At 49.7% G+C, this 57,671-nt stretch carries 48 protein-coding genes and 2 other RNA genes (1 of these 50 only partly in view); 15 read left to right on the plus strand and 35 right to left on the minus strand.

Annotation, left to right across the window (positions count from 1 at the left end; genetic code table 11):
• The first annotated feature begins 85 nt into the window (after positions 1-85).
• Together RB297_RS20990 and RB297_RS20995 are read left to right on the plus strand one after the other, a co-directional pair.
• Positions 86-1,093, plus strand: coding sequence for a hypothetical protein (locus tag RB297_RS20990; RefSeq protein ID WP_192570044.1), 1,008 nt, complete (start codon positions 86-88; stop codon positions 1,091-1,093).
• A gap of 1,015 nt (positions 1,094-2,108) precedes the next feature.
• A complete protein-coding gene (locus RB297_RS20995; RefSeq protein WP_213579953.1) occupies positions 2,109-2,369 on the plus strand; it encodes a hypothetical protein in 261 nt (86 codons plus the stop codon).
• Positions 2,370-2,431: 62 nt separating this feature from the next.
• Here the strand turns inward: RB297_RS20995 and RB297_RS21000 are convergent, their stop codons facing one another.
• The 19 genes from RB297_RS21000 to RB297_RS21085 all read right to left on the minus strand — a co-directional run bounded on the left by RB297_RS21000 (position 2,432) and on the right by RB297_RS21085 (position 28,729).
• A complete protein-coding gene (locus RB297_RS21000) occupies positions 2,432-5,209 on the minus strand; it encodes an AAA domain-containing protein (protein WP_375121344.1) in 2,778 nt (925 codons plus the stop codon).
• A 224-nt stretch (positions 5,210-5,433) separates the two neighbouring features.
• Complete coding sequence (locus tag RB297_RS21005; protein WP_375121345.1) at positions 5,434-5,709, minus strand: DUF6809 family protein; 276 nt, start codon at positions 5,707-5,709, stop codon at positions 5,434-5,436.
• 448 nt (positions 5,710-6,157) lie between these two features.
• On the minus strand, positions 6,158-8,038 hold the full coding sequence (locus tag RB297_RS21010) for a hypothetical protein (RefSeq protein ID WP_375121346.1): 1,881 nt from the start codon (positions 8,036-8,038) through the stop codon (positions 6,158-6,160).
• Positions 8,039-8,694: 656 nt separating this feature from the next.
• Positions 8,695-9,017, minus strand: a transfer-messenger RNA (tmRNA) gene (gene ssrA, locus RB297_RS31060).
• 113 nt (positions 9,018-9,130) lie between these two features.
• Positions 9,131-9,598, minus strand: a complete 468-nt coding sequence (locus RB297_RS21015; protein ID WP_375121347.1) for a hypothetical protein — start codon at positions 9,596-9,598, stop codon at positions 9,131-9,133.
• Positions 9,599-9,620: 22 nt separating this feature from the next.
• The gene (locus RB297_RS21020) at positions 9,621-10,559 is read right to left on the minus strand and encodes a ParA family protein (RefSeq protein ID WP_375121348.1); all 939 of its coding nucleotides are present in this window, start codon (positions 10,557-10,559) and stop codon (positions 9,621-9,623) included.
• 315 nt (positions 10,560-10,874) lie between these two features.
• Positions 10,875-12,059, minus strand: coding sequence for a helix-turn-helix domain-containing protein (locus RB297_RS21025; RefSeq protein ID WP_375121349.1), 1,185 nt, complete (start codon positions 12,057-12,059; stop codon positions 10,875-10,877).
• A gap of 27 nt (positions 12,060-12,086) precedes the next feature.
• Positions 12,087-12,833, minus strand: coding sequence for a DUF5986 family protein (locus tag RB297_RS21030; protein WP_375121350.1), 747 nt, complete (start codon positions 12,831-12,833; stop codon positions 12,087-12,089).
• Between the two features lie 379 nt (positions 12,834-13,212).
• Positions 13,213-13,577, minus strand: a transfer-messenger RNA (tmRNA) gene (ssrA, locus tag RB297_RS21035).
• A 309-nt stretch (positions 13,578-13,886) separates the two neighbouring features.
• Complete coding sequence (smpB, locus tag RB297_RS21040; RefSeq protein WP_036664873.1) at positions 13,887-14,366, minus strand: SsrA-binding protein SmpB; 480 nt, start codon at positions 14,364-14,366, stop codon at positions 13,887-13,889.
• A 152-nt stretch (positions 14,367-14,518) separates the two neighbouring features.
• On the minus strand, positions 14,519-17,137 hold the full coding sequence (gene rnr / locus RB297_RS21045; RefSeq protein WP_375121351.1) for a ribonuclease R: 2,619 nt from the start codon (positions 17,135-17,137) through the stop codon (positions 14,519-14,521).
• A gap of 192 nt (positions 17,138-17,329) precedes the next feature.
• On the minus strand, positions 17,330-17,560 hold the full coding sequence (gene secG / locus RB297_RS21050) for a preprotein translocase subunit SecG (protein WP_009593367.1): 231 nt from the start codon (positions 17,558-17,560) through the stop codon (positions 17,330-17,332).
• Between the two features lie 301 nt (positions 17,561-17,861).
• The gene (locus tag RB297_RS21055; RefSeq protein ID WP_375121352.1) at positions 17,862-18,311 is read right to left on the minus strand and encodes a PaaI family thioesterase; all 450 of its coding nucleotides are present in this window, start codon (positions 18,309-18,311) and stop codon (positions 17,862-17,864) included.
• A gap of 99 nt (positions 18,312-18,410) precedes the next feature.
• Entirely contained in the window at positions 18,411-20,087 is a 1,677-nt protein-coding gene (locus RB297_RS21060; protein ID WP_375121353.1) for a long-chain-fatty-acid--CoA ligase, read from the minus strand.
• Positions 20,088-20,190: 103 nt separating this feature from the next.
• Positions 20,191-21,981 (minus strand): acyl-CoA dehydrogenase family protein, encoded by a 1,791-nt coding sequence (locus RB297_RS21065; RefSeq protein WP_375121354.1) that lies wholly within the window; start codon positions 21,979-21,981, stop codon positions 20,191-20,193.
• Between the two features lie 186 nt (positions 21,982-22,167).
• A complete protein-coding gene (locus RB297_RS21070; RefSeq protein ID WP_375121355.1) occupies positions 22,168-22,446 on the minus strand; it encodes a hypothetical protein in 279 nt (92 codons plus the stop codon).
• Between the two features lie 128 nt (positions 22,447-22,574).
• The gene (locus tag RB297_RS21075; protein WP_375121356.1) at positions 22,575-23,765 is read right to left on the minus strand and encodes an acetyl-CoA C-acyltransferase; all 1,191 of its coding nucleotides are present in this window, start codon (positions 23,763-23,765) and stop codon (positions 22,575-22,577) included.
• Between the two features lie 345 nt (positions 23,766-24,110).
• Positions 24,111-26,552, minus strand: a complete 2,442-nt coding sequence (locus tag RB297_RS21080) for a 3-hydroxyacyl-CoA dehydrogenase/enoyl-CoA hydratase family protein (RefSeq protein ID WP_375121357.1) — start codon at positions 26,550-26,552, stop codon at positions 24,111-24,113.
• Positions 26,549-28,729 carry a (Fe-S)-binding protein gene (locus RB297_RS21085; RefSeq protein WP_375121358.1) on the minus strand — a complete coding sequence of 727 codons (2,181 nt, stop codon included), beginning with the start codon at positions 28,727-28,729 and terminating at the stop codon, positions 26,549-26,551. The genes RB297_RS21080 and RB297_RS21085 overlap by 4 nt, the downstream gene beginning before the upstream one ends.
• A gap of 484 nt (positions 28,730-29,213) precedes the next feature.
• Here RB297_RS21085 and RB297_RS21090 point away from each other — a divergent pair, with 484 nt between their 5' ends.
• The 3 genes from RB297_RS21090 to RB297_RS21100 all read left to right on the plus strand — a co-directional run bounded on the left by RB297_RS21090 (position 29,214) and on the right by RB297_RS21100 (position 31,860).
• Positions 29,214-29,804 carry a fatty acid metabolism transcriptional regulator FadR gene (locus RB297_RS21090; RefSeq protein ID WP_009590197.1) on the plus strand — a complete coding sequence of 197 codons (591 nt, stop codon included), beginning with the start codon at positions 29,214-29,216 and terminating at the stop codon, positions 29,802-29,804.
• A 38-nt stretch (positions 29,805-29,842) separates the two neighbouring features.
• Positions 29,843-30,610 (plus strand): electron transfer flavoprotein subunit beta/FixA family protein, encoded by a 768-nt coding sequence (locus tag RB297_RS21095; RefSeq protein ID WP_009590186.1) that lies wholly within the window; start codon positions 29,843-29,845, stop codon positions 30,608-30,610.
• A 272-nt stretch (positions 30,611-30,882) separates the two neighbouring features.
• Positions 30,883-31,860: an electron transfer flavoprotein subunit alpha/FixB family protein gene (locus tag RB297_RS21100; RefSeq protein ID WP_096774907.1), complete on the plus strand. Its 978-nt coding sequence runs from the start codon at positions 30,883-30,885 to the stop codon at positions 31,858-31,860.
• Between the two features lie 165 nt (positions 31,861-32,025).
• Here RB297_RS21100 and RB297_RS21105 read toward each other — a convergent pair whose 3' ends face one another.
• Positions 32,026-32,343, minus strand: a complete 318-nt coding sequence (locus RB297_RS21105; protein WP_096774908.1) for a MazG nucleotide pyrophosphohydrolase domain-containing protein — start codon at positions 32,341-32,343, stop codon at positions 32,026-32,028.
• 215 nt (positions 32,344-32,558) lie between these two features.
• On the opposite strand from RB297_RS21105, the gene RB297_RS21110 reads away from it, so the two are divergent.
• Positions 32,559-33,137: an LOG family protein gene (locus RB297_RS21110; protein ID WP_304149299.1), complete on the plus strand. Its 579-nt coding sequence runs from the start codon at positions 32,559-32,561 to the stop codon at positions 33,135-33,137.
• Positions 33,138-33,354: 217 nt separating this feature from the next.
• On the opposite strand, the gene RB297_RS21115 is transcribed toward RB297_RS21110, so the two are convergent.
• The 4 genes from RB297_RS21115 to RB297_RS21130 form a co-directional block, all read right to left on the minus strand.
• Positions 33,355-34,098 carry an SDR family oxidoreductase gene (locus RB297_RS21115; RefSeq protein WP_375121359.1) on the minus strand — a complete coding sequence of 248 codons (744 nt, stop codon included), beginning with the start codon at positions 34,096-34,098 and terminating at the stop codon, positions 33,355-33,357.
• A 292-nt stretch (positions 34,099-34,390) separates the two neighbouring features.
• Positions 34,391-34,984: a TetR/AcrR family transcriptional regulator gene (locus RB297_RS21120; protein WP_375121360.1), complete on the minus strand. Its 594-nt coding sequence runs from the start codon at positions 34,982-34,984 to the stop codon at positions 34,391-34,393.
• 279 nt (positions 34,985-35,263) lie between these two features.
• Positions 35,264-35,977, minus strand: a complete 714-nt coding sequence (locus RB297_RS21125) for an SAM-dependent methyltransferase (protein ID WP_375121361.1) — start codon at positions 35,975-35,977, stop codon at positions 35,264-35,266.
• Between the two features lie 98 nt (positions 35,978-36,075).
• On the minus strand, positions 36,076-36,474 hold the full coding sequence (locus RB297_RS21130) for a hypothetical protein (RefSeq protein ID WP_375121362.1): 399 nt from the start codon (positions 36,472-36,474) through the stop codon (positions 36,076-36,078).
• A gap of 79 nt (positions 36,475-36,553) precedes the next feature.
• Between RB297_RS21130 and RB297_RS21135 the strand changes: the two genes are divergently transcribed.
• Positions 36,554-37,315, plus strand: coding sequence for a kanamycin nucleotidyltransferase C-terminal domain-containing protein (locus tag RB297_RS21135; RefSeq protein WP_036664886.1), 762 nt, complete (start codon positions 36,554-36,556; stop codon positions 37,313-37,315).
• A 160-nt stretch (positions 37,316-37,475) separates the two neighbouring features.
• On the plus strand, positions 37,476-39,224 hold the full coding sequence (locus RB297_RS21140; protein ID WP_375121363.1) for a M28 family peptidase: 1,749 nt from the start codon (positions 37,476-37,478) through the stop codon (positions 39,222-39,224).
• 121 nt (positions 39,225-39,345) lie between these two features.
• Here RB297_RS21140 and RB297_RS21145 read toward each other — a convergent pair whose 3' ends face one another.
• Positions 39,346-39,792, minus strand: a complete 447-nt coding sequence (locus tag RB297_RS21145; protein WP_213579938.1) for a DUF3888 domain-containing protein — start codon at positions 39,790-39,792, stop codon at positions 39,346-39,348.
• A 236-nt stretch (positions 39,793-40,028) separates the two neighbouring features.
• On the opposite strand from RB297_RS21145, the gene RB297_RS21150 reads away from it, so the two are divergent.
• On the plus strand, positions 40,029-40,961 hold the full coding sequence (locus RB297_RS21150; protein ID WP_375121364.1) for an alpha/beta hydrolase: 933 nt from the start codon (positions 40,029-40,031) through the stop codon (positions 40,959-40,961).
• A gap of 311 nt (positions 40,962-41,272) precedes the next feature.
• Positions 41,273-41,464, plus strand: a complete 192-nt coding sequence (locus tag RB297_RS21155; RefSeq protein ID WP_375121365.1) for a hypothetical protein — start codon at positions 41,273-41,275, stop codon at positions 41,462-41,464.
• A 223-nt stretch (positions 41,465-41,687) separates the two neighbouring features.
• Here the strand turns inward: RB297_RS21155 and phnX are convergent, their stop codons facing one another.
• The 5 genes from phnX to RB297_RS21180 all read right to left on the minus strand — a co-directional run bounded on the left by phnX (position 41,688) and on the right by RB297_RS21180 (position 47,195).
• A complete protein-coding gene (gene phnX / locus RB297_RS21160) occupies positions 41,688-42,506 on the minus strand; it encodes a phosphonoacetaldehyde hydrolase (protein WP_375121366.1) in 819 nt (272 codons plus the stop codon).
• Positions 42,503-43,597 carry a 2-aminoethylphosphonate--pyruvate transaminase gene (gene phnW, locus RB297_RS21165; protein WP_375121367.1) on the minus strand — a complete coding sequence of 365 codons (1,095 nt, stop codon included), beginning with the start codon at positions 43,595-43,597 and terminating at the stop codon, positions 42,503-42,505. Before phnW ends, phnX begins: the two co-directional genes overlap by 4 nt.
• A 22-nt stretch (positions 43,598-43,619) precedes the next feature.
• The gene (locus RB297_RS21170) at positions 43,620-44,615 is read right to left on the minus strand and encodes an extracellular solute-binding protein (RefSeq protein ID WP_096774919.1); all 996 of its coding nucleotides are present in this window, start codon (positions 44,613-44,615) and stop codon (positions 43,620-43,622) included.
• 218 nt (positions 44,616-44,833) lie between these two features.
• A complete protein-coding gene (locus tag RB297_RS21175) occupies positions 44,834-46,450 on the minus strand; it encodes an ABC transporter permease subunit (protein WP_096774920.1) in 1,617 nt (538 codons plus the stop codon).
• Complete coding sequence (locus RB297_RS21180) at positions 46,443-47,195, minus strand: ABC transporter ATP-binding protein (protein WP_012818473.1); 753 nt, start codon at positions 47,193-47,195, stop codon at positions 46,443-46,445. Before RB297_RS21180 ends, RB297_RS21175 begins: the two co-directional genes overlap by 8 nt.
• Before the next feature lie 251 nt (positions 47,196-47,446).
• Between RB297_RS21180 and RB297_RS21185 the strand changes: the two genes are divergently transcribed.
• Together RB297_RS21185 and RB297_RS21190 are read left to right on the plus strand one after the other, a co-directional pair.
• Positions 47,447-48,211 (plus strand): DeoR/GlpR family DNA-binding transcription regulator, encoded by a 765-nt coding sequence (locus RB297_RS21185; protein WP_145040375.1) that lies wholly within the window; start codon positions 47,447-47,449, stop codon positions 48,209-48,211.
• A gap of 318 nt (positions 48,212-48,529) precedes the next feature.
• The gene (locus RB297_RS21190) at positions 48,530-49,588 is read left to right on the plus strand and encodes a hypothetical protein (RefSeq protein ID WP_096774921.1); all 1,059 of its coding nucleotides are present in this window, start codon (positions 48,530-48,532) and stop codon (positions 49,586-49,588) included.
• Positions 49,589-49,646: 58 nt separating this feature from the next.
• Here RB297_RS21190 and RB297_RS21195 read toward each other — a convergent pair whose 3' ends face one another.
• Positions 49,647-50,531, minus strand: coding sequence for a GNAT family N-acetyltransferase (locus tag RB297_RS21195; RefSeq protein WP_096774941.1), 885 nt, complete (start codon positions 50,529-50,531; stop codon positions 49,647-49,649).
• Between the two features lie 229 nt (positions 50,532-50,760).
• Between RB297_RS21195 and RB297_RS21200 the strand changes: the two genes are divergently transcribed.
• On the plus strand, positions 50,761-51,879 hold the full coding sequence (locus tag RB297_RS21200; RefSeq protein WP_096774922.1) for an ATP-binding protein: 1,119 nt from the start codon (positions 50,761-50,763) through the stop codon (positions 51,877-51,879).
• 305 nt (positions 51,880-52,184) lie between these two features.
• Positions 52,185-53,039: an alpha/beta fold hydrolase gene (locus tag RB297_RS21205; protein ID WP_375121369.1), complete on the plus strand. Its 855-nt coding sequence runs from the start codon at positions 52,185-52,187 to the stop codon at positions 53,037-53,039.
• Between the two features lie 1,510 nt (positions 53,040-54,549).
• On the opposite strand, the gene metG is transcribed toward RB297_RS21205, so the two are convergent.
• From metG to RB297_RS21225, 4 genes are all read right to left on the minus strand, one after another.
• On the minus strand, positions 54,550-56,190 hold the full coding sequence (gene metG / locus RB297_RS21210) for a methionine--tRNA ligase (RefSeq protein WP_375121370.1): 1,641 nt from the start codon (positions 56,188-56,190) through the stop codon (positions 54,550-54,552).
• Between the two features lie 88 nt (positions 56,191-56,278).
• Complete coding sequence (locus RB297_RS21215; RefSeq protein WP_192570074.1) at positions 56,279-56,416, minus strand: hypothetical protein; 138 nt, start codon at positions 56,414-56,416, stop codon at positions 56,279-56,281.
• A 142-nt stretch (positions 56,417-56,558) separates the two neighbouring features.
• Positions 56,559-56,879 (minus strand): sigma-70 family RNA polymerase sigma factor, encoded by a 321-nt coding sequence (locus RB297_RS21220; RefSeq protein WP_096774927.1) that lies wholly within the window; start codon positions 56,877-56,879, stop codon positions 56,559-56,561.
• Between the two features lie 56 nt (positions 56,880-56,935).
• Positions 56,936-57,112, minus strand: coding sequence for a hypothetical protein (locus tag RB297_RS21225; protein WP_176502469.1), 177 nt, complete (start codon positions 57,110-57,112; stop codon positions 56,936-56,938).
• Between the two features lie 159 nt (positions 57,113-57,271).
• Between RB297_RS21225 and RB297_RS21230 the strand changes: the two genes are divergently transcribed.
• On the plus strand, positions 57,272-57,671 hold the 5' end (the start) of the coding sequence (locus RB297_RS21230; protein ID WP_096774928.1) for an ArsR/SmtB family transcription factor. Its footprint extends 518 nt past the window's final position; the window shows 400 of its 918 coding nt (coding positions 1-400); the start codon lies at positions 57,272-57,274; the stop codon falls past the right edge of the window.

Raw genomic sequence — 57,671 nt, forward strand, 5'->3', positions numbered from 1 at the left:
CCTTATTTTATCAATAAATATAAATTATCCTTGTATTTCCATTATTAACCTGTTATATTCAAATCAAAAATAGTGGAGGTGCCGCATGAATAAAAAGAAACTTTTAACCATGATGCTTGCTGTAACAACCGCCATGTCTTGTTTTTCTGGCATGGCATCAGCTTCTAGCCAAGATCTAAAAGCCCCAGCATTTGATAAGGATCATCAACTTAAGATTGAATCATTAATTGATGATCTTATCTCTGTTAGGTTAGAAAAATCAACAATTAATCCTGCAAATTTAATAACTGATACTGCTTCTACACCTATACAAGCTTTAGACGACAAGGAAGAAGAGTTAATTAATTTACTTGAGGCTGAAGGAGTTCGACCTATAACAGAAGAGGAACGCACTATTCTAAATAAATCTACATATTTAAGTGCGGAAAATGGAAACCATGTTACAGCTGGCCCACCCACATGGGGACCATACCCATATGTTGACATGCTTACTTACGGTGAAAAAACTATTACTGTAAATGGTAGAAGCCATACAATTTGGGTGAATTATGCTGTTCCGAAAAATGGAGGTGGCGCTCCGTTAGTTAAACATTACGATTCAATAAAATTAATGAAACAACCTTTCGAGTTCGCCAAAGCAAGAGAAAAAGTTATTGACGTATTGATTCAAAGAGCGGCTGGAAAGTCCAAACTCTTTGAAGCATCATTTCACGAATTTTGGTGGCCTGCAATCCAAGGGTATACTAGTTTTGATACTCACGACGCTTTAATATCCTATGCTGTAAAAATGAAGTATGTTTGGGTTAAAAATGGATCAACATGGCAATTAAAGGCTTCTTCTAATAATGTACAAACGAATGAAAGACACTCCGAGAGAGGCTACCTTAATGGCAGACTTACTGAAAGCTCTAAACTTGAAACAAAAAATGTTTGGGGAGAATTGTACGATCAAATTGAAACTTTAGCAGTTTCAGAAGGTAACACTTACTTAAAGGATCCAGTTAGAGCTATTATTTACCGAGATTATGATAAAAAAGAAGTATTAAGTGTTTTTCCACACTACGCGGGTGGTCCGCTTGATCTTGCTCCATAATTTTTTGATAAAAAATAAAAAATAAGAGAAGACTTGAAGGCTGTCGAGACTTACTCGACAGCTATTCTTATGCAGATTGCCGGCTTTTTATATAGAGAATATAGAAGTTGGAAGCTAAATTTATTGATTATTTTTATCGTAATATCGCCATAATTCGCGCCGTAACTGAATTTTTTCGAGAATTTACTCTTTTAAAATTTACTAGAAAGTGCTATCACAAAAGAAATGGCTAAAAAATAAGCCATTGTTTCAAGCGGCTCAGGATTGGCAATCCTTCAGTTGCTCCATCCGTACCACAATACGTTGAACAAGCGCTAAACAATGACTTTGCATGTTTATTCCCATCTTGATCCGGAACGGGCAATGCTAAACGAATAAACACCAAAATAATGTTAAACCTCTGATTACTCGTGATGGTACGGAAGATCAGGGCTTTTCTAGTTATGAATATTTTCAATTTTAATAACTAGGAGATTCTTGTGTTCTTCTTTATTTACAACGCATTTATCCAGCTTTAAAATAAAATCACTAAGATTTCTCTTTGTATTTTCTTTGCCATCATTAATCCGGTAAAGATGGTGAATAGCTGGCTACAGCTAATAAAAAATCGGATTGAAACAGGAGGGCTATAAAGCATACGCGCTACACGTATGCTTTATAGCCTTCTTTTTTATGTCCAAATTTTAGGAGGAAATAGAGATGAGCAGCTTGGAGACAGTATTTGAAAAAAGACGTATTGAGGATGCTACAAGTTTATAGTGATGACCGGTTGATCTTATGCCTTCCCAATGTAAACCGAATTACTGCATTGGAGAGCCGTATCGATTCAGAACAACTCGACACGATTGAGGAGAAGTATATTTCATCAGGGGAAAGGAGCTGTATTGCCGAAACTCTTAACTCTTACTCGTTACATCTGATAGTCAGGGCATATGACATCGTTGACGAGCACTACATCCAGATTTATTTCAACATTCATGCTTCTGGATGCTAGAGAGGGAGGGATATAGAAACAATGGAGACATATGAACGAGTCGAAAACACTACTAAGGTTGGTATCCAGAACCGCCTAAAAGACTATAATACGGTCATCTTGGACATGTGGGATTACTTCGAGTCTGCGGGATTCACATTTCATGGAGTCATTCGGGACTGGACCGGCGTTTTTCATAACGGAGCCTACTACGCAGTCCACCATTTCGTAAAGGATCGTCCGGATCAGGATTGCATTGCTCCCGACAGTGGTTACTCATGGATGAGGGGAGTCGAACATTAAAAGGTAAACCTGCAACTAATAAGTTGAATCGGTGATGTTTAGCTCTATTTAAGTCATTCCACCTAATACAACATAGAGTTTAACAGCTCCCTAATCCTCTGTTCTTCCCCGCTCTCGTTTGTACGGAACCTTGTTAATTCCATTCCAAATTTCTTGAAAATCTCTTCTTTTTTCTCATCTCGCTTTAGTTGTTCAGGATTGTTCTCATGAAAGGCAAATCCATCGACTTCGATCGCCATCGCTAGCGATCTGTCCAGTTTATGATAAATCACAAAATCAACAGAAGAACGATTTCTGACGAATCTGCGCTCTTCCTCATTTAACCGTTCCAGGTCGGTAAACAAATTCATTAGTAAAACCTGATTCCCTAGTTCAAAATCCTTGAACATAGGCTCCTGTAGTATCTGGTCGAGCAAGGCGTGCATAATATTCTCGCTCCGATGCCTTGATTTATTAAAGAAACGTACGCGTTCTCGAAATTCCTGCAGATGATCAGAGTATTCCTTGTATAACAAGTCAAATATAGAATGAATCTGGCTCTCCACGACGTTGTTGTCCAGCGTACTATATTCCATATATCGCATGAGATCTCCCACTTCATTCCCATACTTGCGAAACGCAGACTGATCGGTCACCAGAATAAACCTCTCCTGCGCACGGGACACAGCCACATTAATCATGCAAGGATCATTAACAAATTTCATCCCCATGCCTCCTGCTCTCGTTCGGTCGAGCACGGTAGACATGATCATAACTGACTTCTCACGTCCCTGATATTTATGGATCGTGTCGCTCTCAATATCAGTAGTGAATTGCTGGGTCGCTTTCTCCACCTGCTTACGGTAAGGCGTCACAAAGCCGATATCCGCATGACCTGCTGCCGCTTCGAGGTACCCCAACAGAATCTCCTGTTCAATGACATCAAGTTCCCTGACATTGAACTTTCCTTTTTTGCCATGGGTCACTTCCCTCATGTGATTGCCCGGTGACGTCTTGTAGACGAATAAAGGAGACTCGGAAATCCCCGGATCGGTAAAAGCAATCAATTCGCCGTCGTAATATTTTCTATTGCAGAATTCAATAATTTGGGGATGACAGCGGTAATGCTCTCTTAACATCACTTTCGGAACGGAGTTTCCGTATAAAGCCAACATAGACGACAACAAATTATGCTCGATATAACTGTAAGCTTCATCCATGTCAGGAGCCGCCTGGCTCTGGATCTTCTGTACAATCTCCTTCCCCACGATATGCGGCAGTTGCTTGGTATCGCCCACAATAATAGCCTGTTTGCAGCAGGACAAAGCCAGCACCCCTGTCAGCAGATCAACCTGTGAGGATTCGTCAATGATGCAATAATCAAACAAGTAATTTGCAGGGACACAATTCCGCAAAGAATGCGTTGTACTAAGCACAATCGGATAATGCTCGATAAACGTTTTAAACTTGTTGCTGTGAGTATATGTCTTCTCATTGCAGTCCACAGCCGGACGGTTATGGTATTTCTCATGTAATCGGTGCCGGAATAGCGTTTCGGAGAACTGCTGGTGCTGATCCATTAAGGCTCGATAGTCCTGGGACTCTAATTCTTTCTCAAGCTCCTGTATACGATCTGATAGCTCCTCAACTTTTAACGTGTAAAATTCACGCTGAACATTCAGGATGACATCCAGCCCCTGCTCCTTCAATCGTTTGAAATCCGTAAAACCATGCCTGAAGAACAACTTGAATTGGTATAGGAGCTTATATTTCCTTTTCATCTCTACAGCCAGGAAACTGTCTTTCATAAACTCAAGAATCCGCTTTGGTGTCTGCCGGTAAAATGACAACTTCTCTATAGGCGGAACATCCTGCCTAGCATAATAATGCTCAAAATGCTCCTGTTCAAGCAAATAGGCCGACAGCTTCTGCATAAGCTGTGCCTTCTCCCGATCCAGTTCCATCAAGCGGTGAATACGTTGATCCAAATCTTGTAGTTTGGCGTTTAATTCGTCCTCTGGCACGTCACTTGACCATTTCGACACATCCCAATTTGGTAAATTGGCAAAAAACTTTTTCTTGTTCTCTTGGTTACCCAAACTAGCTACAAAAAAGTGGTACCCTTGGCGTTCCATCTTTTCTTGCACATTCAGGACTGCTGCGTTGTTACCGGAAACAACGGCTACCTTTTTCCCCTGCATAATCGCCAGATTCGCAAGGATGTTTAAGATCGTCTGGGTTTTACCGGTGCCCGGAGGACCTTCGATAATACTGATGGTGCTTTTTAAAGCCTGTTCAAGCGCGGTCCTTTGACTCAAATTGTACCTGAACGGGAAAATCGGTTTGCTTGTAACCGGGATATCACTTTTTATAGGTTTTTTCAGAAGATAATGACTCAAAACACTATCCGGATCTACATAATGTAGTTTTGCAAATTGCTTGGCCAAAAAAGCTTCCTTGTTCTCCTGTTCATCCTCACTCTTCGCATATTTTGAAATCGTGCGCCAATAGTCCAGAATTTGACGCCCTTCAGCGTTTTGGGTACTACTACTTCTAACTTGAATACGCCCACTATCGTATGTACGAATACTCCCATTTTTGAAACACACCCGAATCTTTGGACCGAAATCTAGCACCCGCACTACATTATAAAAGGGATACCCATCATGAAAAACAGCCATATCCTCCGCTATATCCTGAACGGTCGGCGTTAGTAACTGTATATCACTCGACTTATATGTATATGCCTCCGGATAACCTTTATATACAACCCTTACTATTGGAGGATCTTTTTCGTATGATGATACATCCTGTGTTTTGTCATCACCTTTAACAATCATCATAAATTTCTCTTGGTCCATAGCAGCCTCTCTGTATCTGTAATCGATGTTATATACAGAGTCTTCTATGAATTAGGGATATATTCCTGCCGTGTGAAGGATTATTAGAGCGAAGATACCTTATCTAAGGCGATTAGTGTGAAATTCCTTTGTAAGGGCATGGGAGGTAAGGGCTGATAGTCAATGTTTTATGGTATAAAAAAGACACGATTCGTGTCTTTACGGCTGTTCTATGATTGTTCTAACTAAATATGCTCTTCAGAGTACACCTCGATGATCATCATCGCTCCCAGCCTGAATCCATCAGTAAAAGAAGCCGCCATTTCCAGCCCTTGAACTTGCCGACATAAATCTAATAGGTCCTCGAGCTCTCGAAACTCATCTTCTGAAAGCCTCTTCTTCCAGGCATCCATGGACTCGGATATTTGCCGGCTCAATTGGCGATACTGAGGGTCGTTAGAAACAGTCTTCTCTACAGGATTCAACTGTCCGTAATATAGGGATTCCAGTAAGCTTGGCATGGGATTCTCCTTCCTTTGTGCTTAAAACTTTTGAATGTTACGGTTAGCGTAACATAGGTTTATATACTATGTGGTACGCTTATGCGTATATTTAGAATGTCTAATAGAGAACATATTACGTGAACATAAACCCGCTAGGACAGTTGATTGACAACGTCTTATATTATTTGATATATGGCAGATCGGAGTTGTTAAGGATAAGAAAAAAGACACCTAATATGATGTCTTTAAACTGATATATATTTATATGGAAGCAGTGAAATAGAACTCTGTCCGAAGAGTTTTTTAAGGGTCTAGTCACAGTTTTGATGCTACTTAGGAATACCACATTAAACTAATTGTTTTTAATAGTCTGATTACTAGACTTGCGAGGAAAAATACCAGTATACGGAATATCAGTTAGGTCAAAACACTCTGTATTAGATCAGAAAGTACCATAACTGGAATTTTATACACTATTAACTTGAGAATCAAATAACTTGTGTAAGCATTTTATAAGTGAATCTTGTCTTGTCACAGATATAGCTGAAATATTAGCACCAATGCTTCTCGCCCGAGCAACCAGGTTCCTAACATAATCCTCAATTGATTTGTTCTCTTGATCTATAATCTCTTCTACTCTTGCCAAGAAATGATTAGCTCGATTCCCCTTATGTAAATAATAATATTCTGACTTGTTTAATTTCAAGACCAAAAACTCAATAATACCTTTTCTTGCTCCATTATTTATTAGATCATCGAACTGACCTTCTGACAATTTAAAAGTAGGGTGTATAAGAAATACTCTAAAATCATTCTCTGTTATAAAATGATCTAGTGAATAAGAAACTTGCTTACAAAAAGCAAACACATGTTGAGAAAAAAAACTTTCTTCTAGAAGTTGAGGTGTTTGAAGCAGTTCGTGTATAACATCAATCTTCCAATCCCAACCGTGTCGATATTCCACATGATTAAGATCAGAACGATAAAAGTCAAACAGGTAATAATTCCCTTCCGAAAAAATAAACATAATTTTGAGAAACTTTGCATATGGAATATAATTGTCGGTTAAGCACCTATTTAAGATTTGCTCAGTCAGCTTGTCTATTCTGACATTTTGAGCAATCCAGTTAATCAGTTCAGGTTCAATTCTATAACCAATATCGCTATCTTTAATCTTATTACACACAAATTCTACGACATGGTAATCCGTAATACGATCATCGTCCCAACTGCGTTCAATAATCTGACGGAAATAGAGAACTTCATTCTTCCACTTCCAAAAAGGTCCCGGGTATAACATATGATGAAAAATAAATGCCACCCTATATTTATAGCTTAATTTCCTTAGTAAAACGAGAATGAATTTTTTGTTATTTTCATCACATTCAAGCCTAAGTATATAGTTATAAATAGTACTACTTATATATTCAATATAATCTTCTTCCTGATCCGTGATCTCTCTTCTCGTATGCGAATCGAATACTCTCCAAAACTCAGAATAGTTATCTTTGTGTAGCTCATCCAGGTAATCTTTATAGTACTCTAATAGTGTGTATATGTAATTCGTATAGCTCTCAACAAAGCTTTTTTCTTTATCTGCAAGCTTCGACAAACTGTACTTATTTATTTCCAAAATGTAATTATAACCTTTTGTGTTTTTTATATTTTTATGGATATTCTCAATATCTTCATAAGAAGATATTCGATTCTTTATGGCTAAGGGTAATTGAAAATACGTACATTCCTTATTATTAGGAGTATAAAGCCAATTGTTGTGAGTCGAATACAGATTGATTATTTCAGTCAATATTAATCTATTCTTCTTATCATTGGAGTCTATGAGTATTATATAAATAATATTGTGGGTCTGAGTATAAATTTTCAGCAAATCATCCAAGCTTAATTCAATATTATCCTCCTCTATTTTTTGAAATAACTCTGTAAACGTTCTGTACAAATAGACTGGCATACGGTTATATTTATTTGAATGTTGATCAAGTACTTTTAATAGTGGTCTCCATTTAAGTTTTGTTCCTACAATATTTGCAACTGAATCTAATACATGCATTATCATCTCTCTGTTTTCATCTCTACCTAGATGGTGTAACTCTTTTAAAAGTTTTTTTAAAAAGTAATTGTTATGCTTTTTATATGAGTAAGCAAAGGCTTTTTGATATTCCTCAGCAACAACTTTTTCAATGTCCAAATGCAGTCCTGATCTACGATTTTCTTGAATATTTTGCAATATTGTTATACCATATAAGCTCTTTATGAACAAATAGACGTATAAAATTAAGATCATAACTACACATACATTCCATAATGCTAAATAAAAATCACTGAACATTCCTGCATATTCCCATTTAATTATTATCGTTTCATTTAGAACTGGATAAACAATTGAATAGATCAATACAATTCTAAAGTAAAATGAATTAAAAATGCTAAACTTAAGACGTCTAATTAAGGGTCCCTGAATTATACTCCTCCCCCAATACCTATCATTAGCACTATGTTGAGCATGGCTAATAGTAAATTGTATAAATGCGAATAATATTCCGTATAACGTCAATATTGCAATTACAAGAGTTAAATAATTTTCAGGGTTCCCTAATTTGATTATCAACAACTTTTGTTGAAATGCTGTAATCGAAGCTAAAAAAATAATCGGACATATTATTTTTATAATAGCTTTCGGAATGTGCGCACCTATGAAAACCTTTGAAAAATTAGTATATGTTGATTTGGATACAATATTAAGCATAAAGCAGGCTATAGTAATTAGAGTAATTATTTTAACGTTCTCCAAAAATATAATTAGCACTATTCATTCAACCTCTCTTATGACAACTTACTAGATATCGCAAGCCAAGGCTATAATTCTTTGTGTTTACTCAGTAAATCCCAAAAATCCATGCGTAAAAATACCAAACATAAACATTCGAAAAAGAAAGACACCATCAAAGTGTCTTTCTTTTTCTGATGCTACATATGGCAATGAGGGGAGTCGAACTGTTGTCCGAAGATACCCAAGCTTCTACGGGTGTAGTGACAGATTTGATGTCACCCTAGAGATTCCCCGCTACCGGGATTCCCGTCAGGTCAGCCTGATTGTCTTCTTCAGCCAGCCCTAGGCGGAGACTAGACAGCGTATTCACTAAAGTTGAGCCTTCATCCCGGTAAATGGGCGATACAGAGCGAGAGCACTCTCACAGGTTATTAAGCTGCAAAAGTGTAGATAGATTGTTGTTTGCCGTTTAAGTAGCCTTCAACGTTAATGAAAGTGGACGACTCTCTGCTACCTGGTCGCTACTTTCTTTCTCCCCCTTCAAGGGGTAGTGGTGCTACAGTCTGATTAGCACTATGAAGACACAGTGTCGGCATAAAGGTAACCGTCAATTTATTATGAGTAATGACAATTTTTTTCGACTTATCATCCTCATCCCTTGTTATAGTTCTTCAGATCACCCTTAGCATCTGTAGAGTCGGGTACTTCTATTACATGTTTCAGTCTGGTCTCTCTTATTGCCTTAGATCGAACCTTCAGTCCAATAGTTGACTCAACAATCTTCTCCGTAATTTTTTCTTTACTATCACTTTTATTAATATAAATATCCAAAGCTACTGCCAATCGAATTAAGTCATTTTTCAATATGTTAGTCTGTGAGAGGTACTTCATAGCTTCATCTCTAGAATTCATTTGATTCAGCGCTACAACCAACTCATCTGTGGCCGAATGTTTAGTATTAATATCTTGGCTGTTTTTTTGTTGCTTTGCATGATCATTTCCTATGTAGATTAATTTGCCTCTACCATGCAATAATTCTTCATATTCAACTTCACTCATTTCAGAAAGAACGTTAGTAATTGCCTTTAAAAACCCAACTAACTCCTTTTTACTGCTCATTGGGAAAATCACCCTTTTCCATTTAAATACCGACCCTACCTTTTACTTCTGCTGCTAATTGTTCTAGTTCATTACGGACATTTTGATAGGTTTCGGCGTTTACATCTTCAAGAACTACTGGCACTCCCGATTGTGGTGCATCAGCATAAATAGTTTTATTCTCCCTAATAATTGTTTCCAATAAAGGTATATTTAGACGCTCTACCTGTGAAATAAATTGTTGTTGTGCACGATATGGAACACCATAACGGATTCCCACCATGGTAAATATTACACCTTCAAACTTAGGGGCAATAGAGGAGAACTCATTCTTAACTTCATCATACTGCCTCTTCGTATTGTACTCATCAACAAGTTCGTTAACATTCTTGCTTAATTGTTCAATACCAATAGTAGATAAATAATCAGGTTTAGCGGGAACCAGCAAGTAATCACTTGTTACAATTGCTGTCTTCGTGACAACATTGAAATTTGGAGGACAATCTATTATTACGCAATCATACTCAAGCGTCTCTAGTTGCTTTAATCCTTCTTTTAACCGAGAATGAACTTTGAGGAAATTCTTTCTATTCGTTCGTTCACTCGCCCCCCATAACTTGGCACTGAGTTCTAAGTCAACATTAATTAACCCTAAATGTGAAGAAATTAAATCTATACTGCCATTAGCCTTCATTTGTCTTAGTCTATTATTAACTCGGGATGGACTAATAATTAAGTCTTGAAGATTTAAGTCTTGATCATTATCAATAAAAGCATCAAACCACTTCTTTATTGTTTTGTCTTGATAGGACTGCTCCCATTCATCTACCTTCAAAAATGAAAATGTCAAGTTTGTTTGTGGGTCTAGATCTATTAACAATACTTTTAACCCTTTAAAAGCAAGTTCTGCAGCTAGGTTAGAAGTAATGGTCGTTTTACCTACCCCACCCTTATAATTGATAACCGATATAACTGTTGTCATCTTAGGAAAACACTCCTCTTAGTAACTTTGATTCATTCCCTAAGAACTATATATTCGACAACCAAGTTCAAACACCTTCATATTTTTGAAACTTTAGCCACCCTGCCTTAAGAACTAAGTATGTCATTACAATGCACTTGAGACTTAAGTGGACATTCTAAAAAACACAAGCCACTACAGTCAAACTTAATAGTAGCCCCTAATTGTTAACCTCTAATCATTAATTCATTAATCGATCTTTATTGCTCGGTCATTGATGAACCTTCAGTATAAAAAAGGTACCATTATTATTAGGGCACCTTTGTGATTCAGTATTTAACTGGTGATGTCTCTAGATCTTGATTCTATCTTGTCCTTAATGCTAACGATGTTACCCGTATAAGCAATTTCTGTCTTCAGATAGCCTTCCTCAAGGCCTAATAATTCTTCAACTTCTTCCCGCAATAAACTTAATCCATAATGATGGGATAATTTTTGCATAATGCCTTCGCCACTGATGTAATCATTTTCTATTAAAAGCTCAACGGCTTGCTTCATTGAAACAGGATCTCTCAGATCTTTCAAATCATCTAATGGCTCTTTTGTTCTCCAGCCTTTGTGACTTATAGAACGCTGCATATACTGATATGTTCCATCATTAATGACTCCTAACTTGTAGGCTCGCATCACCATTGCTCCAATTGATACACCCCACTTCTTCTTAAGCAACTTATAATAGTTCAAGTCATTTGGATGAATGGAGACATCTCTCAAAAAACTTTCTCTGGGTAGTAAAAATGCAGCAGCAAAATCATTCGCCTCTTGTTCGATTTGCTTAAACTCCTCTTTACTTAAGTCTTCTATGTTTAAAAACGGATCGTGCAAAACTTTATGACCTAATTCATGAGCAACGTCAAACTGACGTCTGTAGAAAGAACGCTTGTCATTGCCTAAAACTATGGAGTAATAAGACTTCCCATTTATCTCATGTTGAGAACTAAAAGCATCAATCATCTTATTCTCCAGCTTCAATGAAGAAATCACGAAACCTTTGGTTTCAAGCAAGTAAATGATATCCTTAATGGGTGTATCACCGAGCGACCAAGCTGTTCTGACTTGAAGAGTAATGTCTTCAATACTTTCAATATCCCGATCAGAGAAGTCTGGGACATCAAGTTCAGGAAAATCTACATACTCCTCAAGTAAAGCTCGAATTATGGTTAAGTACTTAACTCGATCATACTGCATCTCTCTTTCCTTCTTTCCTGTAGTCAGCAAAGAACGAAAATATGTGCTTCCCGTTTTAACTTCAACAGGAGTTTCATAAAAGTAATCTCTTGGAAACTTCAATATATTTGTTATCTGTAATAATGAATCTAGATTGGGAACAGCCTTGTTATTTTCGTACTTAGAAATCATCTGTTTACTAACACCAAGTTCGGTTGCTAGATCAGTAATAGTAAGTCCACGGTATATTCTTCCCTCTCTTAATCTTGTCCCATTAAATTGTCGTTGCAACATCACAATTCCTCCCTATATTGAGGGATATTACCTTGTTCCCTCCTCTTTTTCCCTTTCATTATGAAGCTTTTTCTTAGCGATCTCTTCTTTTCGCTTCTTAAGTGCAGGTTTAATTTTAGGTATAATATCCGTACTCTCCACAACTTCCTCATTCAAAACAGTCACATCACTATAATCATCTTTAGAAACATATGTCGTCCAATCTACCTTATCGATTAATTCAAAATATCGATTAAATAGACGAGCCTCCACACTAACCATTTTTTTATCAATTTCTTGGCCAACTACGAAGATAACCTGCTTGACTAGAGGATATTCTTCTCCCAAGATCTTCTGGACTTCTAACAATCTTTTATTCTCATACTCTTCAGTCAGGGAATCGAATAGTACCATTTGTTGGCTGGCAAATTCCAAAGGACCCCGGTTCAGTGATACAAACGCATGAAAATAGTGTATGTTCTTTTTCCCAAAATTTTTAATTACAACATCTAAGTTCTTATCCTTTGAAAACACGTATAAACTTCCAGTGTCTAAATCCAGAATACAGATAAAGTTCCATATTCCTCTGCTCCTTGTAAGTACAACCAATTCATTCTGAAGAGCTATATCTTTAATACGGCCAAACCGTTTGTCCCAAGAACCGCCATGTCTAAAGTTATCAGTGCCCATTCCATGTTCCTTCTTAATATCGTTTAAGACACTCTCCGTTTCTTGAGTAAAAGATTTGACCAAAAGTTCCGCTAGTGTATCACCCAACCCTAATTTACTCAACATTTTTATTACACCCCCAAATCATTATTTCCGTTTTTTTTAATATCATACTACATATATCAATAAAAAGTAAACCTGTAACCTCTTTTTTTAATAACCTAACTTCTCATACCTTCGTGATTAGCTTCATCTATAATCAAATAGAAAAGACGCTCCAAGAACAACAATGCTTGAACCAAAAGATATATTGTAATTGTATTAATTCCTTAAAACAATAAACTATTTTATGCTTCAACATGTGATATGTCTTACCTTATTAATTTTTGAAGACAACTAGTATAAACAATCTGTAGATTTCTTTTTCAAAATGTCTTTTGTCTACAATTAGTCTACAAATCCAGTCTAAGAAATGTGAAAAACCCGCTCAATGAGCGGGTTATATGTATGGAGGCGAGGGGAGTCGAACCCCTGTCCGAAGATAACGACAACACAAGCTTCTACGGGTGTAGTGACAGATTTGATGTCACCCTAGAGACTCCCTGTCACCGGATTCCCTTCAGGTCAGCCTGATTGTCTTCTTCAGCTAGCCCCAGGCGGAGACTAGACAGCGTATCCCACTAAAGTTGAGCCCTCATCCCGGTACATGGGCGATACAGAGCGAGAGCACGCTCACAGGTTATTAAGCTGCGAAAGCGTAGTTGTTTTGTTGTTTGCCGTTTAATTGGCTTTAGCGTTGATGAAGTGGACGCGTCCCCACTACCCGCTACTCATGCCCGAACTATCCCCGTCGAATCCAAAAACGCCCCCTTAAGTTGGAGAAATGCCGGTGCTTCGCACCTTGGCGTTCCTGCCAAAAAGGGCTATCGGATTAAATCAAAGAATGTATTCAGTCATAGCAGTCGATCTATTGCGCATTCTTTCCCTCCAAGAAAGGAATACGCAGGCTGTATGCTGATTGTCAAAGATCTTATTGATCTCTCTTACATCACTTAGTATATCACATTCGACATCAAAATGATATATACAATGCAGGTAACACAGCTAAAAGCTGCCATCCCAAAACGTTCATTACACATGATGCCGATTTCTTAATCGACATGTCACGGATAACCGTAATTACCTTGCAATCTTCTGCTTCTCGCGCAGTGCACGCTGGATATCGCGTTGTGCGTCCTTCTTGGCGGCATCGGCGCGCTTATCGTACTGACGCTTACCTTTACCGAGGCCCAGCAACAACTTCGCATAGCCGTTACGGATGTAGATCTTCAGCGGTACGATCGCGTAGCCTTCCTGCTTGGACAGGCCCAGCAGCTTGCGGATCTGCTCCTTGTGCAGCAGCAGCTTCCGTGTACGCGTAGGGTCCGTCGGATTGTTGCGGTTCCCTTGCTCGAACGGGCTGATATGCATATTATGGATATGAATTTCGCCATTCCTGATGGTTGCGAATGCATCTCCGATGTTGGCACGGCCGTTCCGTATGGATTTGATCTCCGTTCCGGTCAGCACCATCCCGGCTTCATACGTATCCTCGATGAAATAATCATGGGAAGCTTTTTTGTTCTGGGCCAGAACCTTCCCGTCACTTTTCTTACCCATGGTCTCACCCCTTGTCATCAACAATGATAATGGAAAAAGGACTTCCGGCAGACCGCCAACATGCAATCTCACCAGAAGTCCATTGTATCAAACGTCAGCCTCCAAAAGCAAGGCGGGGCAAGCGACTCCCTCGATGGATCAAGAGAGGATTCTTACTTTTTCTTCTTGCGGACAAAAGCGGCCGTGCCGTTTCCGCCCTTGCTCTTCCGTTTGCGGCCACCCCCGCCGGAGTTGCCTCCAGCGTTACCGCCGCCCGGCGTTGGACCTTCGCCGATGAAAATGCCGCTGCCCGACGTCTTCTTCCGTCGGCCCTTCCCGCCAGCGCCGCCGGAGCGCGCGTTGCGGTCAAAGCCAAGAGCGCCGCCGCTGGCGGAGCTGTAGCCGCCTTTGCCGGAGCCAAAGGCGAAGCTCGCCGGCTGCTGCTCGCCAGCCCCGGCTGCGGCCTCGCCGCCGCGCTTGCCGCGGCCGCCCTGGCCGCCGGCGCTGTCATTGCGGCGCCCGCCTGGCGCGCCGCCTTCAGCCGCGCCGCGTTTACCGCCGCGGCCCTTGCCCCCGCGGCCTCCGCCGTCGCGGGCACCGAACCCGCGGCCGCCATTGCCGCCGCGGTCGCCTTCGCCGCGCCCTTGGCGGCGCGGCTTCATGTCCACCATCTCAAAATCGATGGTGTGCTCATCCATGTTCACGTTCGCCACGCGAACCTTCACATCGTCGCCGATGCGGTATACCTTCGACGTACGCTCCCCGATGAGAGCCATATGGCCTTCATCGAAATGGTAATAATCGTCGGTCATCGCGCTGAGACGGATCAAGCCTTCAACGGTGTTCTCCAGCTCGATGAACATGCCGAAGCTGGTGACGCTGCTGATAATGCCTTCGAATTCTTCGCCGACCTTATCCAGCATGAACTCGGCCTTCTTGAGCGCTTCCGTATCGCGTTCCGCATCCACGGCTACGCGCTCGCGTTCCGAGGATTGCTGCGCAATGTCGGCCATCCGGCCGGCCAGCTGCTCATGACGGCTCTCATTCAGCGACCCGCCGTTCTCCAGCACTTCCCGGATGACCCGGTGAATGACCAGATCGGGATACCGCCGAATCGGGGACGTGAAGTGAGAATAGTATTCCGCGGCAAGGCCGAAGTGACCCGTGCTCTCCGCATCGTATTTCGCCTGCTTCATCGAACGGAGCATCATCGTGCTGAGGACGGTCTGCTCCTTCGTGCCCTGAATGTCGTCCAGCAGGCTCTGCAGCGCCCGCGGATGGATCGCGTTGCCACGCCCTTTGACGTGATAGCCGAAATTGGCCGCGAAGGCCATGAAGTTCTGCAGCTTCTCCTGATCCGGATCCTCGTGGATCCGATAAATGAAGGGAACCTTCATCCAGTGGAAATGCTCCGCCACCGTTTCGTTGGCCGCGAGCATGAACTCCTCGATGATCTGCTCCGCGATGGAGCGTTCTCTTTTGACGATATCCACCGGTTTGCCGTTTTCGTCCACGATGACCTTCGACTCCACGAAGTCAAAATCCACCGCGCCCCGGCGCATCCGGCGGTTCCGCAGCTTCAGGGCCAGCTCGCGCATCAAGCGGAAATCCTCCACGAGATCGCCGTAGCGCTCAATCAGCTCCGGATCCTCATCCACCAGAATTTTGCGCACATTGTTGTACGTCATCCGTTCTTTCGTGCGGATTACACTGGTGAAGATGTCGTGCTTCACGACCTTCATCTGCTCATTGAATTCCATCTCGCAGGACATCGTCAGACGATCCACCTGCGGATTCAAGCTGCATATCCCGTTGGACAAGCGATGAGGAAGCATCGGAATGACCCGATCCACCAAATACACGCTGCAGCCGCGATTATACGCTTCCTTATCCAGCTCGGACCGATCGCGCACGTAATAGCTGACGTCGGCAATATGAACGCCCAGACGGTAATTCCCGTTTGGCAGACGCTCCACGTTCACCGCATCATCCAGGTCCTTGGCATCTTCGCCGTCAATCGTCACGATGTTCAGACCGCGCAGATCGCGGCGGCCCTGCTGCACGATCTCTTCTTCCGTAATCGCATCGGGCGCTGCGTCCGCTTCGGCCAGCACTTCCTCCGGAAAGCCTTCCGGCAGCTGATGCTTGCGGATAATGGACAGGATGTCGACGCCCGGATCATCCTTATGCCCCAGAATCTCCACGATTTCGCCTTCTGCCGCAGCTCTTCCTTCCGGATAGCTCACCAGCTTCACAACGACCTTCACGCCGTCAACGGCACCATTGATTGCATGCTTCGGAATAAAAATATCCCGGTTAATCCGTTTGTCGTCCGGCAGCACGAAGCCATAGGCTTCATGGTTCTGGAACACGCCCACCACCTGGGTAACGGCGCGCGTCACGATGCGGACCACTTCACCTTCCATTTTGCCGCCGTCGCTGCTTTTGGAGCTGATCCGAACCAGCACGGTATCTCCATTCATCGCACTCTTCAGGTCATTGGCATGAATGTACACGTCCGGATGCTCGCGGTCATCGGGAATCAGAAAAGCAAAACCCTTCGCGTGGGCCTGCAGCCGTCCGCGCAGCAAAGACATCCGTTCCGGCACGCCATAGCGCTCGGTGCTCGTCAGAATGATTTTTCCGGATTGCTCAAGTTCATTCAGCAGCTTCAGGAACTCCCTGAATTCATGGGCATCCTCAATCGCAAAATGCTGCTCCAGCTCCTGGTACGTCATCGGTTTGTATGCAGTTTCCCGCATAAAGTTCAGTAATGTTTCTTCAGTTATCATGTTATCACCTCGGGAACCTGCAATTTCATCGTTCCTCTATCCATTCTTTACCTTTATATACTCATACCCTAGTATACACGAATTTAATCCCCGGTATCCTTCCGAACACCGCCCTTACCTATGTAATCCGAAATTCAGGCAATAAAAAACCCCCGCTCTTCCAAGACTGAAAAAGCGAGGGTGACGCAATTGTTATTTCAACATGGCAACAACGATGGCCAAAATCATAAATCCTGCTGCAAGACCTACCGTTGTACGCTGCAGTACGAGATCCATACCGCGAGCCTTCGTTTTACCAAAAAGATGTTCCGCACCGCCGGAGATGGCACCGGCAAGACCTGCGCTTTTCCCTTTTTGGAGAAGAACGACAGTAATCAACCCGATGGAGAAAATAACGAGCAATACTTCAAAAAATACAACCATGACTTCCACCTCCTACGTATGTAAACATCTAAATTTATGATCTTAAGAGACATTCTAGATTCTACATGAAAAACAGCATTCTTATTGTACCACAGCTTTAGTGGCCTGACAAGAAGTGCGGAGAACAATCCCGACAGAAAATCTGCTCGGCCAGCCGGTTGAAAGTCGCCTAACATCGTCGATTGGCGGCATGGACTGACGCTTCATATCCGGCCACACTTTGATTCGCTCGCCAAAAAATAAATGGCCTGCCCCCTGCTGAGATGACAGACCATCCGTTTCTTGGCAGCAGAAAGCTGCATTATTTCACTCGGAACGACCCTGTGCTGATCGCGACTAGCTCGCCCTTATCGTTCGTTATCCTGCATTCCGTCGTGACCGAACGGTGCGTCTGATGCACGATGGTAGCCGTAACCGTAAGGACCCCGGCTCTGGCCGGCATGACAAAATGAACGTTCAGATTGCTTGTCACCGTCGATTCGCCGGGACGCTCCAGCATGACGGCAATGCCCATGGCGTTATCCATCAGTGAGGAGAGTACGCCGCCATGCACGATGCCCATCATATTCATATGATGAGGCTGCGCATCCAGCGTGACAACAACCGCCTCCGAGCTGGCTGACGCTAGCTTGCAGCCGAGATATCCCCAGAAGGTGGGCTCTGCCGCTTTGGTCATGGCCTCGATGTACGCTTCCCGGTCGAATTCCGGCTGCTCGGCCTTCGCGTCCGGGTTGACATTGGTATGATTCATCAGGCCGCCTCCTTTTTACTTCTGACATCGTTAGATACTGTATCCATTCCAGCGGGAGAACATGAATCGTTGGCGTACCTGCACGGCTGTTCTTTCGCTTCAGCCCGTTCTGCCTTCCTCTTCCTCCTCCAGCAGCTTGCGGCGCAGCACCTTGCCTACCATCGTCTTCGGCAGCGAATCGCGGAACACGTACTCGCGCGGCACTTTATAGGCTGCCAGCTGGCTGCGGCAAAATTTCTCCAGGCCCGAAGGGTCCGGAGACGCCCCATCCTTCAGCACAATATACGCTCTTACGGTTTCGCCGCGATAATCGTCCTTCGTTCCGACCACGACGGCTTCCTTCACGGACGGATGCTCATACAGCACTTCCTCGATCTCCCGAGGATAAATATTGAAACCGCTTGCAATGATCATGTCTTTCTTGCGGTCGATGATCGTAAAATACCCCTCTTCGTCCATCGTGGCCATGTCGCCCGTGAACAGCCAGCCGTTGCGCAACGTGTCGAACGTGTCCTCCGGCCGGTTCCAGTACCCCATCATCACCTGCGGACCCTTCACGATCAGCTCGCCAGGCTCGCCGACCGGCATTTCTTCACCAGTGTCGGGATCGACCACCTTGGCATCCGTATCCGGAACCGGGACGCCGATGGTGCCAATCTTCCGCCTTCCCCATATCGGATTCACATGGGTAACCGGGGACGCTTCGGTCAGTCCGTAGCCTTCGATCAGCCGCCCTTTGGTCAGCTCCTCGAACTTATCCTGCACCTCGACCGGAAGCCCGGCAGAGCCGCTGACGCAGGCATTGATCGAAGAGAGGTCGTAGTCCCTGATCTTGGGATGATTAATCAATGCGATATACATGGTCGGGGCGCCCGGGAAGAGCGTCGGCTTCATTTTTTTGATCAGGTTCAGGATCATCGTCACTTCGAATTTCGGTACCAATATCAGCATGCCCGCACGATAGATCGCCTGGTTCAGCAGCACGGTCAGACCGAACACGTGAAAGCACGGCAGAACGGCTAAATACCGCTCCTTCCCGTCCTCCACCTGAAAGCACCAGTTCGCGGACTGCACGGTGTTGGCGATCAGATTCATATGCGTCAGCATGACGCCTTTGGGAACGCCGGTCGTGCCGCCTGTATACTGGAGCAGGGCCAAATCCTTCTCCGCTTTCACGGATTCGCAGACGGGATCATTCGGCGCGCCCGCAAGCAGCTTTTTGAAGGCATGGACGCGGCTTCCATAGTCGACGACCGGAAGAGGGCCTTCCTTCTTGGCTTTGATCGGGTAGAGAAGATTCTTGGGGAACGGCAGATAATCCGCCACGGACGTGACGATCATATGCTCCAGTTCCGTCTCCTCGATGACTTTTTCAACGCGGGATACGAACATATCCATCGTAATGATGATCTTGGCACCGGAATCCTTCATCTGATGCGCAATTTCCCGCTCCATATAGAGCGGGTTGGTCATGACGGCCACGGCTCCGGCCAGCAGCACGCCATAATAGGAGATAACGACCTGCGGGCAGTTGGGCAGCATGATCGCTACCCGGTCGCCCTTCTTGATCCCTTTGCTGCGGAGCGCGTTCGCCATCCGGTAGGACGCATCCAGCAGACTTCTGTAATTGATCGTCTTTCCCATGAAATACAGGGCCGGACGATTCGGAAACTTCTGCGCCGACGTTACGAGAAATAATGCCAAATTCTGTTTCGGATAATCAAAAGCGGGGGCTACTTCGGGCGGATAAAACGGCAGCCAAGGCTTTGTATCCATACAAAACCAACCCTTTCCTAAGGAATGCTCCTTCTTTCCTACTCCAAGAAAAATCTCTCTCTTTTTGCGGTTACTTACGCATCGTATTGGCGTTGACGCTTAGTTACACCGTGTACCGCTCGTTCTTGACCACGCGGGCTGCGATGCTGCGCTTAAGGGCCACCGTATCGACCGGCGTGCAGCGCGTCAGCTTCTTAAGCACCGACAGCTGCATCCGCAGCATGTCGCCGGTTTCCACCGAAGCCAGCGTCTCTTTCGCGAGCGCTTCAATGCGCTGGAACGCCTCGTAAGCAAACACCTGCGTCATCTCGATCATGCTCGCTGCTTTCTCCTCCGAGGTGCGTTCGATTTGCTTGCGGGTGCGCAGCAATGCGCTTTCGAGGGCATAAATATCAATCATCATATCCGCCAGGTTGGACAAGGCCTCCTGCTCCTTCTCCAGCTTCGTGCCGAACTTCTGAACGGCCAGACCGCCGGCGAGGAGGAAAATCTTCTTGCTCATGTCCAGGAAATGCGCCTCCTGTTCCAGCGTTCCTTCAAAGGTTTGGCCCGGTACCAGCTGGAGCAGCTCCCCTTGCAGGCCTTGCGCTTTTTGCAGGAGCGCGATTTCGCCTTTCATCGCCTTCTTCACGAGCGTGCCCGGAATGAGGAGCCGGTTGATCTCGTTCGTGCCTTCGAAGATGCGGTTGATGCGGGAGTCCCGATAGATGCGTTCCACTTTATACTCTTGGATGTACCCATAGCCCCCGTGAATCTGCACCGCCTCGTCTGCCACGTTATCCAGTCCTTCGGAACAGAACACCTTGTTGATCGAGCATTCGATGGCATAGTCGGAGATCGCGGCCGCCGAGTGGATGCCTGCATCTTCGCTGTTGTAATCGATGTCCTGCATCGCTTCGTCCAGCAATCCTGCCGTACGGTACACCATGCTCTCCATCACGAAAGCGGTGATGTTCATCTCGGCGAGCTTTTTGCGCATGAGCGGAAACTGCGAGATCGGCGTATCGAACTGTTTGCGGGTGTTAGCATATTTCGCGCTCAGCTCGATCGATTCCTTCGCTGCACCGACGGTGCCCGCTGCCAATTTGTACCTGCCGATGTTCAGGATGTTGAAGGCGATCCGGTGGCCCTTGCCGATCTCGCCAAGCAGGTTCTCCTTCGGTACCTTCACGTCTTCGAAGAAGAGCGGACGCGTCGACGAGCCCTTGATGCCCATTTTCTTCTCCTCCGGTCCGAGCGTGAAGCCCTCCATCTCCTTCTCGACAATGAACGCGGTAAAATGCTCCCCGTCAATCTTGGCGTAGACGATAAAGATATCCGCAAATCCAGCGTTAGTTATATATAGCTTCGATCCGTTCAAAATATAATACTCCCCGTCGTCGGAGAGGCGTGCCGTCGTTTTGGCGCCCAGCGCATCCGAGCCGGAGGTCGGCTCCGTCAAGCAATAAGCCGCGATTTTCGCGCCGGTCGAGAGATCCGGCAGGTACTTCTGCTTCTGCTCGGTCGTGCCGAAGAACACGATCGGCAGCGTACCGATACCCACATGAGCCCCGAAGGAAAGCGCAAAAGACGATCCCTTCGCCAAGTTTTCGTTAATAATCGTGGAGCTGACTTTATCCAATCCGATTCCGCCGAACGGCTCCGGCACATCGGCTCCGAGCAGGCCCAGCTCGCCTGCTTTGCGAAGCAGGTCTACCGTCATCTCGTAATTCAGCTTCTCCAGCTCTTCATCGTGCGGCACCACTTCGCCGTCGATAAAATCGCGCACCGTCTCGCCGATCATGCGATGCTCTTCCGTAAAATCCTCCGGTGTCAGGATCCGCTGCACGTCCGGATTGTCGATGACAAAGCTGCCGCCTTTGATTTTCGGTTCTTTGGTTTGGTTATCGCTCATGATTGGTTTCCCCTTTCGGAATTGGAATAAGGTGGAGTGCAATGAAATGCCTTGGTGTTGCTGTGTGGTATCTTTTTCTGGGTTGAGCATAGATGGTGTATGTGTTACTGCGGCGCAATATTGGCGCTCCGCGTGCGGATTGTACTTCCGATCGCTGTTGAGTTTGGATTTCCAGGAATGGATCTATCAATAGTAGAAATCCAAACTCAAAGGCGACCGCTGCCGCTTCTCCAGTACAATTCCGCCCTCTCCGCTGGGCTGGCGCAGACTAGTTAATCCCCTAAGTTCAAACGCCTGCGACCGGTTATCCATGCACTCCCCTGTGGTTGGAGTGAGTGGTGCCGTGTCCGGTCGTGTACGGAGCGGACACGGGTACATCGTGCGCACTGCTCCCCGTGCGCACGATGCGTGGTCCGGGGCATACTTGGATTGGTCATCGACCCTGGTGATCTTGGCGGGCCACATTTCCCTCCTCGGGACTTGTTCCAGCTCTCCCCCAGTCAAGAAGGAGGCTACTTCCCTGGGCCTGACAACTGACAGGATTGGTTTTTATTTCAATAACGAACGAGTTACGACTCCTTCGGAAGAGGCAATTACGCCCCGGCTGCGTGCACCTCGAACACTCCCGCTGCGCCCATTCCGCCACCGATGCACATGCTCACGACGCCGTAGCCGCCGCCGCGGCGGGCGAGCTCGGAGACGAGGCTGACGGTCAGCTTGGCGCCGGTGCAGCCGAGCGGATGGCCGAGTGCAATGGCGCCGCCGTTGACGTTGACCTTGCTCTCGTCGATCCCCAGCGCGCGGATGATGTGGAGGCATTGCGAAGCGAACGCTTCGTTAATCTCGAACACATCCACTTGATCCAGCTCGATGCCCGCCATGCGCAGCGCCTTCGGGATCGCTTCGACGGGGCCGACGCCCATAATCTCCGGCTCCACGCCGGCCAGAGCAAACGATTTGAAGGTAGCCAGCGGGGTAAGGCCCAGCTCCTCGGCTTTCTCGCGGCTCATGACGGCTACCGCCGCCGCGCCGTCGCTCGTCTGCGACGCGTTGCCCGCGGTAACCGAGCCGCCGAGGGCAAAGGCCGGCTTCAGTCTGGCCAGCACTTCCGGTGTCGTGTCCGGCCGAACTCCTTCATCCGTATCGATGGCTAAGGTTTTGCTGAGCACTTTGCCCTGCTCATCGGCGGCAGCCAGCGTTACGTTCACCGGTACGATCTCGTCCCGGAACTTGCCTTCGGAGATAGCGGCTGCGGCCTTGCGGTGGCTGCTGGCCGCGAAGGCATCCTGCGCCTCGCGGGTGATGCCGAAGCGGCGTGCTACCTCCTCCGCCGTATGGCCCATGCCGATGTAAACCTCCGACATCTCTTCGACGATCGTCGGATGCGGTGCCGGCTTGAAGCCGGTCATCGGCACATGGCTCATGCTCTCGACGCCGCCGGCGACGATGACCTCGGCATGGCCGAGCATAATGCGTTCCGCAGCAAAAGCGATCGCCTGAAGTCCGGACGAACAGAAGCGATTGACGGTCAAGGCCGGCACCGTGACCGGATAACCCGCATACAAGGAAATAATCCGCGCAACGTTAAGGCCCTGCTCGCCTTCCGGCATCGCGCAGCCGAGGATAATGTCCTCGACGTCCTCCTTTTTCAGGCCCGGCGCACGCTCAATGACGGCTTCCAGTACGGCTTTGCCGAGATCCTCTACGCGCGTCTGGGCAAAACTGCCCTTCTTCGCCTTCCCCACCGGGGTGCGAGCAAGGGATACTATGACTGCTTCTCTCATGCCATTCACCTCATCAACTAGAAATGGTTGGATCCAATACCGATATGATTGCTGGCCGTTCATCGGCCTTGAAATGAGTACGTAACGGGTGGAACTGATTAAAGAGGCGCCATCACCCAAACATCCAGCAGTGCGGACAGTTTGCCGCATGTACCGTATGCACGTTTGATTTGGCAAATCGCACGTTGCGGATGATAGCTGATCTGTTAGCTGTGAAGCTTTAAGGACTATACCAACATTATCGTTCGTATGTCCTGATTGCTTTTCAAGATGCCGAAGGCAAGGAGAGACCGGAAGGCAAGACGCTCAAAATTGCCAAGGAAGTACAGTCCAAGCTGAATCGCCTTAATTCCGCAGCGGCTTGCCTTTTGCCAGCATATGCTGCATGCGCTGCTGGGTCTTGGCCTCCCCGAGCAGGCTGAGGAATGCTTCTCGCTCCAGGTCGAGCAGATGCTGCTCGCTCACGACCGTTCCCGCAGGGACGTCGCCGCCCGTCAGGATATGCGCCAGCTTCTTCGCGATCAACAGATCGTGATCGCTGATATAGCCGCTTCGCTTCATGTCGATCGCGCCCATTTGGAGCACGGCCCGGCCATCGCGGCCGACAACGCGGGCTTTGCCCGGCTGCGGCGGGACATAACCCGCCCGGTCCATCGCTAACACGGCCTGCTTCGCTTCATGGATCCGGTAATCCTGATTCATGACCACCGTATCCCCGCTGCGTCCATACCCCATGCGGATGGCTTCATGTCCGCTGGTCGATGCCTTGGCCATCGCCACCATCTCGAAGATTTTGTTGATCTCCGGCTGGAGGTCGCTGTCCTTGTCGGGATGGCGGTTGCTGGTCATCAGCGCCAGCTCCTTGCAGCCGCCGCCTGCCGGTATCAGACCTACCCCCGTCTCCACCAGGCCGAAATAGGTCTCCGCCGAGAAGATGATCCGGTCCGCCGGCAGACACGCCTCCACGCCGCCGCCCAGCGTCATCCGGTGAGGCGCGGCCACAACCGGCTTCTCCAACCCCTTCAGCTTCATCATGCTGCCCTGGAACAGACGGATGATGTCATCCACCTCATCCCAGTCGCCGCTCTGCGCTTCCATCAGCATGAGCATCAGGTTGGCGCCGACGCAGAAGTTCCGGCCTTCGTTCGCCAGCACCAGTCCGCGGTAATTGGCCCTGACCTCTTCCACGCTCTGCTGAATCATGACCAGAATATCGGCGCCGATCGCGTTGTTCGGCGAAGTGAATTCAAGGCACGCAACGCCATCCCCAATATCGATCAGATTCGCCCCCGTATTCGAGCGGATGATCCGGTTTTGCGATTTGAGCGCTTGCAGCGAGATCAGCTCAGGCTGAACCTCAACGCCTTTATACTCGCCTTTGAAATAATGGAACACCTCGCCGTCCTTCTCTTGATAGAAGGACTTGTTGCCTGCGGCAACCCACTCCTTCACCCACGCCGGGACGGTCACGCCCTCTGCTTCCATGCGCTGCACGGATTCCGGCAGTCCGATCAGATCCCAGGTCTCGAAGGGACCGAGCTCCCAGTTGAAGCCCCATTTCATCGCGTTGTCGATGTCCTGGATGGAATCGGCGATCTCTCCCAGCTTGCCGGCCGCATAGACGAGCACTTGCTTCAATACATTCCAGGCCAGCTCCGAGTAACGATCCTGCGTTCCCAGGAAAGCCTTGATCTTCCGCTTGGCTCCCTTTACCGCTTTGGCGGCTTCGATGGAAGCGGAGCTCACTTTGGCGCTCGGATTGTACTCCATCGTGGACAGATTGAGCGATAGGATTTTGCTGCCTTGATCGCCTTTTACTTTTTTATAGAAGCCCTGGCCGCCCTTTTCCCCGGTCCAGCCGCGAGCGACAAGCTCATTCATGACGTCAGGCACCGTGAACACGTCTTTCTCCTCGCCGTCCGGTACGGAGTCGTACACGTTTCTGGCCACATGGACAAACGTATCGATTCCTACCAGATCCAGCGTGCGGAAGGTGGCGCTCTTTGGACGTCCCAGAACGGGACCCGTGGCCGCATCTACTTCCTCCACGGTATAGCTGTTTTTCACCATCTCCTGCAGCGTGACCAGAAGTCCGTAGGTGCCGATCCGGTTCGAGATGAAATTCGGCGTGTCCTTCGCAAGCACAACCCCTTTCCCAAGGCGCTTCGTGCAAAATTCAACCATGAACTTCGTAATGTCCGGATCGGTATCAAAGCCCGGAATAATCTCCAGCAGCTTCATATGACGCGGCGGATTGAAGAAATGCGTCCCCAGGAAGTGGCTGCGGAATTCCTCGCTGCAGTCTTCGACCATCGCATTGACGGAAATGCCCGAGGTGTTCGTGCTGACGATCGATCCTTCCTTACGCACGCCTTCAATCTGCTTGAAAATGCTCTTTTTGATTTCCAGGCGTTCCGTAACCACCTCGATGATCCAGTCCACATCCTTCAGCAGGCTTAGATGGTCCTCGGTGTTTCCCGGCGTGATCCGGCCCGCAAAATCAGCGCTGTAGAGCGGAGCGGTGCTTGATTTAGGCAGAGCCGCAATCGCTTTGGCGGCAAGCCTGTTTCGTACCTTCGGATGATCCAGCGTCAGGCCGGCCTTCTCCTCCTCGGCGGTCAAAGAATTCGGAACGATGTCGAGCAGCAGGCAGGGAATGCCTGCGTTGGCAAGATGGGCGGCGATCCCCGATCCCATGACGCCTGAGCCGATCACGGCGGCTTTAGTGATGTTTCGACTTGCGACCCCGGAACCGCTGACGGCTTCTTTGGTAATGGTATTACTCATTGCACAACGACCTCCTGTTCATGGATTTCGGATAGACCGAATACGGATAACTCCAGAATTTCCGCAATATCTCGCGTTTTCACGCTTTCTTCCACTTCCTTCAGCTTCGTGCCGTCCTCCAGCATCGTCAGGCAGAACGGACAGGCGGAGCTGATCATCGTCGGAGATACGGCCAGCGCCTGCTCGGTACGCGCCAGGTTCACGCGCTTGCCTGCGTCCTCCTCCATCCACATCTGACCGCCGCCGGCGCCGCAGCACATCCCGTTCTCGCGATTCCGCTCCATCTCCAGCAGCTCGACGCCGGGAATGGCGCGAAGCACGCTGCGCGGCTGATCGTATACGTCGTTATACCGTCCCAGGTAGCAGGAGTCATGATAGGTGATTTTCTCCTGAACCTGATACTTGGGCTTAAGACGCCCTTCCTTCACCAGTTGATCCAGCAGCTCCGTATGGTGGACGACCTCAGCCTCCAGTCCAAATTCCGGATATTCGTTCTTGAAAATATTGAAGGTATGCGGGCAAGCCGTGACGATTCGTTTCACATCGTATTTCTGAAACGTCTCGATGTTCTCCATGCACAGCTGCTGGAACAGAAATTCATTGCCCATCCGGCGCGGAGTGTCGCCCGAGTTCTTCTCCTCGTTTCCGAGAATGGCGAAGTTGACGCCCGCTTCATTCATGAGCCGGACGAAGGCCCGGGTGATCTTGCGGCTGCGATTGTCGTAGGAACCCATGGAACCGACGAAGAACAGAATGTCGAAGTCCGGATTTTCCTTCACGGTCGGGATCTTCAGATCCAATGTCCCTTCCGGGTCGACCTCCTTCACCCACTTGCTCCGGTCCGCGCGGCTGATTCCCCAAGGGTTGCCTTGTCGTTCGATGTTTTGCATGGCTCGCTGGCCTTCCTGCGGCACGCTGCCCTCCATCAGAACGAGATGTCGCCGGAGATCCACGATTTTGTCGACATGCTCATTTGCGACCGGACACTGATCCTCGCAGTTGCGGCAGGTCGTGCACGCCCAAATCTCTTCCTCGGTCATGACGCCGCCGATCAATTGAATATCCTTCGGGTCTACGCCCTCGACTTGGTGCCAGGAACGCTTCTGCACATCCATCGTCGGTCCGATGTCGGTGATGCCCTCGCCCTTCCAGCCGACAAGCGCCAAATCCGTTGCGCCCATGGAGTGGACGCCCGGCGACCCAAACACGGAGGCAGGCATCCACGCCGATTTGGAGGTGAGCGCGGCACCTTTTTCCGTGAGATGATCCCTCAGCTTCACGATCATGTGCATCGGCGACAGCAGCTTGCCCGTGTTCGAGGCCGGGCACACGTTGGTGCATCGTCCGCATTCAACGCAGGCATAGAAATCCAGCATCTGCTTTTGCGTGAAGTCCTCGATTTTGCCTACCCCGAACTCCTCGGCTTCTTCATCCTCCAAGTCAAGCTTGCTGAGCTTGCCCGGGGGATCCGTGCGACGAACCAGAATGTTGATCGGCGCCGTAATGAGGTGAAAATGCTTCGATTGCGGCACATAAATAAGGAAAGACAGCAGAATCAACAGGTGAAGCCACCAGAATACGTAATAACACACCGTTACAGCCACCGGCGGCATCCAGGCAAACGCGGCCGCGATACTCGAGGAGATCGGTGCCATGGCCGACCACGCCAGACTTTCCACGAGCCGTTCAAAGGCCATCGTCATCAGCACCGAAGCCATCAGCGTGGTGATGAAAAACACGACAATGCTTGGCTTCCAGCCTCGCTTGAGCCGTTTCAGCTTCTCGCCATAGCGGCGATATGCCGCATAACCGATGGCCAGCAGAATCAGCGCAACCGTAATCTCCTGCATGAGGATGAAGCCCGCATGGCCCGGAATCGGCAAGCTGTGACCCGACAGCCCTTTCCAGATGATATCGAGCGCCCCGAACTGCAAAATGATAAATCCGTAAAACACGATAAAGTGCATGATGCCGCTCTTGCGGTCCTTAAACAGCTTGCTCTGTCCGAACACCTGGATGGCGAACTGGCTCAGGCGCTCCCTCAGATCCTTCTTCAGATTCGCCGGCTTGCCCAAACGGATATACAGGTAACGGCGATACACCACGGTGGCGAACATGTACACTGCCCAGCCCGTGATCAAGACAAAGAGCAGCGCGTTGATTAATGTTGGAATCATCCCTCTCAGCCCCTTGCGTTAAAAGATCCTTCTTCCACACCCTTCATTTCGTCTCTGCAGCGTCCAATTCTACAGCTCCTGTCACTCCTTCCAAAACCGGCTCGTCATTGTGCCAAGATTGGGACAATATATGAAGCGCTTTCATTATAGAGACAAAAATAAGACCTCCACATCGTGCCGTGCCGACCACTCTAAACCGAACATCATGACTGCTAGCTGCATCTCTTCATCTGTACAACGCTACATCCGTATTTGTGTACTTGCCTTTCGGATACCCAGCTATTCGTTTCTTCCGGTTAAACTGCCGTCTATTGCTCTGATATGAACGCCTTATTCTGCTGCTCTTCCAGGTCTGCTTCATCCATTTTACGCGTCATCGATAACCCATCGTTGACAATGACATGAACGTATTTTATGATGGATACAAGAAATGAATGAGTATTCATTCATAATTTTAACTGTATTCTAACACCGGGGTGAGCATATGACAAGTAAAAAAAATGAAAAATACCACCTGATCCTCCAGGGCGCCCTGAAAGTTTTTGCCGAAAACGGCTATCACCGGTCCCAGGTATCCAAGATCGCCAAGGCTGCCGGCGTGGCCGACGGCACCATCTATCTGTACTTTAAGAGGAAGGAGGATATCCTGATCCGCCTGTTCCAAGAAAAGCTTGGGGAGCTGGTCGGCAAATTCCACGAAAGCGTGGAAGGAACCACGGACGCCGTGGAAGCGCTACGGACGGTGTGCAGCATCCATTTCTCGGAGCTGGAGAGCAATCCCGAACTTGCATATGTCACGCAGATTGAGCTGCGGCAGAGCGATTTGGAGCTGCGCAAGGAAATCGGCAGCGCGCTCAAGCCATATATCGTACTGATCGAGAATATCCTGGAACAGGGCATCCAAGAACAGAAATTCCGTTCCGATCTGAACGTCAAGCTGGTCCGCAACCTGATTTTTGGCGCGATGGACGAAGCGGTAACCTCTTGGCTGATCTCCGGCCGTAAATATTCGTTGTCCGATCAAGCGGATGAGACGCTAAGCTTTTTTCTGAGCGGTGTTTCCGGCGGACAATAAGTCCTGCTGATATTCATATTGAAGGGAGAGTTTAACCGATGAAGATTGTGGTATTGCTTAAACAGACCTTTGACACGGAGGAAAAAATCACGATTGAGAACGGATCGATTGCCGAGGATGGGGTGAAATTCGTCATCAATCCGTATGACGAATATGCGGTAGAGGAAGCCGTGAAGCTTCGGGATGACCACGGCGGCAGCGTGACGCTCCTGTCCGTCGGACCCGATCGCACGGCAGAAGCCCTCCGGACCGCCCTTGCGATGGGGGCGGACGATGCGGTGCTGATCTCCGACGAACGGATTCCGGACGATGAATATGCGGTATCAAAGGTGCTGCATGCGTATTTGTCCAAGGAAAGCCCGGATCTGATCCTCGGCGGGAACTTCTCCGTGGACCGCGGTTCGGGCCAAGTGGCCATCCGCCTGGCACAGCTTCTCGGCATTTCGCACACCGGCTCCATTACCAAGCTTACGCTGAACGGGACCACCGCTGAAGTGCACCGGGATGCGGAAGGCGATCTGGAAGTGCTTGAAGTCCAGCTGCCGGCCATCTTCACCGCACAGCAGGGATTGAACGAACCCCGTTATCCGTCGCTGCCGGGCATCATGAAGGCCAAGAAGAAGCCTTTCCAGACGCTGACCCTGGATGATCTCGGGTTATCCGAACCCGACATTCAGCCGGCAACGAAGCAAAGCGAGCTGTCCTTGCCGCCGGAGCGAAGCGCCGGGCGCATTCTGAAGGGGGAGCCTGCCGAAGTGGCGCATGAGCTGGTATCCTTGCTGCGAACGCAGTCGAAAGTGATTTAATAAAAGGACAAATTGAACCTGCGAATTCCTTCGATTCTCATCGTTGAATGCGGTTACATGACAGCGGCAGCGCCCCTGCCATCGTGCCTTATGTATTCTGATTGTATGGTTTACGGGATGTCCGTCATGCACGCTTTTCGCTTAATGCGTCTTGGAAATCGGGGCAGCAGCGATTGTAGGAATGACCCGCATTCGCTTTGGACGCTCAGGCTGGCCGACATCGTATAACTCTCTTTACTTTCAACCCCAAATGGATCTTAGGAGGTTATGATATGAGCAAAACGATATTAGTGTATGCCGAGAACCGGGATGGGAAGCTGCGTCAGGTTGCTCTCGAGACGCTTGGCGCTGCCCGTTTAATTGCGGAAGATGGCGACAGCATCCGTATTCTGGTTGCGGGCTCCAACATTACGGAGGCCGTATCGGCCCTGAACGGCTATGGTGCCGATACCATCTATACCGTCGAGCATGAGGATCTGGAGAGCTATAATCCCGAAGCTTATATGGCCGCCATCGAAGCGGTAATCCGTCAGGCACAGCCCGATGCCGTCCTCTTCGGACATACGGCCATCGGCCGCGACTTGGCACCGCTGGTGGCCGCTTCCTTGAATGCCGGACAGATTTCCGACGTCACCGCCATTGACAACGAAGGCGGAGAAGCGGTATTCACGCGTCCGCTCTATGCGGGTAAAGCCTTTGAGAAACGCGTCTTTCAGAACGGACCGTGGGTGGTCACGGTTCGACCGAACAATATTCCCGCCGCGGAAGCCATCGAAGGCGCCAGCGCCGGCATTGAGGACATCGCTTACCCGGCTCCTTCCCTGCGCTCCGTGATAAAGGACGTTGTCCGCAAAACCACGGGAAAAATCGACCTATCGGAAGCCAAAATCGTCATCTCCGGCGGGCGCGGCGTGAAGAGCGCGGACGGCTTTAAGCCGCTGGAGGAGCTCGCCGACCTGCTCGGCGGGGCGGTCGGCGCATCGCGCGGCGCCTGCGATGCCGGCTACTGCGATTACGCGCTCCAGATCGGGCAGACCGGCAAAGTCGTCACGCCCGAGATCTATATTGCCTGCGGCATCAGCGGCGCGATCCAGCATTTGGCGGGTATGAGCCAATCCCGGGTCATCATTGCCATCAATAAGGACCCGGAGGCGCCCATCTTTAAAGTTGCCGATTACGGCATCGTCGGCGATCTGTTCGATGTCGTCCCGCTGCTGACGCAGGAATTCCGCAAGGTGTTGGTATCCTAGGATTTCATAACGATTTATCATATTCAAAAAAAGGCTGCTCCAAAAGGTCTGGGAACCTGGAGCAGCCTTTTACTTCATAAGTTTTGCGCCTGCAGCATCCTTCGCCTATAAAGCATTCCGAAGGACTACCACAACTGAATGGGAACAGGCACTAGCCTGTCCCCTTTAAGAACCAAACCGTTTCAACAGCTTCTGCCGATGCGCCGTAAACGCTTCTTCCAGCGAAATATCATAGAGATCCGCCAGAAGCGAGATGTTGCCGAGCACGTCGCCGATCTCCTCGACCAGATCCTGCTTGAGCCGTTCCCTCGACTGAACCTCCTCATCGGGGCGGTCCCTGCCGATCTCATAAGCGCGTACGGCGCGCGCCGTTTCCCCTGCTTCCTCCATCAAAAATCCAACCCGGATAAAGGGACCGTACCCGGCCCAGCCTCTTTCACCGTAGAACTGTTTAATCCATTGCTGCGCTTCATTCATATCCATGACGTGTGTTACCTCCGCGATTTCTTGGGATGACTGCATCCTTCTTTTTACACAATCCGAGATTAAATCCATGATAAAACGAACATGCATGCCATAAAATAAAAAGGTGCCATGTCGGCGCCGAAAGGATATGCCGAGCATTCCATGACATAAATCACTATATATAGTATAATTACTCGAACGAAATATCAACATCTGGGTAAGGAGTGTGCAAATTGAAATCCATATGCGTATTTGCAGGATCGAACATGGGCGAGCATCCGGACTATAAAGCAAAAGCGGCCGAACTTGGCAGGCATATTGCCCACAACCAATACAAATTAGTGTACGGCGGCTCCAACATCGGATTGATGGGTGAAGTAGCCAACGCCGTATTGCAAAATGGCGGCGAAGTGATCGGGGTCATGCCGAGAGGGCTGTTCAAGGGGGAAATCGTACATACCGGGCTGACCCAACTCATTGAAGTAGCCGATATGCATGAACGCAAAGCGACGATGGGCAAGCTGGCCGACGGGTTTATCGCCATGCCGGGCGGTTTTGGGACCTATGAGGAATTGTTCGAGGTGCTGTGCTGGTCCCAAATCGGAATTCATCAGAAGCCGATCGGGCTGCTCAGTATCCGCGATTATTTCGAACCGTTCATGAAGCTGATTCAGTACAGCATTACCGAGGGCTTCTCCAACTCCTCTCACTTGAACCTGATCAACATGTCCGATGATCCGCTCAAGCTGTTAGAGCTCATGGATAGCTACACGCCTCCGACGCTGGACCTGAAGTGGAAGGACCTGGATTAAGGGTGACTTGAGGGTCTTGAGGGTCTTGAGGGTCTTGAGGGTCTTGAGGGTCTTGAGGGTCTTGAGGGTCTTGAGGGAAATAGCGCGCTCTAGGGAAAAATCCTTGGGTACAAAAATATGTTGTAGGCTATGACGAATCGGCGTGGCCTGCCGTCATTCAAAAATGCACCGGAATCCCGGTGCATTTTTATTTTTTCCCATAGAAATAGAGGCGATCTTACACGAACCCGCCGTTCACGCGCAGCGTTTGACCCGTGATCCATTTCGACTCCTCGCTGGCCAGAAACAGCACGACACCTGCAATATCAGCCGGTTCCCCCAGACGCCCGAAAGCATTCATATTGACAATCCCCGCAATCTGTTCCTCCGATTTGCCAACGGTAAATAGCTCCGTATTAACCGGCCCGGGCGCCACTGCGTTAATCGTGATCCCTTTAGGCCCGAATTCCTTGGCCAGCTGACGCGTAAACTGCTCCACAGCTCCCTTCGTCCCTGCATACACGCTGTAAGTCGGGAACATCTGCCCAGCGACCGACGTCGAGAAATTGATAATGCGACCGCCCGAATTCATATGGCGAAAAGCCTGCTGGATCGCAAAATAAGTCCCCTTCACGTTAATCGCAAACTGCTGATCGAAATCCTCCTCCGTCATGGCCGCAATCGGCTTGGTGGTCATGATGCCGGCATTGTTCACGAGGATATCGATTCCGCCATAGGCTTCGATCGTTTCACGAAACAGCCGTTCGACCTCCGCTACCTGACTAATATCGGCTTGAATGGCTCGTGCTTCGCCGCCGCCATGCTTAATGAGGCCCACCACTTCCTCGGCTTTAGCCGGACTGCTTGCATAGTTTACGACAACCTTGGCTCCGTTCTCCGCAAGTCTCTCTGCAATTTCTCGCCCGATGCCTCTCGATGCTCCCGTTACGATTGCTACCTTGCCCGATAAGCCCTTTGTCATGATAAAACCTCCCGCATATGAATTGAGATACACGATTATTGCCCCAGATCGATGTTCTGATCTGCAACTTCTTATTATTAGTAATTTGATTATATGTTGCCCAATAACAAATTACAAGTGACAGATTTATAATTTTGTCATTCGTAAACGAACCAAAACAAAAAAGACGCTATCCCATGCGAGTATCGCCAAGAATAGCATCTTTTTTACATAGGGAATGATCACATTCTGCTAGCCCAACAATGCGCAGCGGCATTCATTATGACGGCGGTTGGCCGTATCCCTATTCCCGCTAACCGTTCATCGAAATCCCGGCCAACAATAACGTCCACACCGACTCAAAGGCGGCTTCGATCCCATCCGAAGTCCATTGATAGGCATGGGCCGGATGGTGAAACAAGGAGGTGGCCATGAAAAAAGCCTTCGCCGCCGACTCCGGCTGGCCTGGCTTGAATTCACCGGCTCGCATCCCTTGATCCATGATCTGGGCGATCTGCCCGATTAACAAATTCACATGCGTATCAATGATCTTGACGGCTTCCAGCGTCACGGACGCGTACATGGCAAACATCTCGGGATCCTCGAGAACGTAAGTCCGCTTAGCCCGGATCAGGGTATCCGTCCATAACCGCAAGCGATCGGTGGCGCTGCCGTCCGTCCCGTCTGCAATGATCTGCAGCGGCTCCGCAATCCGCTGAAGCCACCGCTCCGTGACGGCTTCTCTGAGAGCGGCCTTGCTGGGAAAATGCCGATACAGCGAGCCGTGGCTCACCTGCAGCGCTTTGGCCACATCGACAACCGAAGTTTTGTCTGGGCCATAACGCCGAAGCGTCTGCTCAGCCGCATCTAATATAGCTTCTTTCGTTAGTGGTTGGTCATGTGCCATAGGTTCATGAGCATCGGGGTTTACGTTAACACCCGACCGCCCACCATCACGCCCCCTCTCTGTTGAACACATTATAGCAAACAACCTCATCATATCAATATTGAGTTTTTGTCATTTGTCCTTCCCGCCATGAATACCATTCTCCGTGCTCCTGCAGGATTGAAGCATACATGGGATCAATGAATACGACAGATCCTGCTGCTCTGGCCAATCACCATCCCCAGAAAAAAAGGAAGCCGGCACATTGCCGGCTTCCTCGCTTCTTGCCTTCTCAAGCTTCTATATCTTGCGAATGCTTAGCAGCGAATTGCCGTTCTTCATAAATTCATAGGGTACTTTAACTTCCGCTACCCGCAAGCCTTCTGCCTCCAGCTCATGAATCAGACGGTCCAAATGGACGTAGCGGCTCCCCGATAAATCGGTCAACGGGAAGATGCGCACCTCTTCCGAGGCCACTCGCAGCAGCTCCCGAACCGTCTGGACATGAAAGTCATAGTCCAATCGGTCGCTGTACATGAACAGAAAATGGGCGGACAGCACCAAATGAAACTGTTCGTTATCAAAAGGCAGCTCCGGCAGTACCGCAGCGACATAGCGATCCGGAAACTCCCGCATATCCCTAACGCAATCGCGGAGCGCTTGCTCGCGATGCCGGCGGAGCCCCTCCACATCCCCGTAATAATCCCAGACATAATTGCTTTTTGCCTGCTCCATCGTTTCCATGGCATGCCCGATATCCTGCAGTCCCTTGGCCTCCAGATCATCCGGTTTGTGATCATAAGCAATATCGCTTGCCGTTATATCGAGACCCTGCTTCGAACCGTGAGCGGTGAACGAACACGCGCCGGAAGGGCAATCCAGCACCCTTTTACCGGCAAGCTCCGGCATCTTCAAATCAAACATGTGCGCGTACTCTTCAAACGTGCGGCCAATGAATACAACCCGGTCCAATTCCTGCTTGGTCTTACCTCTACTCCGCTCAGCTTTACTCATCTCTTCTCACCTCAGCTATAGATTGGCTGCGGATGCGGCAGCTCCTGCACACTCCGCAAGGATATACTACCATAATATGGGGTAAGGGAATTGGAATATTATGATCCCTGCCTGTTCTTTTTAAGAAAATCTATAACATCATCTAAGTCATCCGTTTTCAAGACGATTTCCTTATCATTCACCAATACAATAATCGGAAATCTGGTTAGTCCTATAGCATCCGCCCTTTGCCTGCCGGTCTCGTCCCTTACATTATGCAACATGGCAGCCTGCAAAACCTCTCGATCGGCATCGGACATACGGACCTCTTCACTCCACCATGCAACATGCGTCTGCCCATTCGGCCCTTTCGCGGCATTTGCATCCTCGTAGGAATAATGAATTCGTAATTCATCTTCTTCCGCCAGCAGATTCTCAGGCACAGCTATCGTGCTTAATCCAGAACAACCAATCACCGTCACCAAGACGAACCCGGTTAGAACGCTCTTAAACTTCAAAAACCCGTCACCCCCTAATGCACCCGTTCTATTTATACTATAATATAGATAACTAACTTTCTTCGGAGGGGATTTCCTTATGCTATCTTATCCTGCGGCTACGACCAGAGAAGAGAAAATGAACATCATTCATCACATCAAAGACCGGCTGCTTCACTTGCACGGCGATGACATTCTGGCCATCGGCCTGTACGGTTCGATTGCGCAAGGAATGGATGGCCCTTACTCGGACATTGAGCTTCGGGTTGTTACGCAGGACGGAGTCTCCCTGCCCGGATACGAATTCATATATCCCCCATTCAAAATCGAAATCGGAATGAAACAGAAACAGGACATCTTCAAGGCTGCCGCGTCAGTGGATGACTCCTGGGCAATTAAAGCCGGCGCCTATGTACACCTGCAGGAAATCTACGATCCGGGGAACCTGCTCGCCGAGATTCGGAAGCTGCCCCTTGAAGTTTCGGACGAGGCGATCAAAGAAACGATGCGGGAATTCATGATTTGGGAGCCCTACGAAACGATGGGCAAAATCCGAAACAACGTCCAGTCCGGGAACCTTAACTATCTCCCGCTTGGCGCTAAGGACCTGACCTGGCAGACGGCCAAGCTGATTGGGCTTGCCAACCGAACCTTTTATCATACTAGGGCCCGGACGTTGGAGGAATCCCTTACCCTCCCATCCCGACCTTCCGGTTATGACGAGCTGGCACAGTTGGTCATGCGCGGACAGCTTCTCCAAATCGATCATGTCTATGAACTCTGCGAGCAGCTCTGGACCGGACTAAACGCATGGTATGAACAGATGAATATCGAATATAAATTAAAGGAGCTTCCATTCTGATGGAGGCTCTTTTGTTAGGTAGGGAGCCATCGTTCTCAATCTTATATTGACACATGTCATATTCTGGAACTACGCTGTGTAAGGGCCTATTTCTTACATATGATGAAAGATCACACCGCGAATGACCCTGAATGATCCTAAAAGGAAGTGAGTATTGATCATGCAAATTCAATTGAGCAGACCGCCGGACCGCAGAACTCCTTATTGGCTGCCGCTTACAACCATCCTGGCCGTCATACTCTTTATCTCCCTCATGCTGTGGTTCGAGAAGCCGCCGGAAGCCAGAAAGATCGATGCACCCGCAACCGAGTTCTCGGCGGAACGCGCCATGGCACATGTCGAGCGGATTGCCCAAGAGCCCCACCCGATGGGGTCCCCTGCCAATGCGGAAGTCCGGGCTTATTTGGTGGAACAGATGAAGCAGCTCGGCTTGAATCCGGAGGTTCAGGAGTTTAATGACCGTCTGACAACCAAGTACGTCGACGCCGACGTGCAGCTTACGAACATTCTTGGCGTCATTAAAGGAACCGGATCGGGGAAACCGCTCCTACTGATGTCGCACTATGACTCAGTCTCTACCGGCCCCGGGGCGAATGATGCTTCGGTCAGCGTAGCTTCCTTGCTGGAGACGGCAAGAGCGATCCAGGTCGGAACTCAGCCGCAAAATGACATCTGGATCCTGCTGACAGACGGGGAGGAAAGAGGCCTGCTCGGTGCCGAAGTGTTCTTTCAGGACCCGGCGCACCGCGAGATCGGCATGATTGCGAATTTTGAAGCCCGGGGATCGAAGGGCTCGTCCTTCATGTTCCAGACCAGCGACGGCAATGGACGGATCATTGAAGAATATGCCCGGGCCGTATCCAATCCTGTCAGCAACTCCCTCTTGGTGGATCTCTACAAACAACTGCCGAACGATACCGATCTGACGGTGGCGCTGGAGCATGGCCTCCCGGGACTGAACTTTGCCTATGGCGACGGGTGGGCAGCTTACCATACCCCGATGGACAACACGGAGAATGTCTCCCTTGAGACCATGCAGCATCAAGGCGAGAATGCGCTCGCCATGGCAAAGCATTTTGGCAATCTGGACTTGGCTGACCTGACCTCCACAGGCGACCGCATCTATTTCAATCTGTTTGGTTTGCTGGTTCACTACCCTGCGCAATGGGCGATTCCGATCACTGTGGCGATCGCAGCGCTATGGCTGGCTTTTGCTTGGTTGTTTGCCCGCTTCTCCCTGCTTACCGTTAAGGGAAGCCTGATCGGGCTCGGAACTCCGATTCTGGCCGTCGTGCTCTCAACCGCGCTCAGCTATGGCTTGTGGACGCTCATCGATGCGTTGTGGGCAGGCAAAATGACGCAGCCTACAGGCGCAACCTACGATTCGCTTCTGTACAGCGTCAGCTTTGTGCTGGTGACCCTCATCGCTCATGTCGCGCTTACCCGCTGGGTGGTGCGAAAAGCAAATGAAGTGGAGATGCTGCTTGGCGGCGCACTCCTGTTCCTGCTGCTGCTCATCGGCTCGACCTGGCTTCTGCCGGGCGCAAGTTATTTATTCGCGATACCGCTGCTGGTTCATTTCGCGGCTCTGACGTGGGCGGCATTTACCCGGGACCCGCGCGAAACCTTAACCCATCCGGCCGTCGTGTTGGGAACGTCGCTTATCCCGGTTCTGATGTTCACGTCGGTCTTTCACATCGTATTCCTCCTGCTCCCGCCGGGGATTCATCTGTTCAGCGTTGTGCTGATCGGACTGATACTGGCCCTGATGTCCCCGGCAGTCCGAATGCTCGCGCATTCTTGGAAATGGGTGCTGCCGGCTGCTTTCATCGCCATCGTTGTCCTGCTCGGCATCGGCTGGAGCCAAGCTGAACCCGGGCCGGATCGACCGGTTTATGAGAGCCGATAGGGTTCCCCTAGAGCAGCTGATAGTTGTTACACCTGATAAGTGCACTCTATCCTGCATGCCAAACAAGCAAACGCGAACACCGCGTTTGCTTGTTTTTTTACATTGAACAGCCCAGCCCCCGTTACTTCACGATGTCTTGCCAATGCGTAGGGAGCTCATACGTCTCCAGATGCTTGTATTCTACCAGCTTCACCATACCGCCGGGAATCGTCGGAGCGACCTCAAAGACAAGGCGGTCCTTGCCCACCGGGATATGGGGGCCGACCACCGGGCGCGCCTCCAGCGTGATGACGAAATGAAAGCCGCGGAATCCGTTCACTCTCTTCACTTGAATCACGTCCACGAAGTAGGGATAGACAACCGGAAGCTCCTTCAACGTATGGCTATAATGCCGATCGACCACTTCATCGATATGGGGAAGCAGAAACAGCATCAGTATATCTTGATACTGCAGCTGGGCACTATCCTTTTTCGGTGATGTATAATCGGTCACCTCGGCATGGGACGGCAGCGGCAAGCCGAAAATCGTGACGACGGCAAGGATCAGGCTGATAAAGCATTTGTTCATGTTCCTCTCTTCGCACCTCCTGCCACAGCTCTTATGGATTAGGTTCTCCCATCCGATAAGATTGATGTAACGCCATCCGAAACGAACGTGGTCTGCCATATGGATGAATCAAGTTACGTACGATATGATAGGTGGAAGGAAGCTATCGATTCGGCACATTCCTTCCTCTCGGCATGCCTTCGGCGCATACGATCAACACCGACGGGAGGATATACATCATTAAGAAAAAAAGGATTATGACCATGTCTGCAGCTATTATCGCTTTACTAGCAATCATTATAATTTCAGCCAGCTTCTACTTTTATAACGTCGCTATTGCCCGGGCCGACAAGGCCTTCCTGAACGGCAACCCGGACCTGGAAGCCAACTCGAATATCGACAATCCCTTTGCGGACAGCAAGGATTGGTGGGCCAGGCAAAGCTTCGAGGAATGGAGTCTTACCTCAGACGACGGCTTGAAACTGCATGCGTACTATTTACCTGCCGAAGTGCCTACGGATAAAACCGTCATGATCGCGCACGGATACTCCGGCCATTCGGAGCAGATGAGCGGATTCGCCCAAATGTACCATGAGGACCTGGGCTACAACGTCCTGCTTCCCGACGCGCGTGGCCATGGAAAGAGCGAAGGCGATTACATCGGCTTCGGCTGGCCGGAGCGGATGGATTATCTCAGATGGATTGAACGTGTCATCCGGCATACAGGGAAAGACGCCCAGATTGTCCTGCACGGCGTGTCCATGGGCGGGGCAACGGTGATGATGACCAGCGGCGAAGAGCTTCCGCCCCAGGTAAAAGCCATCGTCGAGGACTGCGGGTATACCTCGGTCACGGATGAGCTGACCTATCAGCTGAAGCGCATGTATAAGCTTCCATCCTTCCCGCTGGTTCAATCCACGAGCCTGCTCACCAAGATCCGGGCCGGATACTCCTTCGGCGAGGCATCCGCGCTGGAGCAGGTGAAGAAATCCAAGACGCCGACGCTGTTCATACACGGCGGCGGGGATCTGTTCGTCCCTACCGAGATGGTGTATGAGCTGTACGAGAACGGTCCGGAGCAAAAGAAGCTGTTCATCGTCCCCGATGCAGGCCACGGCCTGGCACGCCAGTTCGATCCAGAAGGGTACGACCGGGAAGTGAAGGAGTTTATCGGCACGTATGTGCAATAAATTGAAAGAAGAGCAGTCCATGCGGACTGCTCTTTTTCGGTGAGGTGAATATACCCCTGATCAGCTTTGCGGTCACAATTAAGCCCATGTTGGTGAGCTATACCCTTTGAGCGAACTCAGGTTTAGAACATAAATGTTGGATGCATGATATGAGACCACTTGACCTGGTTTCCCTCAGAGATCAACTACATGTTCCTGTTTAGATTCAGAATCATGCTATAATTAGAATATTCTGTAAACAAACATTGTTTTTGGAATGAGTAAATAAATTAAAAGGTTTTTAGTTCCATTGTTGAAAGGATGGATTCTTCATGGTTGTTGGAGTACAAGAACTCATTTTTTTTATCATTATTTTAGCAGCAAATTACTTACTAATTTACCTGATTGTTAGTAATGCTATTTCAAATTCAGGGTTGAAATCGGAAATGGATAGTCTCAAGAACGAATTGAAAGATATAAAGAAATTGCTAGCAGATCATTCGGCAAAAACTTGGGGATCGTAAGAATAAAGAAGAAATCTAAATGCTACCTCATTCATTGTTAGCGATTCGCGTTAGAAACTTAACTCAATCTAAAACAGACCCGGCAATTCTGCCGGATCTGTTTTATTGAGGTTTAAAGTGAGCACCCTCTCAATGAAGGAAGCCAACAAAAAAGCAAAGTAGAAACCGAGACAGAGCTTATGCGCGAAGAATATCATTCGCGGTTTCTTCATTAAATACCATCCTAGCGCTGAATGCCCGGTCTTTTTCCCTCAGCCAGCATGCCGTTAATGCTCTCGATCAACTGCGGCAGCTCGCTCATCGTCCGGATCGCAAAATCCGCCCCGTTACGGATAAACGTTTCCTCGGTTTTCGAGATCGCGGCTTCCCGGTCCGACTCTGACAGGGCATGAAACTCTTCCAAGCCCAAGCCCATTTCGGAGCTGCCGATAGCAACGCCAACCGACCACACGCCTGCGTTCACGCCTTCTTTCACGTCGGAGACGGTATCGCCGACCTTAACGACTTTCCATGAAGCCGATAATCCAAGAAACTCCATGTTCCGGTAGATCATGTAGGGGTAAGGTCTTCCTTGGGAGCGCGTGTCATCCGGCGTGAAATAAACATCCGGGCTGTACCCCTTTTGCCGCGCATTGGCAACCACGACCTCCATCATGCCGCTCGTATAACCGGTCGTGGAACCGATTTTCAAGCCTTGCGCCTTCAGCGCTTCAACCGCCTCAATGACACCTGGAATCGGGTCCGTGTACTCGGATAAGGAGACCATCAAGGCCGGCTCGAATTCCGCATACAGCCGTTCTACATCCTGCTCACCGAAAGCTCTGCCGTACTTCGTCTCCCATAGCGCAGACACTCTCGGCATAGACAGCATGGCACGAATATGGTCGATCTTCAGCATCCCCATTGGTGCTCTCGCTTCCTCCATCGTTACCTCAATACCCGCATTCTTGAAAATATCGACAAACACGTTCACGGGCGCAAAACATCCAAAATCCACGGCCGTTCCAGCCCAGTCCAATATAACGCCTTCAATTCGGTTCATTGTGCCGTCACCCCCATATATTCTTCAATAATCGTACATAATTGCTCGATATCCTGTTCATAGATCTCCCCGATATTCCCGATGCGGAAGGTATCCACGTCGGTCAGCTTACCCGGGTAGATCACATAACCTCTTTCTTTAATATAAGCGTAAAAATGCTCAAAGCTGAACCCTTCGTTCGGGAATAAAAACGTGGTGATGATCGGGGATTGTTTGTCATCGGTGATATACGCCCGGATGCCGATCTGCTCCAATCTCTCCCGCAGCAGTCGATTGTTATTCCGATAACGGCTGAACCTGGCAGGGACGCCGCCTTCTTCATTCAGCTCATCCAACGCTTTGGAGAAGGCCGCCACGACATGGGTCGGCGAGGTATAACGCCATTTGCCGTCCTTGTCCATGCCCTTCCATTGGTCGTACAGGTCGAGCGACAGGCTGCGCGCAATCCCTTCGCAGGCCGTAAGCTTCTCCAGCTTGGCGATCACGAAGCCAAACCCCGGAACGCCTTGAATGCATTTATTCGCGCTGCTGATCAGGTAATCGATGCCGAGCCCCTGAACATCGATCTCCATGCCGCCAAAGCTGCTCATCGCATCAAGGATGAGGGTTTTTCCATATTCCCTGGACAGCTTCGAGATCATCTCCAGCGGGTTCAGAATGCCGGTGGTCGTCTCGCAATGAACCATCGCGATATGCGTAATCCGCAAATCCTCATGGAGTATGTCCCGCAGCTCATCCTCGCTTGGATGTTCATCGTAATTCACCTTGTACTCCGCGTAATTCAGTCCGATGTACTCCGCCATCTTCACGATCCGCTCGCCGTAGGCGCCGTTCGTTACGATCAGTACCTTATCGTCTTTCGAAATGGCGGACGTCATGACGGCTTCGACGGCAAACGTGCCGCTTCCCTGCATCAGCACGGCGGTATACAGCTCTGGATCCGCTCCGGCCAGTGCCAAGAGCTGCGATCTGATTTTTTGCGTTATCGATTTGTATTCATCATCCCACGTGCAGCGGTCAAAGAGCATTTCCTCTTTTACTGTCTTGGTTGTGGTCAAAGGTCCCGGTGTCAAAAGCTTGTAGGTTTTCATGTCGCATCGCTCCTAAGTCGGCTTATTCTTTGGATCCGTTGAAGAATTGCTGATGCTCTTCCAGCAGCTCCACGGTCAGCGGCTTCTCGAAGGTCATCGAGTATGCAGGTTTGTTGACTTCATCGACGGTCTCCCCTTCGTACAGGGCCACCGGGTAGTTCGCAATCAGATCTTTGCGGGCATCCTTTACGATGGTCTCGGCCATCTTCATCGCCAGATCCGTCGTTGCATTCTTCTTGTCCACGACCGCAACCGATTCGGTCAGCGAGAAGTTTCCTTCGACCGGATCCACGTAGTCAATCGGTGCACCGGTGGCTTTAGCCGCTACCGCCTGATGGCGAAGGCCAAACCCGGCCGCCACTTCGCCAGCCTGCACTTTCTTGATCGGACCGGAGCCCGAGCTCTCCAGATGCGGTCCCACGTTGGCGATCAGGTCATGAAGCACCTTACGTCCCGCATCTTCGCCGTATTGCGTAATAATGGCCTGAACGAGCAGCCAGCCGGTGGAAGAATCCATGATGTTCGGAATCGATACGAGTCCGCTGAATTCCGGTTTGGTCAGGTCGGTGATGGAGGTGGGCATCGGCAATCCTTTATCCTTCAGCACTTCCGTATTCACGAAGATGGAGCCGGTATTCGCCAGAATCGGCGTGTAATATGCCGGATAAGAATCGGTAGCGCCTGCGTCAAAGGCCAGATCCTTAAACATCGAATGCTTGCTCTGCGAGCTTTCGATGAAGTAGGAGCTCATGGTGACGAGATCCGCCTCGATTTTGTTCCCCTCCGCCATCAATTTGCCCCCAAGTTCGGAGGTGCCCAGGGATTGGACAAGATACTGTCCTTCATATCCGGCATTCTTCAACGAGGTCTCCATTGCCGCAACGGCTTCTTCATCCCCATTGGTGTAGATGACTACCTTCTTCGCTTCCCCCGCGCTGCCGCTGCCGCAAGCGGCCAAAGCAAACACCATACTGACTGCGATCAATGACAGCAGCATTCCCTTCAGCGTCTTCATCATGATTAACTCACTCCTTGAATGTTTTTATTGGCTTTAAAATAGGTTCAGTGCTTGATGTCCGCTGCGATACCGTATCGTACCTCCGATCTAGAAATCCGCAGACAAAGGCGAACGCATTGGCTTCTCCAGTACGATACGTCCTCTCCGCTGGGTGTTCGAGTATGTTTTTCCCCAACCACAAATCCGGCATCGTAGCGGACAGGCGTGATGGGGCAGCTTTAGCGATGCGCCGTTCTCCTCTGCCATGCGTCGCACACCATCTTGATGATCAGATTCGTGAAGAAGATCAGCATCGACAGCACGAAGATCTCATTAAACTTGGCGAAATGCTGCAGCTCTTTGATTTTGCTGGCGACGAGCGACGTCTGGGCCGATACGAGAAAAATGATGCCGCTGATCGTCACCATGGCGTTGATGAAATAGTAGCTGAACATCTCGATGACGGTTGAGGCCGAGTTCGGCAGGATCACCCGATACACGGTCTTGAACCAGCTGTCCCCCAGCAGTTCTCCCGTGGTTTCCCAGGAGGGATTCATCTTGGACAGAGAGTTCTTGGCCATCAGGTACGGCGTCGTAAAGAAATGAACGATGTTGCACAGAACGATAATGATAAAGGTTCCCTTCAGGCTGCTCCCGTTAAAGAAGAGCAGGTAGGATATCCCCAGCACCATGCCGGGCACCGTATTGGTTATCATGGATACGATGTCTACCGCGGACCGGGCTTTTAACGATGTTCGCACATTGAGCAGCGCGGATAAGTACGCCATCAAGGTACCGAACAGCGCCGTCAAGAAGGCGACCCAGAGCGAATTGCGATATACCCCCGTCAAGTCACTCGATTGAATCACATCCCGCACATGCTGGAACGTGAAGGTCATGTCATAGGGGTAACTGCTCAACCAAGGAGCGATGAACATCACCGCAAAAATGGACAGCATGCCCGTCACAATGGCCGACGACATCACGCCGAAGGCGATATCCCGAACGCGCTGCCGCGGCAGCTCGATATCCGACAGCTTGTCATAGTGGAAATTCCACTTTTCCAGATAATTCAGCAGCCAGATGCCGAACACGGCCGGAATCAGCATCATCACCGCAATGACAGCGCCTTGATTGAAGTCCGGAATGGAACCCAGCATCACCTGGTACAGCTGCGTCGCCACGACCGGATAGGTACCGCCGACGGAAGCCGGAATGCCAAAATCCGTAAAGCTTAAGATAAAGGACAGCACAAAGGCCCCGCCAAGGGCTCCCGCAAGGGGACGCAAAATCGTATTCATGAAACTTCTCATCGTGCCGTCACCCATTAACTTGGATACGATGATGAATTTTTTATCAATGTACTTAAACGCGTTATGAATCAGCAGGAATACCGGCGGCAGCGTGTAAATGACGTAGCCGATGAGCAGCCCGTTCCATCCGTAGATATCGAACAGATTGCGCCCGGCAAGCCGGGTGATCAAGCCCTGGTTACCGAACGAATACATGATGGCGAACCCATAGGTAATGGTCGGAAGCAGCATGGGGACCATGATGACGGTTTTCAGCAGGCCTTTGACGGGCCGGTATATTTTGGTGCAATGAATGGAATACGCGAGTATGAACCCCAGAACGGTCGTGATCACGGCCGTTACGCCCGATACCTTCACGCTGTTGCCGATCGCCGCGACGAATTCCCGATTCGCCCCTATGGATGCATAGTGTCCAAGGGTAAATCCCTGATCGGATCCGAAGGACCGGATCAGCAATATGAGCAGCGGCAGGAACAGAAACACGGCGAACAATAACAGGATAACGGTAAAGATAACCCGCATTTCCGGCTTCGCGCTACGCATACTGTTCACCGAACAGGTTGTAGATGTTCTGCCTTTTGATATGCAGCTGCTTGATAATGAACTGCTTCACAAAATCATTGCTCGGATGATGGACAATCTCCTGGGGCGTGCCGAATTGGGCAATCTGTCCCTGATGGATGATCAGGATTTTGTCCGAGAGCGTCAGCGCCTCTTCCGGGTCATGCGTCACAATGATCGTGGTCAGCTTGAATTCCCTGGCGATCGACTGGATCCGCTGCTTGATCGATTCCTTGATCACGCCGTCCAGCGCGCTGAGCGGCTCATCGAGCAGCAGGATTTTCGGTTTCGTGACCAGCGTTCTGGCCAGGGCCACCCTCTGCTTCTGTCCCCCTGACAGTTCGCCGATCCGCTTGTCCAAGTGGGGCTGGAGCTCCAGAAAATCGATATATTCCCGGACCTCTTGTTCGCTCACGGTTCCCTTCTTATTGCGCAGGCCGTATACGATATTGTCGTAGGCATTCAAGTTCGGGAATAAGGCATAGTCCTGAAACACGATATTAAATCCCCGCTTCTTCATCGGTACGTTGCTCAGATCTTGACCCTGGAACACGATTTTTCCCTGATCCATTCGGGTGAGTCCCAAAATAATATTCAGCAATGTGGTCTTCCCGCTCCCGCTCGGACCTAGCAGCGATACAATCTCGCCGGTGCCGATTTCTACGTTGATGTCATCCAAAACCACTTTATCGTCGAATTGTTTGCAAATATGCTCTAGCTTCAGCAAACGGCTCACCTCCTTAAACACATCCTCAGTATAGAAACCATATGTAAATAAGAATCATGGGAACTGTTAAATGTAAGTAAATTATGCATATATCATTCATAAATCAATACTAACTATTGACCATATTCACTCAAAACTGATGCCTAACTTATGAATAATGTAGGTAACTCTATTGAACATGGCCGTGCGAATCGGTAAACTAGACATGAATACAGGCATCAACCACTAAGGCGGATTGAATGGGTGAGCGAATGTTTCCATTGGAGAGGCAAAAGAAAATACTTGAGCTGCTTACGATTCGAAAAGTACTGAAGATCACGGAGCTTACGGAAGAGCTGAACGTCTCCGTGGATACGCTGCGACGGGATTTGAACACCCTGACCAAGCAAGGGCGGATTGAGAAGATCTATGGCGGGGTGAAGCTCGTGGAGTCCCGGTTCGGCGAATCCTCCATGGATGAGCGCATGGTCAGCCAGCTGGAAGAAAAGGACCGGATCGCCCGCAAATGTAGCGAATTCGTTCATGACGGCGACTGCATCTACATCGACAGCGGCTCGACCACGTACCAAATCGCCAAATACGTGAAGCATAAGAAGAAGCTGACGGTGGTTACGAATTCACTTCCGGTTGCGATCGAACTGATGGACAGCGACGTGGAACTGATTATGATCGGCGGCAAAATCCGGCGGGAGGAGCAATCCGTCGTCGCGTATGAATACATCTTCAACTTTCATGAGCTGAATGTGCTGAAGGCGTTTATATGCTGCAGCGGCATCACCATCGAAAAAGGCATCTCCGACTACAACCTGGAAGAAGCCATCACGCGCAAAAAAATGATCGAGCTGTCCAAAGAGGTGATTGTCATGGCGGACAGCACCAAGTTTGGCAAAGACGTTACCATTTCCATCGCTCCGCTCGACAGAATCGATACCATCGTGACGGATGCGAACGTCCATCCCAGCTTTATTCCAACTTTCAAGAAAACCAATACAACGCTTGTGATTGCAGATGAATAGAATAGAGAATCACAACAAAAACGGACATTACCGATCGCCGAATGACAGCGAGTATGGGAACGTCCGTTTTTTTATTTCACACTGGCGGAGACCGGTGCTAGCTTATATGTATCGGGCCTTTTCCAGTATCCTGCATCCATAAGAATTAATCTTCTCTTTACATGCATCTCCATCTCTTTATTATGTGGATGACGGACCAAGCCCTCTTTGTAAGCGGTTGTACATTAGGAGGGAAGTCCATATAATGATGAAGGAATGAAAATCAGGATATTTTTGTTATGTTCTGCGACACCATGCAGGTAGAGGAGGAATCTGATTATGAACGTTGGATCAGCACGAGCAGCCGCAACGGATTGGGTCTTGCAGCATGCCAGCAGGGAGCCTGGATTCATGGGTGCCTATTTCAGCGGCTCCACGGTCGGCAAGCCGGACGATGCCCAGATGGCTCCGTCATCAGACATTGACGTCGTTGTAGTCACCGCGGATCCGAAGCCCCCGCTGAAACCGGGGAAGTTTATCTACCAGGACGCCTTGATCGAGGTCACCTATCTGTCCTGGCAGGACCTTGCTTCGCCCGAGCAAGTATTAACGTCTTACCATCTGGCCGGCAGCTTCCGCGTAGACACCCTAATGTCCGACCCGACCGGGCAGCTGCGCAAGCTGCAGACGGACGTCTCGCGGCATTTTGCCGACCGGATCTGGGTCACCCGCCGCTGTGAGAACGTGCGCGAACGTATCTTGAACGGCCTCCAATCCATAGATCCTTCCGCTCCTTGGCATCGCCAGGTGACCTCGTGGCTGTTTCCTACCGGCGTAACCACCCATATGCTTCTGGTCGCCGCGCTTCGCAACCCCACGGTCAGACTCCGCTATGCGGCAGTTCGCGACGTGCTGAAGGAATATAACCAAGAGGAGGTCTACGAGGAGCTGTTACGTTTGCTGGGCTGTAAAGACATGTCTGCCGAGCAAGCCATGAATCATCTCAACGGACTGGCCCGCACCTTCGACGCCGCTGCTGCGATTGCCAAGACGCCCTTCTTCTTCAGCAGTGACATTACGCCGGAAGCAAGACCGATTGCCATTGACGGCAGCCGCGAGCTGATCCTAAACGGAAGCCATCGGGAAGCCGTCTTCTGGATGGTGGCCACCTTCGCCCGCTGCCACAACATCTTGGAGGTTGACGGGACTCCTGAATTTCAGGAGGAGTATGTACCCGCTTTCGATGCGATTCTGGCCGATCTCGGCATAACGTCCACCGATGACCTGCTCCAGCGGGCCGAAGAGACCCTCCGTTTCCTGCCGAAGCTGTGGGATGTCACGGTAGGCATTCTGGATGCCAATCCGAATGTATCCGGCGGCGAAGAATCAACCTCATAACTCCTATTTTCATATAGAAAAGCCCACGCCAGGATTCGTTCCTGGCGTGGGCTTTGTATTAGCGGACTTCCTGCTCCAGCGGCAGGTAAAACCGGTGCTCCTCTTGGTCTTTGGCAAAGCCGACCGACTGATAAAGTGACAACGCCGTATCATTGGCTGCCTTTACTTGCAGCTTGACCGTGGCGGACCCATGCGCCTGAAGATAAGACATGGCACGGCAAAGCAGATATTTGGCGATCCCCCGCCGTCTCCGCGGTTCCCGCACAAACACATCTTCAATCACGCCATCCCCCTCCTCCTGCCATGCCATGGTACTGCCGACGATCGTATCCCCTTCCAGAACATTCATGGCGATCCAGTTGGAATGCGCCTTATATTCCCGTAATCGTTCGAGACCCAGCGGCGCTTCCGGCCAAATTTCAGCTTCGAGCTTTAGATACTCCACTTCCTCTTCCGCAGACTCGATCCTCCACAATCGATTTTGATAGCGATCATCTAACGGCAAGGCAGGAATAGGCTCCTCCAACGATCGTTTCATGGCATAAAGGTTCTCCAGCGGCTGAAACCCCTTCTTCTCCGTAAAAAAAGCATTATTTGCGCTCTCATGGACATAATTGCCCACGCACAAATACGTCTCGTACGTCTTCGGCAAAGTCCTCATTAAGACAACCGCCCGTTCATACAGGACCTGATACAATTCGTCCAAAAGGTCGAAATCCCGCTCACGATGCGGAACCGCCTTGAGATTCACGTAAATATGATGCCTGCAGTTCGGGGCACATCCCGGCGGAATCACGTTTATGATCCCGACCTGACCCTTAGCTACCATCTTCCCGTCTTCGATAGCGCAGAACACGTTTTCCCAATTCTCCCGGTCACCCACCCACCAGAACAGCGCATTCTCGGCGGATACCGCCTGATATAACTCGCCTAGGAGAGGCATGTCGCCCTGCCCAAAACTACGAATGATTCTTTCGCTCAAATGAATGTCACCAGCCTTTGCGTTCATTGTAAGGCGATCGGAGTGCCAACAACAGAGAAAAAACAACTATAGACAAACAAGCCGCTTTTTCAAACAACGATCTCCATATAATGGGTGTACAATAATAATATTACGTAATATAATAATTACGTAATATCATAATACTCAAAAGCGAGGTTGATGATTCCCCATGACACGTGACCTGATCCAAGAGATGGATGTCTTAAAGAATCAAATGGCGGAGCTGCAGCAGCTTGTTTATCAAGCTCTTATGGAACGAAAACCTGCATCCGCATCAAATCCATACCGCCAAGAAATCGCAACAGCGCCCACCATAAATGAACCCAATCCCGAAGACGGCTCTGTCTTCTACTCCGGGCAGGTGCACCTGAACGGACAAAACATCCGCTGGGAGCCACAGCAACGCCGATTAAATCAATTGCTGGACATGAATACCGAGAAGGCGGCCAAAATCCTCGCTGCCCTGGGCAACAAGCAGCGCCTGGATATTTTGAAGGCCGTCATGGCGGAGCCGCTATCGGGCTCCGAGCTGGTGGAACGGTTGAACATGGGGACGACGGGTCAGCTGTATCATCATCTCAAGGCGCTGCTCGGCGCAGACCTGCTCGTCCAGGAGCAGGGGGGCCGCTACGCTCTTCCCCAGCATCGAAGCCTGCCGTTCCTGCTGCTGTTGTCCGCTGCCGGCGATCTGCTCGATGCCAGCGATTACCTGGAGATGTCGGAAACCCGCAACAATGCAGGGATGTACTTCGGGCCCTCGCATGGCTTTGATATTCATCAGCTGCTTTGGGCCGTGGTGGAAAATTCGATTTTGGAGCATACGAGCGGGTATGGCGATCAGATCGGCATTTTCCTGCATGAGGATGGCAGCGTGACGGTAACCGACAACGGAAGAGGCATTCCGGTGCAGGCCCTCCCGAATTCCGATGTCCCCGTTGTGCAGTCGATTCTGACCGATGTCCACCGCTTCAACAACAGCGCGCACTTTCTGGTTCCCGGCGCGGAAAAAGGCATCAGCATTGCCGTGGTCAACGCCCTTTCCAAGCAGCTGTCCGTGGAAATTCGGCGTGACGGGAACATATACCGGCAGGAATACCGGCACGGCATACCGCAGACGGGTCTTTTGACGGTTGGTTTGACTCAAGAGACGGGAACCAGCGTGACGTTCAAGCCCGAGCCGGAATTGTTCAGCTCGGCCTTTGAATTTGACCGCATCCTCGAGCGCAAGGACGCGATTGCCGCGGATTATCCTGCACTTGCCCTGACCATTCGGAACACCGCTGAATAAAGTGGATTTTCGAAGCGGTCCTAATTTGTATACTTTGCTTTTTTTGCAGCAGCAGCATATTGGGTCGACAGGCATTCCAAGCATATCCCGGCCACGTGCCGTGCGCACAGGGAGTAGTTTCGCACGATGTATGAATGCCTGATATCCGGTACACCGAGTGCCTGCGCCCCTATGCTATACTGAGCTTGAACGAACGCTAATCGAGGTGATATAGAATGCTGGAACGTTCTATGGAGAATGTAATGGAATCCGAACAGGAAAGGGGCTGGTGCGATTAAAATATAAAACGAAACGAGGACGTACACATGAATACGCGAGATACGGTAATGAGCGAAGGTTTTGCATTGAATGTTTCCATTCGCGGAAACGGCAAGCCCATATTGGTGGTGGGAAGCAGCGTTTACTACACCCGCTTGTTTTCGGAGCAGCTTTATACGTCATTTCAATTGATTTTCCTGGACCATCGAGGCTTTGTGGAGCCTCCTCGGACACTGGAACCGGAAGACTATACGCTGAATAAGGTTCTGGATGATATCGAAAGGGCAAGACAAGCGCTGGGACTGGAGGATTTTATCATATTGGGGCATTCAGGACACGCCTTTATGGCGCTGGCGTATGCCCAAACCTTTCCGGAACACGTCCGCAAGGTGATCCTGCTGAATACGGCACCCTCCAATAGTTCGGAGAGGCAGCAGCAGAGCATCGCTTTTTTCAATGAGACGGCAAGTCCTGAGCGGAAACGGCAGTTCGAAGCGGATATCGCCCTGCTGGAGGAGGATATCCGAAGGGAGCCTGAACGGCGGTTTGCTCATATGTGCATTCGGATGGGAGCCCACAGCTTTTATGATTATGCCTATGATGCGGCTTGGATGTGGGATGGTGTCTTCACCAGCATGCCCGTCTTGGATCATTTATGGGGAGAAGCCTTCGCGCGGCTGAATCTGATCGATTCCCTGGAAGAGGTGGATATCCCCGTTTTCATCGGTCTTGGACGGTACGACTATTTGGTCGGCCCCGTGTCGCTATGGGATGCCGTAGACGGCTCGCAAGCAAACGTGAGAAAGGTCGTTTTTGAGCAAAGCGGCCATAATCCGATGTTCGAGGAGCCTGAGCTTTATAACGCCGTCTTGACGGATTGGATTCACGAAACGGATCGCTGATCTTGTAAAAGCTTGAATGAAGAGGAGCCCGCGGCATTCCCGCTGGGCTCCCTTTGTATTTACTGGTCTTCAAGCGGCGCACTCTCGCTTCATAAAGCTTCAAAGGCGCATTGTCCGATGCTCTACTCGCTCAAAGTCGCTCTTTTGGGGTCGGATGCGGACACTGGTTCCGCTATTTACTGATATTCGGGCCTCTCTTGGGCCAATATGCGGGTATGGACCCGCCATTCGCTGATTTTCGTTCCTTTTTGAGTCCATGCGGACACTGGTTCCGCTATTTACTGATATTCGGGCCTCTTTGGGGCCAATGCGGACACTGGTTCCGCTATTTACTGATTTTCGTTCCTTTTTGAGTCCATGCGGACACTGGTTCCGCTATTTGCTGATATTCGGGCCTCTTTTGGGCCAATAAGCGGATATGGATCCGCCATTTGCTGATTTTCGTTCCTTTTTGAGTCCATGCGGACACTGGTTCCGCTATTTACTGATATTCAGGTCTCCTTTGGGCCAATGCGGACATAGGATCCGCCATTCGCTGATTTTCGTTCCTTTTTGAGTCCATGCGGACACTGGTTCCGCTATTTACTGATATTCGGGCCTCTCTTGGGGCCAATAAGCGGGTATGGATCCGCCATTCGCTGATTTTCGTTCCTTTTTGAGTCCATGCGGACACCGGTTCCGCTATTTACTGATATTCGGCCTCTTTGGGGCCAATGCGGACATAGGATCCGTTAATGCAGCTTTTACACGGTTGAATCCCAGTAAATTTTGAATATAGCGGATCTCCTGTCCTCAAATCGCTGCAATATGGCTAAAAACATAGAAATAACGGAACCATTGTCCTCCAAACGTCACAAATCCTGACCCATCCAAACCGCAAACCTCCATCACTCACGCGACGTTGCTTCATCAGTTTTCGCCCATTGCCAAAATCCCCCTACTACTCTGCTCCATTGTTTCTCGACTCTTGATACTTTGCACCCCCGATCCCAAACTCTTGTTACTCTGCTTCACCGCACCGCTCCTGGACTCTTGTTACTTTGCTTCCTTGATCCCCGACTCTTGATACTCTGCTTCATCGATCCTCGCCTCTTGATACTTCGTTCCTTTGCTTCCTCAATCCTGGACTCTTGTTCCTTTGCTTCCTCGATCCTCGACTCCCGATACTTTTCTTCCTCGATCCTCACACTCTTGTTAATTTGCTCCATCGATCCTCGGCTCTTGATACTTTGCTCCATCGATTCCCGACGTGATACTCTGCTTCATCGATCCTCGCCTCTTGATACTTTGTTCCTTTGCTTCCTCGATCCTCGACTCCCGATACTCTGCTTCCTCGTTCCTCGACTCTTGATACTTTCCTTCCTGACTCCGCGACTCTCGATCCCTAGACCCCTTGATCTCTACACACATCGCAGGGCTCAGACACGAATACGAATCGCATCATGACGACGATAGCTCCCACCCTCCTGCTGGACCTGACCCGCTGGGTGGACCACGGAGAGTTCCCCCATTAAAGGGACAGCTCCCCCAGCCGACGGCTCTCCTCCTCAATCCGGCTTGGATCGATCCGCTCAAACAACAGCTCCACCCCATGAATCGGCCTGCCGGCCGGAACGTGGCACCACTTCCACGCAGGCGGCTCCAGCGAGAGAAAGTCGCGTATCCTATCGCAAGAGAACGGAATGAACGGCTGCAGCAGGTTTGCCAGATTGGCCATAATCAGAATGCAAGTGTACAGCGTGGTCCCACAGGCGGCTCGATCCTCCTTGACCTGAATCCACGGCTTCCGTTCATCAAAATATTTGTTTGCCTGGCGCACCACGCTGAAAATCAACTCCAACGCTTCTTTCAGTCGACCCTCCTCAATAAGCGCCCCGGCCTGTCGGTACAGTTCCTCCACCCGGCCCTGCCACTCATCGGATATGCTGCCCTCAGGCACTTTCCCGTCAAACGATTTGTTCGCAAACACCAGGGTCCGGTTGACCAAATTCCCGAACGCGCCAAGCAGCTCGCCATTATGGCTGTGAATGAACTCCCTCCAGGAGAAATCCGCATCCCGCTTCTCGGGACCGTTCGCAAGGAGGAAATAACGAACCGAGTCCGGCTGATACCGGCTTAACAAATCCGGCACCCATATGGCCCAATTGCGACTGGTCGAGAATTTCTTCCCTTCCAGTGTCATGTATTCGCAAGAAATGATCCGATCCGGTTGATGCAAATCCCCGGCTCCCTTAAGAAGCGCAGGCCAGATCAACGTATGAAACGGGATATTGTCCTTTCCATGAACATAGTAGGCGGTCACCTCGCCCGGCCCCTTGCGCCAAAAGGACTCCCAATCGCCGCCCGTCTCCGCGGCCCACTGCTTGCTGGCGGACAAGTAGCCGCTGACCGCTTCGATCCAAACATAGATTTTCTTATCCTCGAAGCCCGGAACCGGGACGTTCACGCCCCAGGTCAGATCCCGCGTAGCCGCCCGATCCTGAAGTCCTTCCTCCAAGTATCTTCGGGTCATGTGCACGGCATTATCCCGCCAGCCTTGGGCGTTGCTCAAATCATCCGCCAGCTCAGCTTGGAAATGCGACAACGATACATAAAAATGCTCGGTGGGCCGCTCCACCGGCGGGTTCCCGCAAATTTTGCAGGTCCTGTTCGTCAGATCGGACGGATCAAGCATCGTGGAACAGGCATCGCATTGATCCCCGCGGGCCCTGCTCCCGCATACGGGGCAATCTCCTTCCACATAACGATCCGGCAGAAACCGCCGATCGGTTTCGCAATACGTTTGCAGCACGGTTTTACGGTACAGATGGCCGTTGTCCAGCAGCTTCAGGAACAGCTCCTGTACCACGCCATGGTGAAACGCCTGATCGGTTCGCGTGTATAAATCGTAAGAGAAACCCAGCTGTGCAAAGCACTCCGCAAACTCCGCATGGTACCGATCGGCAATATCCCCTGGCGTCACGCCCTCTTGAATCGCTTGCACCGCCACCGGCGTGCCGTGGCAATCGCTGCCGGATACGTACAGGACGCGATCGCCTTTCGCGCGGAAATAACGCGCCAACACGTCGCCGGGCAGGAGACTGGCAAGCCGCCCCAAATGTAAAGATCCGTTGGCATAAGGCCAGGCACCGCCGATAAAAATGTTCGTCATGTCGTTCATCCTCCTTTTTTATGGACAACAAAAAAAGCCCTCATCCCAAAGGGACGAGAGCTTACGGCTCACGTGGTACCACCCAATTTCATTCATGCCTTGCGGCATTCACCTCTTCGGGTACGACGCCAATATATCGCGTGTATACCCTAGCACGGTAACGGGTGCGGGTTCCGGCACAGCCTACAACCCCAAGCAGGGTTTCGGTGCACAGCTCAGAGGCCATATTCCCGAGGCTCCTTCTTTACCCCTTTTCACCTGCCGGGGCTCTCTGTTCAAAGACGCTGCCAAGGTACTCTTTCTCTTCATTGCTTTTGTCTCGCGTTATTCAAGTTACTGGAAATCATACTCGAATTTCACAGAAGAAGTCAAGGGGACGAATGCGCAGCTTTTCTTGCTCTTTCCCGGCCGTCCCGTATCGCTCCCAGCTTCTTGCCCAGCATCATTTTAAGCTTCTTGCGGGCTCTGCTCATGCGGTTCCGGACATTTTCGGGCTCAATCTGCAGCACCTCCGCAATTTCTAAGGTGTTGAAATCCTCGTAATAGTACAAATACATCGGTTGTCTTAAGGTTTCGGGCAGCCTAAGCACGGCAGACAACAGCTCGTCATGGTTTTCTTCGCTGTACATTATCGATTCAGGCACCTGTACGGCGCACTCGCTTAAACGATTCTCAGCCAAAAGATCCATTCATTTCAACTCCTTTTTCCCGTAGATGGATATGGATCGGTTCTTCCTTGTGCCCGTTAGTTCAAATTACGGGCTCTTTTCTTGACCGGCTGAAATTGCCTTCTCTTCGTTGGGAAGAAGCGTGCCAACAAACGTACCCGATCATGCGTATATTTCCAGGCCTCTCCGGCCTCTCGATCCAACTCCGCCTGCTGCTGCTTGATCAGAGATTCCACAACGAACCAATTGGTCATATCCAGTCACTCCTCTTCCCTCGCTCGTTAGTTCATATTTTTTTGAACTAAATATTTAAGTTCAATTATATATGAACTAATAAAAAGTTCAATATTTATTTTCCTTGGGATGTGGTATCATAAAAATGGAATAATGAGTGCTTGGAGGAGAGGATGATCATGACTCATATCAGAGTTGACTATTCGCCTGTTCACGAGCTGGTAACCAGCTTGTTCACATATGCAGATAATAAAAACCAAATGCATGATCTAGGGAATAAATGGAGGAAGGAAATTCAGAAGAATCTGCCCGCGTCTTTTACGGATAAGCTGGAAGAGCTGGACCTGTGCGAGATCGTTGCTTATCTGCACCTGGTTATCGTAGACAGCCCGAAAAAAGACAACATCGAGCGTTTTCTTGCCTGGTTTGCCGATTTAGGAGAAGGGCAATTGTACGAAATCCTAGCGCCTTATCTAGAAGGCGGATTTCCGATGGGGCTGAAAACATTCCGCGATCAGAGCCTTGAGATCATGACGGAGTGGCACCGGGCCTATACGATCTTGCCTGAGATTCACGACC

This window comes from Paenibacillus sp. CR_12, assembly GCF_041953985.1.
GTDB lineage: Bacteria > Bacillota > Bacilli > Paenibacillales > Paenibacillaceae > Paenibacillus_AQ > Paenibacillus_AQ lautus_A.

Coding starts and splice junctions, on each gene's coding strand:
- RB297_RS21125 (WP_375121361.1), bottom strand. CDS start 35,977: ATGAGTAAAGCTGAGCGGAGTAGAGGTAAGACCAAGCAGGAATTGGAC.
- RB297_RS21065 (WP_375121354.1), bottom strand. CDS start 21,981: ATGAGCGATAACCAAACCAAAGAACCGAAAATCAAAGGCGGCAGCTTT.
- RB297_RS21095 (WP_009590186.1), top strand. CDS start 29,843: ATGAAGATTGTGGTATTGCTTAAACAGACCTTTGACACGGAGGAAAAA.
- RB297_RS21205 (WP_375121369.1), top strand. CDS start 52,185: ATGAATACGCGAGATACGGTAATGAGCGAAGGTTTTGCATTGAATGTT.
- RB297_RS21020 (WP_375121348.1), bottom strand. CDS start 10,559: ATGACAACAGTTATATCGGTTATCAATTATAAGGGTGGGGTAGGTAAA.
- RB297_RS21215 (WP_192570074.1), bottom strand. CDS start 56,416: ATGGCCTCTGAGCTGTGCACCGAAACCCTGCTTGGGGTTGTAGGCTGT.
- RB297_RS20995 (WP_213579953.1), top strand. CDS start 2,109: ATGGAGACATATGAACGAGTCGAAAACACTACTAAGGTTGGTATCCAG.
- RB297_RS21175 (WP_096774920.1), bottom strand. CDS start 46,450: ATGCGTAGCGCGAAGCCGGAAATGCGGGTTATCTTTACCGTTATCCTG.
- RB297_RS21085 (WP_375121358.1), bottom strand. CDS start 28,729: ATGATTCCAACATTAATCAACGCGCTGCTCTTTGTCTTGATCACGGGC.
- RB297_RS21080 (WP_375121357.1), bottom strand. CDS start 26,552: ATGAGTAATACCATTACCAAAGAAGCCGTCAGCGGTTCCGGGGTCGCA.
- RB297_RS21005 (WP_375121345.1), bottom strand. CDS start 5,709: ATGCCAAGCTTACTGGAATCCCTATATTACGGACAGTTGAATCCTGTA.
- RB297_RS21115 (WP_375121359.1), bottom strand. CDS start 34,098: ATGACAAAGGGCTTATCGGGCAAGGTAGCAATCGTAACGGGAGCATCG.
- RB297_RS21105 (WP_096774908.1), bottom strand. CDS start 32,343: ATGGATATGAATGAAGCGCAGCAATGGATTAAACAGTTCTACGGTGAA.
- rnr (WP_375121351.1), bottom strand. CDS start 17,137: ATGATAACTGAAGAAACATTACTGAACTTTATGCGGGAAACTGCATAC.
- RB297_RS21135 (WP_036664886.1), top strand. CDS start 36,554: ATGCTATCTTATCCTGCGGCTACGACCAGAGAAGAGAAAATGAACATC.
- RB297_RS21150 (WP_375121364.1), top strand. CDS start 40,029: ATGACCATGTCTGCAGCTATTATCGCTTTACTAGCAATCATTATAATT.
- RB297_RS21075 (WP_375121356.1), bottom strand. CDS start 23,765: ATGAGAGAAGCAGTCATAGTATCCCTTGCTCGCACCCCGGTGGGGAAG.
- RB297_RS21145 (WP_213579938.1), bottom strand. CDS start 39,792: ATGAACAAATGCTTTATCAGCCTGATCCTTGCCGTCGTCACGATTTTC.
- RB297_RS21195 (WP_096774941.1), bottom strand. CDS start 50,531: ATGCCTCTCCTAGGCGAGTTATATCAGGCGGTATCCGCCGAGAATGCG.
- RB297_RS21010 (WP_375121346.1), bottom strand. CDS start 8,038: ATGTTCAGTGATTTTTATTTAGCATTATGGAATGTATGTGTAGTTATG.
- secG (WP_009593367.1), bottom strand. CDS start 17,560: ATGGTTGTATTTTTTGAAGTATTGCTCGTTATTTTCTCCATCGGGTTG.
- RB297_RS21185 (WP_145040375.1), top strand. CDS start 47,447: ATGTTTCCATTGGAGAGGCAAAAGAAAATACTTGAGCTGCTTACGATT.
- RB297_RS21225 (WP_176502469.1), bottom strand. CDS start 57,112: ATGACCAATTGGTTCGTTGTGGAATCTCTGATCAAGCAGCAGCAGGCG.
- RB297_RS21055 (WP_375121352.1), bottom strand. CDS start 18,311: ATGAATCATACCAATGTCAACCCGGACGCGAAGGCCGAGCAGCCGGAA.
- RB297_RS21220 (WP_096774927.1), bottom strand. CDS start 56,879: ATGGATCTTTTGGCTGAGAATCGTTTAAGCGAGTGCGCCGTACAGGTG.
- metG (WP_375121370.1), bottom strand. CDS start 56,190: ATGACGAACATTTTTATCGGCGGTGCCTGGCCTTATGCCAACGGATCT.
- RB297_RS21170 (WP_096774919.1), bottom strand. CDS start 44,615: ATGATGAAGACGCTGAAGGGAATGCTGCTGTCATTGATCGCAGTCAGT.
- RB297_RS21100 (WP_096774907.1), top strand. CDS start 30,883: ATGAGCAAAACGATATTAGTGTATGCCGAGAACCGGGATGGGAAGCTG.
- RB297_RS21000 (WP_375121344.1), bottom strand. CDS start 5,209: ATGGACCAAGAGAAATTTATGATGATTGTTAAAGGTGATGACAAAACA.
- RB297_RS21060 (WP_375121353.1), bottom strand. CDS start 20,087: ATGGATACAAAGCCTTGGCTGCCGTTTTATCCGCCCGAAGTAGCCCCC.
- RB297_RS21015 (WP_375121347.1), bottom strand. CDS start 9,598: ATGAGCAGTAAAAAGGAGTTAGTTGGGTTTTTAAAGGCAATTACTAAC.
- RB297_RS21090 (WP_009590197.1), top strand. CDS start 29,214: ATGACAAGTAAAAAAAATGAAAAATACCACCTGATCCTCCAGGGCGCC.
- RB297_RS20990 (WP_192570044.1), top strand. CDS start 86: ATGAATAAAAAGAAACTTTTAACCATGATGCTTGCTGTAACAACCGCC.
- RB297_RS21140 (WP_375121363.1), top strand. CDS start 37,476: ATGCAAATTCAATTGAGCAGACCGCCGGACCGCAGAACTCCTTATTGG.
- phnW (WP_375121367.1), bottom strand. CDS start 43,597: ATGAAAACCTACAAGCTTTTGACACCGGGACCTTTGACCACAACCAAG.
- RB297_RS21030 (WP_375121350.1), bottom strand. CDS start 12,833: ATGTTGAGTAAATTAGGGTTGGGTGATACACTAGCGGAACTTTTGGTC.
- phnX (WP_375121366.1), bottom strand. CDS start 42,506: ATGAACCGAATTGAAGGCGTTATATTGGACTGGGCTGGAACGGCCGTG.
- smpB (WP_036664873.1), bottom strand. CDS start 14,366: ATGGGTAAGAAAAGTGACGGGAAGGTTCTGGCCCAGAACAAAAAAGCT.
- RB297_RS21120 (WP_375121360.1), bottom strand. CDS start 34,984: ATGGCACATGACCAACCACTAACGAAAGAAGCTATATTAGATGCGGCT.
- RB297_RS21025 (WP_375121349.1), bottom strand. CDS start 12,059: ATGTTGCAACGACAATTTAATGGGACAAGATTAAGAGAGGGAAGAATA.
- RB297_RS21070 (WP_375121355.1), bottom strand. CDS start 22,446: ATGTGGCCCGCCAAGATCACCAGGGTCGATGACCAATCCAAGTATGCC.
- RB297_RS21190 (WP_096774921.1), top strand. CDS start 48,530: ATGAACGTTGGATCAGCACGAGCAGCCGCAACGGATTGGGTCTTGCAG.
- RB297_RS21200 (WP_096774922.1), top strand. CDS start 50,761: ATGACACGTGACCTGATCCAAGAGATGGATGTCTTAAAGAATCAAATG.
- RB297_RS21155 (WP_375121365.1), top strand. CDS start 41,273: ATGGTTGTTGGAGTACAAGAACTCATTTTTTTTATCATTATTTTAGCA.